58 protein-coding genes, 1 pseudogene and 1 riboswitch (2 of these 60 only partly in view) are annotated in these 54,245 nt (G+C 60.4%); of the genes and pseudogenes, 35 read left to right on the forward strand and 24 right to left on the reverse strand.

What is annotated here, in order from left to right; translation table 11 throughout:
• The 3 genes in view from ACW9IN_RS08085 to tldD are tightly spaced (at most 52 nt apart) and all read left to right on the forward strand, a layout consistent with a single transcriptional unit that may run on beyond the window.
• Positions 1–1,921, forward strand: the 3' portion of a protein-coding gene (locus tag ACW9IN_RS08085) for a YhdP family protein (protein WP_457365378.1). The gene continues 1,895 nt to the left of window position 1, outside the view; only the last 1,921 of its 3,816 coding nucleotides appear in the window; the start codon falls outside the window, past its left edge; it ends in the stop codon at positions 1,919–1,921.
• A gap of 52 nt (positions 1,922–1,973) precedes the next feature.
• The gene (locus ACW9IN_RS08090) at positions 1,974–2,822 is read left to right on the forward strand and encodes a carbon-nitrogen hydrolase family protein (protein WP_457365379.1); all 849 of its coding nucleotides are present in this window, start codon (positions 1,974–1,976) and stop codon (positions 2,820–2,822) included.
• 16 nt (positions 2,823–2,838) lie between these two features.
• Complete coding sequence (gene tldD / locus ACW9IN_RS08095) at positions 2,839–4,281, forward strand: metalloprotease TldD (protein WP_457365380.1); 1,443 nt, start codon at positions 2,839–2,841, stop codon at positions 4,279–4,281.
• A gap of 45 nt (positions 4,282–4,326) precedes the next feature.
• Here tldD and yjgA read toward each other — a convergent pair whose 3' ends face one another.
• Positions 4,327–4,848 carry a ribosome biogenesis factor YjgA gene (gene yjgA, locus ACW9IN_RS08100; protein ID WP_457365381.1) on the reverse strand — a complete coding sequence of 174 codons (522 nt, stop codon included), beginning with the start codon at positions 4,846–4,848 and terminating at the stop codon, positions 4,327–4,329.
• A gap of 108 nt (positions 4,849–4,956) precedes the next feature.
• Here yjgA and pmbA point away from each other — a divergent pair, with 108 nt between their 5' ends.
• From pmbA to ACW9IN_RS08130, 6 genes are all read left to right on the forward strand, one after another.
• Positions 4,957–6,303, forward strand: a complete 1,347-nt coding sequence (pmbA, locus tag ACW9IN_RS08105) for a metalloprotease PmbA (RefSeq protein WP_457365382.1) — start codon at positions 4,957–4,959, stop codon at positions 6,301–6,303.
• Positions 6,304–6,451: 148 nt separating this feature from the next.
• Positions 6,452–6,847, forward strand: coding sequence for a FagA protein (locus tag ACW9IN_RS08110; protein ID WP_457365383.1), 396 nt, complete (start codon positions 6,452–6,454; stop codon positions 6,845–6,847).
• Complete coding sequence (locus ACW9IN_RS08115) at positions 6,840–8,216, forward strand: class II fumarate hydratase (RefSeq protein WP_457365384.1); 1,377 nt, start codon at positions 6,840–6,842, stop codon at positions 8,214–8,216. Before ACW9IN_RS08110 ends, ACW9IN_RS08115 begins: the two co-directional genes overlap by 8 nt.
• Positions 8,217–8,243: 27 nt before the next feature.
• A complete protein-coding gene (locus ACW9IN_RS08120; protein ID WP_457365385.1) occupies positions 8,244–8,687 on the forward strand; it encodes a hypothetical protein in 444 nt (147 codons plus the stop codon).
• A 1-nt stretch (position 8,688) separates the two neighbouring features.
• Positions 8,689–9,300 carry a superoxide dismutase gene (locus ACW9IN_RS08125; RefSeq protein ID WP_457365386.1) on the forward strand — a complete coding sequence of 204 codons (612 nt, stop codon included), beginning with the start codon at positions 8,689–8,691 and terminating at the stop codon, positions 9,298–9,300.
• A 34-nt stretch (positions 9,301–9,334) separates the two neighbouring features.
• Positions 9,335–10,228, forward strand: a complete 894-nt coding sequence (locus ACW9IN_RS08130) for a ZIP family metal transporter (protein WP_457365387.1) — start codon at positions 9,335–9,337, stop codon at positions 10,226–10,228.
• 91 nt (positions 10,229–10,319) lie between these two features.
• On the opposite strand, the gene ACW9IN_RS08135 is transcribed toward ACW9IN_RS08130, so the two are convergent.
• The 10 genes from ACW9IN_RS08135 to ACW9IN_RS08180 all read right to left on the reverse strand — a co-directional run bounded on the left by ACW9IN_RS08135 (position 10,320) and on the right by ACW9IN_RS08180 (position 17,374).
• Positions 10,320–10,592, reverse strand: coding sequence for an HPr family phosphocarrier protein (locus ACW9IN_RS08135; protein ID WP_457365388.1), 273 nt, complete (start codon positions 10,590–10,592; stop codon positions 10,320–10,322).
• 16 nt (positions 10,593–10,608) lie between these two features.
• The gene (gene rapZ, locus ACW9IN_RS08140) at positions 10,609–11,466 is read right to left on the reverse strand and encodes an RNase adapter RapZ (protein WP_457365389.1); all 858 of its coding nucleotides are present in this window, start codon (positions 11,464–11,466) and stop codon (positions 10,609–10,611) included.
• A gap of 2 nt (positions 11,467–11,468) precedes the next feature.
• Positions 11,469–11,933, reverse strand: coding sequence for a PTS IIA-like nitrogen regulatory protein PtsN (ptsN, locus tag ACW9IN_RS08145; RefSeq protein WP_061435337.1), 465 nt, complete (start codon positions 11,931–11,933; stop codon positions 11,469–11,471).
• Between the two features lie 12 nt (positions 11,934–11,945).
• Positions 11,946–12,251, reverse strand: a complete 306-nt coding sequence (gene hpf / locus ACW9IN_RS08150) for a ribosome hibernation-promoting factor, HPF/YfiA family (protein ID WP_105696165.1) — start codon at positions 12,249–12,251, stop codon at positions 11,946–11,948.
• A 118-nt stretch (positions 12,252–12,369) separates the two neighbouring features.
• Entirely contained in the window at positions 12,370–13,863 is a 1,494-nt protein-coding gene (locus ACW9IN_RS08155) for an RNA polymerase factor sigma-54 (protein WP_457365390.1), read from the reverse strand.
• A 185-nt stretch (positions 13,864–14,048) separates the two neighbouring features.
• A complete protein-coding gene (lptB, locus tag ACW9IN_RS08160; protein ID WP_457365391.1) occupies positions 14,049–14,774 on the reverse strand; it encodes an LPS export ABC transporter ATP-binding protein in 726 nt (241 codons plus the stop codon).
• Positions 14,774–15,307: a lipopolysaccharide transport periplasmic protein LptA gene (lptA, locus tag ACW9IN_RS08165; protein WP_457365392.1), complete on the reverse strand. Its 534-nt coding sequence runs from the start codon at positions 15,305–15,307 to the stop codon at positions 14,774–14,776. The genes lptB and lptA overlap by 1 nt, the downstream gene beginning before the upstream one ends.
• Positions 15,294–15,866 (reverse strand): LPS export ABC transporter periplasmic protein LptC, encoded by a 573-nt coding sequence (lptC, locus tag ACW9IN_RS08170; RefSeq protein WP_457365393.1) that lies wholly within the window; start codon positions 15,864–15,866, stop codon positions 15,294–15,296. The genes lptA and lptC overlap by 14 nt, the downstream gene beginning before the upstream one ends.
• Positions 15,867–15,874: 8 nt before the next feature.
• Positions 15,875–16,399: a KdsC family phosphatase gene (locus tag ACW9IN_RS08175; protein WP_457365394.1), complete on the reverse strand. Its 525-nt coding sequence runs from the start codon at positions 16,397–16,399 to the stop codon at positions 15,875–15,877.
• Entirely contained in the window at positions 16,400–17,374 is a 975-nt protein-coding gene (locus tag ACW9IN_RS08180; protein WP_457365395.1) for a KpsF/GutQ family sugar-phosphate isomerase, read from the reverse strand. It lies immediately after the preceding gene.
• A gap of 310 nt (positions 17,375–17,684) precedes the next feature.
• Here ACW9IN_RS08180 and ACW9IN_RS08185 point away from each other — a divergent pair, with 310 nt between their 5' ends.
• From ACW9IN_RS08185 to hisC, 10 genes are all read left to right on the forward strand, one after another.
• Entirely contained in the window at positions 17,685–18,494 is an 810-nt protein-coding gene (locus ACW9IN_RS08185; protein WP_003171811.1) for an ATP-binding cassette domain-containing protein, read from the forward strand.
• On the forward strand, positions 18,494–19,291 hold the full coding sequence (gene mlaE, locus ACW9IN_RS08190; RefSeq protein WP_457365396.1) for a lipid asymmetry maintenance ABC transporter permease subunit MlaE: 798 nt from the start codon (positions 18,494–18,496) through the stop codon (positions 19,289–19,291). Before ACW9IN_RS08185 ends, mlaE begins: the two co-directional genes overlap by 1 nt.
• The gene (gene mlaD, locus ACW9IN_RS08195) at positions 19,291–19,758 is read left to right on the forward strand and encodes an outer membrane lipid asymmetry maintenance protein MlaD (RefSeq protein ID WP_457365397.1); all 468 of its coding nucleotides are present in this window, start codon (positions 19,291–19,293) and stop codon (positions 19,756–19,758) included. The genes mlaE and mlaD overlap by 1 nt, the downstream gene beginning before the upstream one ends.
• An 11-nt stretch (positions 19,759–19,769) precedes the next feature.
• Positions 19,770–20,417: an MlaC/ttg2D family ABC transporter substrate-binding protein gene (locus ACW9IN_RS08200; protein ID WP_457365398.1), complete on the forward strand. Its 648-nt coding sequence runs from the start codon at positions 19,770–19,772 to the stop codon at positions 20,415–20,417.
• The gene (locus ACW9IN_RS08205; RefSeq protein ID WP_457365399.1) at positions 20,414–20,719 is read left to right on the forward strand and encodes an STAS domain-containing protein; all 306 of its coding nucleotides are present in this window, start codon (positions 20,414–20,416) and stop codon (positions 20,717–20,719) included. Before ACW9IN_RS08200 ends, ACW9IN_RS08205 begins: the two co-directional genes overlap by 4 nt.
• Before the next feature lie 114 nt (positions 20,720–20,833).
• Entirely contained in the window at positions 20,834–21,073 is a 240-nt protein-coding gene (locus ACW9IN_RS08210) for a BolA family protein (protein ID WP_017845972.1), read from the forward strand.
• Between the two features lie 23 nt (positions 21,074–21,096).
• Positions 21,097–22,362 (forward strand): UDP-N-acetylglucosamine 1-carboxyvinyltransferase, encoded by a 1,266-nt coding sequence (gene murA / locus ACW9IN_RS08215; protein WP_457365400.1) that lies wholly within the window; start codon positions 21,097–21,099, stop codon positions 22,360–22,362.
• Positions 22,363–22,613: 251 nt separating this feature from the next.
• Positions 22,614–23,249: an ATP phosphoribosyltransferase gene (hisG, locus tag ACW9IN_RS08220; RefSeq protein WP_010213102.1), complete on the forward strand. Its 636-nt coding sequence runs from the start codon at positions 22,614–22,616 to the stop codon at positions 23,247–23,249.
• 128 nt (positions 23,250–23,377) lie between these two features.
• On the forward strand, positions 23,378–24,703 hold the full coding sequence (hisD, locus tag ACW9IN_RS08225) for a histidinol dehydrogenase (protein ID WP_457365401.1): 1,326 nt from the start codon (positions 23,378–23,380) through the stop codon (positions 24,701–24,703).
• Between the two features lie 3 nt (positions 24,704–24,706).
• A complete protein-coding gene (gene hisC, locus ACW9IN_RS08230; RefSeq protein ID WP_457365402.1) occupies positions 24,707–25,759 on the forward strand; it encodes a histidinol-phosphate transaminase in 1,053 nt (350 codons plus the stop codon).
• A 156-nt stretch (positions 25,760–25,915) separates the two neighbouring features.
• Here hisC and ACW9IN_RS08235 read toward each other — a convergent pair whose 3' ends face one another.
• Together ACW9IN_RS08235 and upp are read right to left on the reverse strand one after the other, a co-directional pair.
• Positions 25,916–27,190, reverse strand: a complete 1,275-nt coding sequence (locus tag ACW9IN_RS08235) for a uracil-xanthine permease family protein (RefSeq protein ID WP_457365403.1) — start codon at positions 27,188–27,190, stop codon at positions 25,916–25,918.
• A 2-nt stretch (positions 27,191–27,192) separates the two neighbouring features.
• Complete coding sequence (gene upp / locus ACW9IN_RS08240) at positions 27,193–27,831, reverse strand: uracil phosphoribosyltransferase (RefSeq protein ID WP_457365404.1); 639 nt, start codon at positions 27,829–27,831, stop codon at positions 27,193–27,195.
• A 164-nt stretch (positions 27,832–27,995) separates the two neighbouring features.
• Between upp and ACW9IN_RS08245 the strand changes: the two genes are divergently transcribed.
• The 3 genes from ACW9IN_RS08245 to ACW9IN_RS08255 all read left to right on the forward strand — a co-directional run bounded on the left by ACW9IN_RS08245 (position 27,996) and on the right by ACW9IN_RS08255 (position 29,593).
• A complete protein-coding gene (locus ACW9IN_RS08245) occupies positions 27,996–28,553 on the forward strand; it encodes a hypoxanthine-guanine phosphoribosyltransferase (RefSeq protein WP_457365405.1) in 558 nt (185 codons plus the stop codon).
• 58 nt (positions 28,554–28,611) lie between these two features.
• Positions 28,612–29,097 (forward strand): hypothetical protein, encoded by a 486-nt coding sequence (locus ACW9IN_RS08250; RefSeq protein ID WP_457365406.1) that lies wholly within the window; start codon positions 28,612–28,614, stop codon positions 29,095–29,097.
• Between the two features lie 208 nt (positions 29,098–29,305).
• Positions 29,306–29,593: a PA4642 family protein gene (locus ACW9IN_RS08255; protein WP_457365407.1), complete on the forward strand. Its 288-nt coding sequence runs from the start codon at positions 29,306–29,308 to the stop codon at positions 29,591–29,593.
• Positions 29,594–29,695: 102 nt separating this feature from the next.
• On the opposite strand, the gene mqo is transcribed toward ACW9IN_RS08255, so the two are convergent.
• Complete coding sequence (gene mqo / locus ACW9IN_RS08260) at positions 29,696–31,204, reverse strand: malate dehydrogenase (quinone) (RefSeq protein ID WP_457365408.1); 1,509 nt, start codon at positions 31,202–31,204, stop codon at positions 29,696–29,698.
• A gap of 723 nt (positions 31,205–31,927) precedes the next feature.
• A complete protein-coding gene (locus ACW9IN_RS08265) occupies positions 31,928–32,161 on the reverse strand; it encodes a hypothetical protein (protein WP_457365409.1) in 234 nt (77 codons plus the stop codon).
• Positions 32,162–32,343: 182 nt separating this feature from the next.
• On the opposite strand from ACW9IN_RS08265, the gene ACW9IN_RS08270 reads away from it, so the two are divergent.
• Positions 32,344–32,928 carry a YajG family lipoprotein gene (locus ACW9IN_RS08270; RefSeq protein ID WP_457365410.1) on the forward strand — a complete coding sequence of 195 codons (585 nt, stop codon included), beginning with the start codon at positions 32,344–32,346 and terminating at the stop codon, positions 32,926–32,928.
• A gap of 59 nt (positions 32,929–32,987) precedes the next feature.
• On the opposite strand, the gene ACW9IN_RS08275 is transcribed toward ACW9IN_RS08270, so the two are convergent.
• Entirely contained in the window at positions 32,988–33,197 is a 210-nt protein-coding gene (locus ACW9IN_RS08275; protein ID WP_457365411.1) for a hypothetical protein, read from the reverse strand.
• A 183-nt stretch (positions 33,198–33,380) separates the two neighbouring features.
• Between ACW9IN_RS08275 and ACW9IN_RS08280 the strand changes: the two genes are divergently transcribed.
• Positions 33,381–33,638 carry a hypothetical protein gene (locus ACW9IN_RS08280; RefSeq protein WP_457365412.1) on the forward strand — a complete coding sequence of 86 codons (258 nt, stop codon included), beginning with the start codon at positions 33,381–33,383 and terminating at the stop codon, positions 33,636–33,638.
• 122 nt (positions 33,639–33,760) lie between these two features.
• Here the strand turns inward: ACW9IN_RS08280 and ACW9IN_RS08285 are convergent, their stop codons facing one another.
• The gene (locus ACW9IN_RS08285; RefSeq protein ID WP_457365413.1) at positions 33,761–34,924 is read right to left on the reverse strand and encodes a 1-acyl-sn-glycerol-3-phosphate acyltransferase; all 1,164 of its coding nucleotides are present in this window, start codon (positions 34,922–34,924) and stop codon (positions 33,761–33,763) included.
• Between the two features lie 143 nt (positions 34,925–35,067).
• Here ACW9IN_RS08285 and ACW9IN_RS08290 point away from each other — a divergent pair, with 143 nt between their 5' ends.
• From ACW9IN_RS08290 to ACW9IN_RS08300, 3 genes are read left to right on the forward strand one after another with little or no spacing between them, the layout of a single operon-like run.
• A complete protein-coding gene (locus ACW9IN_RS08290) occupies positions 35,068–35,250 on the forward strand; it encodes a CPXCG motif-containing cysteine-rich protein (protein WP_457365414.1) in 183 nt (60 codons plus the stop codon).
• Positions 35,251–35,261: 11 nt separating this feature from the next.
• On the forward strand, positions 35,262–35,522 hold the full coding sequence (locus tag ACW9IN_RS08295) for a putative signal transducing protein (protein ID WP_457365415.1): 261 nt from the start codon (positions 35,262–35,264) through the stop codon (positions 35,520–35,522).
• A 36-nt stretch (positions 35,523–35,558) separates the two neighbouring features.
• Complete coding sequence (locus ACW9IN_RS08300; RefSeq protein WP_457365416.1) at positions 35,559–36,179, forward strand: SOS response-associated peptidase; 621 nt, start codon at positions 35,559–35,561, stop codon at positions 36,177–36,179.
• Positions 36,180–36,284: 105 nt separating this feature from the next.
• Here the strand turns inward: ACW9IN_RS08300 and ACW9IN_RS08305 are convergent, their stop codons facing one another.
• Positions 36,285–37,127, reverse strand: coding sequence for a methyl-accepting chemotaxis protein (locus ACW9IN_RS08305; RefSeq protein ID WP_457365454.1), 843 nt, complete (start codon positions 37,125–37,127; stop codon positions 36,285–36,287).
• A gap of 15 nt (positions 37,128–37,142) precedes the next feature.
• A pseudogene (locus ACW9IN_RS08310) lies at positions 37,143–38,423 on the reverse strand (cache domain-containing protein); the annotation flags it as partial.
• A gap of 241 nt (positions 38,424–38,664) precedes the next feature.
• Here ACW9IN_RS08310 and ACW9IN_RS08315 point away from each other — a divergent pair.
• On the forward strand, positions 38,665–39,483 hold the full coding sequence (locus ACW9IN_RS08315; protein ID WP_457365455.1) for a M48 family metalloprotease: 819 nt from the start codon (positions 38,665–38,667) through the stop codon (positions 39,481–39,483).
• A gap of 121 nt (positions 39,484–39,604) precedes the next feature.
• On the opposite strand, the gene ACW9IN_RS08320 is transcribed toward ACW9IN_RS08315, so the two are convergent.
• The 3 genes from ACW9IN_RS08320 to ACW9IN_RS08330 form a co-directional block, all read right to left on the reverse strand.
• On the reverse strand, positions 39,605–40,189 hold the full coding sequence (locus ACW9IN_RS08320; protein WP_457365417.1) for a TMEM165/GDT1 family protein: 585 nt from the start codon (positions 40,187–40,189) through the stop codon (positions 39,605–39,607).
• Positions 40,190–40,276: 87 nt separating this feature from the next.
• Positions 40,277–40,398: riboswitch (yybP-ykoY riboswitch) on the reverse strand.
• 50 nt (positions 40,399–40,448) lie between these two features.
• A complete protein-coding gene (locus ACW9IN_RS08325) occupies positions 40,449–41,447 on the reverse strand; it encodes a methyltransferase (protein ID WP_457365418.1) in 999 nt (332 codons plus the stop codon).
• 31 nt (positions 41,448–41,478) lie between these two features.
• Positions 41,479–42,444, reverse strand: a complete 966-nt coding sequence (locus tag ACW9IN_RS08330) for a 2-hydroxyacid dehydrogenase (protein ID WP_457365419.1) — start codon at positions 42,442–42,444, stop codon at positions 41,479–41,481.
• A gap of 85 nt (positions 42,445–42,529) precedes the next feature.
• Between ACW9IN_RS08330 and ACW9IN_RS08335 the strand changes: the two genes are divergently transcribed.
• The 7 genes from ACW9IN_RS08335 to ACW9IN_RS08365 all read left to right on the forward strand — a co-directional run bounded on the left by ACW9IN_RS08335 (position 42,530) and on the right by ACW9IN_RS08365 (position 53,427).
• On the forward strand, positions 42,530–43,162 hold the full coding sequence (locus ACW9IN_RS08335; protein WP_457365420.1) for a LysE family translocator: 633 nt from the start codon (positions 42,530–42,532) through the stop codon (positions 43,160–43,162).
• Positions 43,163–43,437: 275 nt separating this feature from the next.
• Positions 43,438–45,120 carry a fatty acid--CoA ligase gene (locus ACW9IN_RS08340; RefSeq protein WP_457365421.1) on the forward strand — a complete coding sequence of 561 codons (1,683 nt, stop codon included), beginning with the start codon at positions 43,438–43,440 and terminating at the stop codon, positions 45,118–45,120.
• Positions 45,121–45,450: 330 nt separating this feature from the next.
• Entirely contained in the window at positions 45,451–47,310 is a 1,860-nt protein-coding gene (locus ACW9IN_RS08345) for a DUF1302 domain-containing protein (protein WP_457365422.1), read from the forward strand.
• Positions 47,311–47,352: 42 nt separating this feature from the next.
• Positions 47,353–48,717 (forward strand): DUF1329 domain-containing protein, encoded by a 1,365-nt coding sequence (locus tag ACW9IN_RS08350; protein WP_457365423.1) that lies wholly within the window; start codon positions 47,353–47,355, stop codon positions 48,715–48,717.
• 256 nt (positions 48,718–48,973) lie between these two features.
• Positions 48,974–51,703 (forward strand): LuxR C-terminal-related transcriptional regulator, encoded by a 2,730-nt coding sequence (locus ACW9IN_RS08355; protein WP_457365424.1) that lies wholly within the window; start codon positions 48,974–48,976, stop codon positions 51,701–51,703.
• 78 nt (positions 51,704–51,781) lie between these two features.
• Positions 51,782–52,426 (forward strand): MBL fold metallo-hydrolase, encoded by a 645-nt coding sequence (locus ACW9IN_RS08360; protein ID WP_457365425.1) that lies wholly within the window; start codon positions 51,782–51,784, stop codon positions 52,424–52,426.
• A 230-nt stretch (positions 52,427–52,656) separates the two neighbouring features.
• Complete coding sequence (locus ACW9IN_RS08365) at positions 52,657–53,427, forward strand: OmpA family protein (RefSeq protein ID WP_457365426.1); 771 nt, start codon at positions 52,657–52,659, stop codon at positions 53,425–53,427.
• A 68-nt stretch (positions 53,428–53,495) separates the two neighbouring features.
• Here ACW9IN_RS08365 and ACW9IN_RS08370 read toward each other — a convergent pair whose 3' ends face one another.
• On the reverse strand, positions 53,496–54,077 hold the full coding sequence (locus ACW9IN_RS08370; protein ID WP_457365427.1) for a BON domain-containing protein: 582 nt from the start codon (positions 54,075–54,077) through the stop codon (positions 53,496–53,498).
• Positions 54,074–54,245, reverse strand: the 3' portion of a protein-coding gene (locus ACW9IN_RS08375; RefSeq protein WP_007928463.1) for a phosphoheptose isomerase. Its footprint extends 422 nt past the window's final position; only the last 172 of its 594 coding nucleotides appear in the window; the start codon falls outside the window, past its right edge — the gene reads right to left on this strand; its stop codon occupies positions 54,074–54,076. Before ACW9IN_RS08375 ends, ACW9IN_RS08370 begins: the two co-directional genes overlap by 4 nt.

Raw genomic sequence — 54,245 nt, forward strand, 5'->3', positions numbered from 1 at the left:
GCTGATTACCGGCGGGTTCGCCGGTGGTTTGGGCGATGGCTTGAAGATCCTTCAGGAGGCGCCGATCGGCACCGTCTCCACTTTCGCCGGCTGGAAAGGCGAGGGTGATCTGCAAGGCACGCTGGATCTGGATGTGTCGTTGGTCAAGGGCACCGAGCCGAAGATCGTGGTGGATTTCCAGACCGACAAGGCGCACCTGCAATTGGCGGAACCCACTCTGGACCTGACCCAGCTCAAGGGTGGCTTTCGCTTCGACAGCGCCAAGGGCTTGAGCGGGCAGAATATTACGGCCCAGGCGTTTGATCGGCCAATCACCGCGCAGATCTTCGCTGACGGCAAGCCGGGAAACATCAGTACCCGTGTCACTGCCAGGGGGCAGGTGACGGTCAAGCGGCTGACGGACTGGTTGAAAATCAGTCAAGCGTTGCCGGTGTCCGGCGATATCCCGTACCAGTTGCAGCTCAACCTCGACGGCGCCGACAGCCAATTGATGGTCAGTTCCAACCTCAAGGGTGTTGCGGTGGATCTACCGGCACCATTCGGCATGCCAGCCAGCCAGGGCCGTGACAGCGTGTTCCGCATGACCTTGCAGGGGGCGGAGCGCCGGTACTGGTTCGATTACGGCGAGTTGGCGAATTTCACCTTTGCGGCACCGCCAGACAAATTCAGTGAGGGCCGGGGCGAGCTGTTTCTCGGTGATGGCGATGCACTGTTGCCGGGCGCCAAGGGCTTGCGCGTACGCGGTGTGCTGTCGGAGCTGGACATCGATCCGTGGAAGAAACTGGTGGCCCGCTATGCCGGGAATGACCCGGGCGGTAGCGCCAAACAGTTGTTGAGCAGTGCCGACTTCAAGGTAAACAAGCTCACGGGGCTGGGCACGCGGTTCGATCAGGTCAACCTGCAACTGGACCGCAAGCCCGGGGCCTGGGGTTTGCAGCTCGACAGCCAGCAGGCCAAGGGCACCGTGAACCTGCCGGACGCCAAGGGCGCGCCGATTGCAATCAACCTGCAATACGTGAAGTTGCCGGCGGTGGACCCGACGGTCCAGGCCGACGAAAACGCGCCGGACCCCTTGGCCGATATCGACCCCAAGGACATTCCGGCCATGGATATCGCCATCGATCAGCTATTCCAGGGGCCAGATCTGGTGGGCGCCTGGTCGCTGAAGATCCGTCCGACGGCCAGAGGCCTGGCCCTCAACAACCTGGACCTGGGACTCAAGGGCATGCAGCTCAAGGGGAGCGGTGGTTGGGAAGGTGCGCCGGGGGACAGTAGCAGTTGGTACAAGGGCCGTCTGGATGGCAAGAACATCGGTGATGTACTCAAGGGCTGGGGCTATGCGCCGACGGTTACCAGTGAGGATTTCCACCTTGATGTGGATGGCCGCTGGCCTGGTTCTCCGGCCTATGTCGGGCCCAAACGCTTTTCCGGCAGCCTGGACGCGGCGTTCCGTAACGGTCAGTTCGTTGAGGTGGAGGGCGGCGCCCAGGCGTTGAGGGTATTTGGTCTGCTGAACTTCAACTCGATCGGGCGTCGTTTGCGCCTGGACTTTTCGGACTTGCTCGGTAAGGGCTTGAGTTATGACCGGGTCAAAGGGTTGCTGGCCGCCAGCAATGGCGTGTTCGTGACGCGTGAGCCGATTACCCTGACGGGGCCTTCGAGTAACCTGGAGTTGAACGGTACTCTGGACCTGGTCGCTGACCGCGTCGATGCCAAGTTGCTGGTGACGTTGCCGGTGACCAATAACCTGCCGATCGCGGCCTTGATCGTGGGGGCGCCGGCGATCGGTGGCGCATTGTTTCTGATCGACAAGCTGATCGGTGATCGCGTTTCGCGCTTCGCCAGTGTGCAATACAAGGTGCAAGGGCCGTGGAAGGATCCGAAAATCACCTTCGACAAGCCTTTCGAAAAGCCCAACTGAGCGTTTCTGGAGTAGCCTGAGGCTATTCATCCTGTGCACGGAGTGTCGGCCCATGTCGTTTGCGGTAATTCAAATGGTCAGCCAGAGCGATGTGCTGGCCAACCTGGTCCAGGCTCGCCGGCTGCTGGAACAAGCGGCGGCGGGCGGGGCGAAGCTGGCGGTGTTGCCGGAAAACTTCGCGGCCATGGGGCGACGCGATGTGGCCGAAATCGGGCGCGCCGAAGCGCAGGGTGAGGGCCCGATCCTGCCATGGTTGAAACAGACCGCTCGCGACCTCAGCTTGTGGATAGTGGCCGGCACCTTGCCGTTGCCGCCGCAGGGTCAGCCGAACGCCAAGTCCAATGCGTGCTCGCTGTTGATCGATGCGCAGGGCGAAATCGTCGCGCGCTACGACAAGCTTCACCTGTTTGATGTGGACGTGGCCGATGCCCGGGGGCGTTATCGCGAGTCCGATGACTATGCTTTCGGAAGCCATGTGGTGGTGGCGGATACGCCGGTGGGTCGCCTTGGCCTTACGGTGTGCTATGACCTGCGCTTTCCCGAACTGTACAGCGAGTTGCGCGCGGCGGGGGCTGAGCTGATCACCGCGCCCTCGGCCTTTACGGCGGTGACCGGGGCTGCGCACTGGGACGTGCTGATTCGCGCGCGGGCCATCGAGACTCAGTGCTATGTGCTGGCAGCCGCTCAGGGCGGCGTGCATCCGGGGCCACGGGAAACCTTTGGCCATGCGGCGATTGTCGACCCGTGGGGGCGCGTGCTGACGCAACAGGATCAGGGTGAAGCGGTGTTGCTGGCCGAACGCGATAGCAGTGAACAGGCGTCGATACGGGCGCGCATGCCGGTGGCCAACCATCGGCGCTTTTTCTCGCAGGGCGCACAGCGACCTGCTTCGGAACGATGAATTTAAGGCCAAACCTATGAGCGAGTTGTTGTCCTCAGTCAGTGAACACCTCCTGGCGCCCGGTGGCGTGACCATCGAAAGTTTGCAAACCGTGCTGGGCGATCTGGCCGGGCCGGGTATCGACGCGGCCGACCTGTATTTCCAGGGGCAGATCTCCGAGTCCTGGGCCCTGGAAGACGGCATCGTCAAGGAAGGTAGTTTCAACCTCGACCAGGGCGTTGGCGTGCGTGCGCAATCCGGTGAAAAAACCGGCTTTGCCTACAGCAACGCGATCACCCTTGAAGCCCTGGGCGCCGCGGCTCGCGCTGCACGCTCGATTTCGCGTGCTGGCCAGCATGGCACGGTACAGGCGTTCAGTTCCCAGGACGTCGCTCAGTTGTACGCGCCGGATAATCCGCTGGAAGTGATCAGTCGTGCCGAGAAGGTCGAGCTGCTCAAGCGTGTCGATGCGGCCACTCGTGCGCTGGACCCGCGTATCCAGCAGGTCAGCGTGAGTATGGCTGGGGTGTGGGAGCGCATTCTCGTGGCGTCTACCGATGGCGGCCTGGCGGCGGATGTGCGGCCATTGGTGCGTTTCAATGTCAGCGTGATCGTCGAGCAGAACGGTCGCCGCGAGCGTGGCGGCCATGGCGGTGGCGGGCGCACGGATTACCGTTATTTCCTCAGCGAAGACCGCGCCATGGGTTATGCCCGCGAAGCGCTGCGCCAGGCGTTGGTGAACCTGGAAGCCATCCCGGCGCCGGCGGGTACCTTGCCGGTGGTGCTGGGTTCGGGTTGGTCCGGGGTGCTGCTGCATGAGGCCGTCGGCCATGGCCTGGAAGGTGATTTCAACCGTAAGGGCTGCTCGGCCTATAGCGGGCGTATGGGCGAAATGGTTGCGTCCAAGCTGTGCACCATCGTGGATGATGGCACCTTGGCTGGTCGCCGTGGCTCGTTGAGCGTCGATGACGAAGGCACGCCGACCGAGTGCACCACCCTGATCGAAAACGGTGTGCTCAAAGGCTATATGCAAGACAAGCTTAACGCCCGCCTGATGGGCGTGGCACGGACCGGTAACGGTCGTCGTGAGTCCTACGCGCACCTGCCGATGCCGCGCATGACCAACACTTACATGCTGGGCGGCGAAAGCGACCCGGCGGAAATCATCGCCTCGGTGAAGCGCGGCATCTACTGTGCCAACCTCGGTGGCGGTCAGGTGGATATCACCAGTGGCAAGTTCGTGTTCTCCACCAGCGAAGCGTATCTGATCGAAGACGGCAAGATCACTGCGCCGGTCAAGGGTGCGACGCTGATCGGCAACGGTCCGGAGGCCATGAGCAAGGTGTCGATGGTGGGTAATGACCTGTCGCTGGACAGTGGTGTGGGCACTTGCGGGAAGGATGGGCAGTCGGTGCCGGTGGGCGTCGGTCAGCCAACCTTGAAGATTGATGCGATCACCGTGGGTGGCACGGGCGCGTAAGGCGGGGAGTGCCGGGTGGCGAGGATCGCCACCCGGGGAAGAGGATCAACGCAGGCCGCGTTGAGTCTCGTCCAGCTCACGGATGTACTTGAAGATTTTACGGCTGGTGGCTGGCGCCTTGTTATGCGCCAGTTCGTGCTGGGCCTGACGGATCAGGGAGCGCAGTTGCTGGCGATCTGCGTCCGGGTAGTCCAGTACGAATTTCTCCAGCACGGCGTCATCGCCCGAGATCAGGCGGTCGCGCCAGCGTTCCAGATTGTGGAAGCGCTCGTTGTACTGGCGAGTGGAAGCATCGAGTTGATCGAGCAGGGTCAGGATGGCGTCAGTGTCCTGGTTGCGCATCAGCTTGCCGATGAACGAGATGTGCCGTTTGCGCGCGATATTCGCGGTGTGCTTGGGCGCATCCGCCAGGGCCCGGCGCATTTCGTCGGTCAGTGGCAGTTTTGCAATCAAGTCAGGCTTGAGCGTCGTGAGGCGCTCGCCGAGGTCAACCAGAGCATGCAGCTCACGTTTGACCTGGGATTTGCTTTTCTCCCCATCGAGGGAGTCGTCGTAAGAATCAACCATGGTGGCAGTCCGCAAAGAAACGCCGCCATGATAACCAGTCGGGGGCCGCTTGTCCGGCCCGGTCGCTCGATGGCCTTAACCGAAAGCAGAATTTGAGTGGAGAAAACCATGAGTGCAGCCCAAAGCGTCGGTCCGCAAGCGTTACCGGCCTTGCAGGAACAAGTCGAGCAGATCCTTGCCGAGGCCAAGCGCCAGGGGGCCAGTGCCTGTGAGGTGGCGGTATCGCTGGAGCAGGGGCTGTCGACGTCGGTGCGTCAGCGCGAGGTGGAAACCGTCGAGTTCAACCGTGATCAGGGGTTTGGCATCACCTTGTACGCGGGGCAGCGCAAGGGTTCGGCCAGCACTTCGGCCAGCGGGCCGGAAGCCATTCGCGAGACTGTGGCTGCCGCGTTGGCCATCGCCAAGCACACCTCCGAGGATGAAAGCTCGGGGCTGGCCGACAAAGCGCTGATGGCCAGGGATGTGAAGGATTTCGATCTGTTCCACGCCTGGGACATCACGCCAGAGCAGGCCATCGAGCGCGCGTTGATCTGCGAAGCGGCGGCGTTCGATGCGGATGCCCGCATCAAGAATGCCGATGGCACCACGTTGAGCACACATCAAGGCTGTCGTGTTTACGGCAACAGCCATGGGTTTATTGGCGGGTATGCGTCCACCCGTCACAGTTTGAGCTGCGTGATGATCGCCGAAGCGGATGGCCAGATGCAGCGCGACTATTGGTACGACGTGAACCGCCAGGGCGAATTGCTGGCCGACCCGGTGAGCATTGGCCAACGTGCCGCACAACGTGCCGCCAGCCGGCTGGGCGCGCGCCCGGTACCGACTTGCGAGGTGCCGGTGCTGTTTTCGGCGGAGTTGGCGGGTGGTTTGTTCGGCAGTTTCCTGGGCGCGATTTCCGGCGGCAACCTGTACCGCAAGTCTTCGTTCCTGGAGGGCGCAATCGGGCAGAAGCTGTTTCCCGAATGGCTGACCATCGATGAGCGTCCGCACCTGATGCGCGCAATGGGCAGCGCAGCGTTCGACGGCGATGGGCTGGCGACCTATGCCAAGCCGTTTGTCGAGAAGGGCGAGTTGGTCTCTTATGTGCTTGGCACGTATGCCGGTCGCAAACTCGGCCTGCCGAGCACTGCCAACTCGGGTGGCGTGCACAACTTGTTCGTCACCCATGGCGACGAAGATCAGGCTGCGTTGTTGCGTCGAATGGGGCGTGGTCTGTTGGTGACTGAATTGATGGGGCATGGCCTGAATATGGTGACCGGTGATTACTCACGGGGCGCGGCCGGTTTCTGGGTAGAAAACGGCGAGATTCAATTTGCCGTCCAGGAAGTGACCATTGCCGGCAATATGCGCGACATGTTCAAGCAGATCGTTGCCGTGGGCAATGATCTGGAACTGCGCAGCAATATTCGCACGGGCTCTGTGCTGATCGAGCGGATGACCGTCGCGGGCAGCTAACGCTTTCAGGTCTATCTAAAAAAGGCGCGCCATCTTGTGGATGGCGCGCCTTTTTTTGTGCTCGCGCAACAGAGCGATCAGTCTGGCACCCTTGTTTTGATTCTTAATATCATTTAATAATGAATATCATTACTGGTGAGAGTGGGTCATGAGTTCTGTTCTGCATGAAGATCCTTATCTGGAAAGCTGGCGCTGGATGAGTCGTCAGATTCGCTGCGGGCTCGATCCCAACGAACCTCGCCTGATCGAACACTACCTCAATGAAGGTCGCTACCTGGCGTGCTGCACGGCCACTCATCCGTGGACCATCGCTGAGACCTCATTTCGCCTGTTGCTCGATACCGCCAGCGACATCGCCCTGCCTTGGCATTGGCGCTCCCTGTGCCTGGATCAGGCCTGGCGCCCCCTGCGTGACCTGGAAAAACTCTCCCACTGCGCTTGCCGCCTCAAGCGCTGGCAGTCCTTTGCGTGGCAATTGGCGACCTGCGAATTGTTGCCTTCCCTTTCTGTGTCTGACCTTGTGCAAGGATCCTCCGATGAGTAACACCCGTATCGAACGCGACAGCATGGGCGAACTGCAAGTGCCGGCCGAGGCCTTGTACGGTGCGCAAACCCAGCGCGCGGTGAACAATTTCCCGATCAGTCATCAACGCATGCCGGCGCAGTTCATTCGTGCGCTGATCCTGGCCAAGGCCGCCGCCGCCAAGGTCAACGTCGATCTCAAACAGATCAGCGAAGGGCAGGGCAAGGCCATTGTGGATGCCGCCCAAGGCCTGCTGGAAGGCGATTTCATGCAGCACTTCCCGGTGGATATCTTCCAGACCGGCTCCGGCACCAGTTCCAACATGAACGCTAACGAGGTGATCGCCACTCTGGCCAGCCGTTTGCTCGGTGAGGCGGTGAACCCCAATGATCACGTGAACTGTGGCCAAAGCAGCAACGACATCATTCCCACCACCATCCACGTCAGTGCTGCACTGGTATTGCATGAGCAAACCCTGCCGGCTCTGTTGCACCTGGTACAGGTCATCGAGCGCAAAGCCGAAGAGGTTCACTCGTTCGTCAAGACCGGCCGGACCCACCTGATGGACGCTATGCCCGTACGTATGAGCCAGGTGCTCAACGGCTGGGCACAGCAGCTCAAGGCCAATATCGGTCACCTGCAGGATTTGTTGCCGAGCTTGCAGGCGCTGGCGCAAGGCGGCACGGCGGTCGGCACCGGGATCAATGCGCACCCCGAATTCGCCGCACGCTTCAGCCAGCAGTTGAGCAGCTTGACCGGCGTGCAGTTCATGCCCGGCAAAAATCTTTTCGCACTGATCGGATCTCAGGACACCGCGGTTGCCGTCTCCGGTCAGCTCAAGGCGGTTGCCGTGTCGCTGATGAAAATCGCCAACGATTTGCGCTGGATGAATTCCGGCCCCTTGGCCGGCCTGGGAGAAATCGAGCTGGAAGGTTTGCAGCCTGGTTCTTCGATCATGCCGGGCAAGGTCAACCCGGTGATCCCGGAAGCGACGGCCATGGTTGCGGCTCAAGTCATAGGCAATGACACGGTGATCACCGTCGCCGGTCAATCGGGCAACTTCGAGTTGAACGTGATGTTGCCGATCATTGCCCAGAACCTGCTTGGCAGCCTCGAATTGCTGGCCAACTCCAGTCGCCTGCTGGCCGACAAGGCGATCAGCAGCTTCAAGGTCAACGAAGCCAAGCTCAAGGAAGCGCTGTCGCGCAACCCGATCCTGGTAACCGCACTCAACCCGATCATTGGTTATCAGAAGGCTGCCGAAATTGCCAAGAAGGCCTATCAGCAAGGCCGCCCGGTGATCGATGTCGCCCTCGAACACACCGACTTGCCGCGCAGCCAACTGGAAGTCCTGCTGGATCCGGAAAAGCTCACGGCCGGCGGCGTGTAATCACCGACTCTGCTTTGGAGGCTCACCATGGAGCACTGGAAACGTACGATCGAACGGGCCAATCGCTGCTTCATGGCGGGCGAGTTGGTCGACGCCCGCGAGGCCTATCTGCAAGCCTTGGCCCTGGCCCAAGTGTTGTTCGAACGCTGGGCGGATGCCGACGAGGCCGTGGCGGCTTGCGTGATTTCCCATCACAACCTGGCGGACCTGCACCTGCGCCTGAACCAGCCTGAAGAAAGCGCGGAATACCTCTGTGCCATTCATCAACGCTTGTTGCAGGCCATGCAGGACCCGCGCCTGACCCCGCAATTGCGAGAGGCTGCCCTACGCCAGAGCAGCAAGACCTACGTCGAACTGTTGAATTTCATCAGCGATCACGGCGAATACCCCCGTACCCATCGCTTGCTGGGCGGTACTGCGGCGCCATCGCCGGCGTCGACTCGCAACAGCCCTTACTACGGAGCACATTGATATGACTTATACCTTGCCTGCCTTGCCTTACGCCTACGATGCCCTGGAACCGCATATCGATGCGCAGACCATGGAAATCCACTACACCAAACACCATCAGACCTACATCAACAACCTCAATGCCGCCGTCGAGGGCACTGAGTTCGCGGGCTGGCCAGTGGAGAAGCTGGTATCCAGCGTGCAGCAATTGCCGGAAAAACTGCGTGCCGCGGTGATCAATCAGGGCGGTGGCCACGCCAACCATTCGTTGTTCTGGGCGGTAATGTCACCCAAGGGCGGCGGAAAACCCGAGGGACCGCTGGGCAAGGCTATCGATGAACAGCTGGGTGGTTTCGACAGTTTCAAAGAGGCCTTCACCAAGGCCGCACTGACCCGTTTCGGCAGTGGCTGGGCCTGGCTCAGCGTCACACCGCAAAAGACCCTGGTAGTGGAGAGCAGCGGGAACCAGGACAGCCCGCTGATGAACGGCAACACGCCGATCCTCGGTCTGGACGTGTGGGAGCATGCCTACTACCTGCTGTATCAGAACCGCCGTCCGGAATACATCAATGCCTTTTACAGCGTCATCAACTGGCCGGAAGTCTCGGCACGTTATCAGGCTGCCGTGGCCTGACATTCACCTTCTATAACAAGATCTAAGGCCAATTATGGGCACTGAAACACTGGCGATCAGCAGCGGACGAAGGTTTCGTTACGCGTTTGGCTCGCTGCTGCTATTGGCAGGGACTGCATTGCTGGTGGCCCAAGGGCTGGCGTGGCTGAATCTGGAACCGCGCATCCTGCGCGCCTTGCAAGGCGGAGCGATCTGCGCGCTGGGTACGGCGCTGGGCGCGGTGCCTGTGTTGGTAATCCGCCGCATGCCGGTTGCCTTGAGCGATACCTTGCTTGGGTTCGGTGCTGGAGTGATGCTGGCGGCAACCGCATTTTCGCTGATTGTTCCCGGTATTGCTGCGGCAGAAAGGCTGGGGCTTTCGCCTTGGGGGGCCAGCGGTTTGATCAGCTTCGGTATTCTGCTGGGGGCGTTCGGGTTGTACCTGGTCGACCGCAAAGTGTCCGGTGCGAGCCCGGAAATGCTGGTGGGCACCCCGGAAAAACCGGTAATCCCTCCGCGCATCTGGCTGTTCGTGTTTGCCATCGTTGCTCATAACATCCCGGAAGGCATGGCGGTTGGCGTTTCGGCGGGGGGCGGCATGCCCGATGCGGACAGCCTGGCCATGGGGATTGCCTTGCAGGATGTGCCCGAGGGGCTGGTGATTGCTCTAGTGTTGGCAGGAGCGGGAATGTCACGCTTCAAGGCTTTTGTGATTGGCGCGGCATCAGGTCTGGTGGAGCCCCTGTTTGCAGTACTTTGCGCCTGGCTGGTGAGTTTGGCTGAGGTGCTGTTACCACTAGGCCTGGCGCTGGCGGCAGGGGCAATGCTGTTGGTGGTGACTCACGAGGTGATTCCCGAATCCCGGCGCAATGGCCACGAGAAGCTCGCCAGTCTTGGCTTGTGCGTCGGGTTTTGTTTGATGATGGTGATGGATACAGCGTTGAGCTGAAGCCCGCTCCCATGTAGGAGCTGGCTTGCCGGTGATCGATTGTGAGCCCATGTCTGGCTTGAGGGGGCCATGGCCGGCAAGCCGGACGCCTTTATTCGCCTTCGTCGAAGCGGTTATTGATCAGTTCCACCAGCGCGTCCATCGCCTCCTGCTCTTGCTCGCCCTCTGTTTTCAGGTGAATTTTGGTGCCCTTGCCGGCGGCCAGCATCATCATCGCCATGATGCTTTTTCCATCAACCATGGACTCGGGTGTACGTCCAGCGCGGACCTGGCAGGGAAACCGCCCCGCAACACCGACGAACTTCGCCGAGGCGCGGGCGTGCAAACCCAATTTGTTGATGATTTCAATTTCCAGAGCGGGCATCGCGGGGGTGTTCCTTTCAGCTAAGGTCGCGGTGGCGAACCTGGACGTTCTTGAGGGTTTGTTGCAGCACCTGACCAAGACGTTCGGTCAGATAGACGGAGCGATGGTGGCCGCCGGTACAGCCAATGGCAATGGTGACATAGGCGCGGTTGCTCGCGGCAAAACGCGGCAGCCATTTGAGCAGGTAGCTGGAGATATCCTGGAACATCTCCTCGACATCCGGTTGTGCGGCCAAATACTCGGCCACGGGCTGGTCCAACCCCGACTGATCACGCAATTCCGGCTTCCAGTAGGGGTTTGGCAGGCAGCGCACATCGAATACCAGGTCGGCATCCACCGGCATACCACGCTTGAAGCCAAACGACTCGACGAGAAACGCCGTACCCGGCTCTGGCTGGTTCAACAGGCGCAGCTTGATGGCGTCGCGTAGCTGATACAGGTTGAGATCGGTGGTGTTTATCTTGAGGTCGGCGAGATCGATGATCGGGCCGAGCAGCTTGCTCTCGTCCTCGATGGCTTCGGCCAGAGAGCGGTGCGGGCTGCTGAGGGGATGGCGCCGCCGGGTTTCGGAAAAACGCTTCAGGAGCGTTTCTTCGTCGGCGTCCAGATAGAGCACGTCACACTGAATGTGCTTGGCACGTACTTCTTCGAGTAATTGCGGGAATCGATCCAAATGGCTGGGCAGGTTGCGCGCATCAATCGAGACGGCCACCAGGGGCTGCGACAATTCGGTGTGAATCAATGCACGCTCTGCCAACTCCGGCAGCAGGCCGGCCGGCAAATTGTCGATGCAATAGAAACCGTTGTCCTCAAGAACGTTGAGGGCGGTACTTTTACCCGAGCCGGAGCGGCCGCTGACGATGATCAAACGCATGATTACTGCCCGTTTTGTTCATCCAGAACAACCTGATAAAGCGCTTCATTGCTGCTGGCGCTGCGCAGTTTGTCGCGTACTTCCTTGCGGTCGAGCATGCTGGCGATCTGCCGAAGCAGTTCAAGGTGCGCATCGGTGGCGGCTTGCGGGACCAGCAGAACGAACAGCAGGTCGACCGGGGCGCCGTCGATGGCGTCGAAATCGATAGGGGCTTCCAGGTGCAGCAGGGCGCTGACCGGGGTCTCACAGCCTTTGAGGCGGCAGTGAGGAATGGCGATGCCGTTACCAAAACCCGTGGAACCGAGTTTTTCACGGGCAATCAGCGCGTCGAACACGTCCTGCATCTCCAGATCCGGCACTTCGCGCGCGATCAGGTTGGCAATTTGTTCGAGGGCTTTCTTTTTACTGCCGCCCGGCACGTTCACGAGGGAACGGCCGGGGGTCAGGATGGTTTCAAGTCGAATCATGGGTGGGGAGTGTTAGCGGCCAGTGCCCTGAAGAAGGCTCTGCTGCTTTTCCTTATGCTTTTTGAGTTGGCGATCGAGCTTATCAGTCAACGCATCGATCGATGCATACATGTCTTCATGCTCGGCGTTGGCGACGACCTCGCCACCAGGAATCTGTAGAGTCGCTTCGATTTTCTGCTGAAGCTTGTCGACCTTCATGATCACCTGCACATTGGTGATCTTGTCAAAATGACCCTCAAGCCGTTTCAGCTTCTGCTCGACATAGTCGCGCAGTGGAGGGGTGACTTCTACATGGTGTCCACTGATGTTGACTTGCATACAGCTTCTCCTTCGTTGCCAGTGCATAACGCAGCAGGCCGGGGTGCCTGCCACTGGGCTGTATCCTGAAACCGCCTGAGCGACTTTAGAACACACCCCGAACGCTGTGGCCCGCCCGTCACATCAAACGCTTACGCTCGCTGGAAGGCGCGATCCCAAGGGATTCGCGGTACTTGGCGACGGTTCGACGGGCGACCTGAATGCCTTGTGCCTCCAGTAAACCAGCGATCTTACTGTCACTCAATGGCTTTTTCTGATTTTCCGCCGCAACCAGTTTTTTGATGATTGCGCGAATCGCCGTGGACGAGCATTCGCCGCCTTCGGAGGTGCTGACGTGGCTGGAGAAAAAGTATTTCAGTTCATAAATACCCCGCGGGGTATGCATGAATTTTTGTGTGGTTACCCGGGAAATCGTCGACTCGTGCATGCCTACCGCTTCGGCGATGTCATGCAGAACCAGAGGTTTCATGGCTTCGTCGCCGTATTCCAGGAAACCACGCTGGTGCTCGACGATCTGGGTAGCCACCTTCATCAGGGTTTCGTTGCGACTCTGCAGGCTCTTGATGAACCAGCGGGCCTCCTGCAACTGGTTACGCATGAAGGTGTTGTCGGCGCTGGTGTCAGCCCTGCGCACGAAGCCGGCGTATTGCGGGTTGACCCGCAGGCGAGGTACCGACTCCTGGTTCAGCTCCACCAGCCAGCGTTCATTGTCCTTGCGCACGATCACGTCGGGGACGACGTACTCGGCTTCGCTTGACTCGATTTGTGAGCCCGGGCGCGGGTTGAGGCTCTGCACCAGCTCGATGACCTGGCGCAGGTCGTCTTCCTTGAGCTTCATGCGGCGCATCAGTTGGCTGTAATCGCGGCTGCCGAGCAAATCGATGTAGTCGGTGACCAGGCGCTGGGCTTCGGCAAGCCAGGGGGTCTTGGCAGGCAATTGGCGCAGTTGCAGCAGCAGGCATTCACTCAGGGTGCGAGCGCCAATGCCGGCAGGTTCGAATTGCTGGATTCGGTGCAGAACCGCTTCGATTTCGTCCAGCTCGATGTCCAGCTCCGGGTCGAACGCCTCGAGGATCTCCTCTAGGGTCTCGTCCAGGTAGCCCTGGTTGTTGATGCAATCGATGAGTGTCACGGCGATCAGGCGATCGGTGTCCGACATCGGGGCCAGGTTGAGTTGCCACAGAAGGTGGCTTTGCAGGCTCTCGCCGGCGGACGTGCGGGTGGTGAAGTCCCACTCGTCATCGTCATTGCTCGGCAAGCTGCTGGCGCTGGTCTGGTAAACGTCTTCCCAGGCGGTGTCCACGGGAAGTTCGTTGGGGATGCGTTCGTTCCATTCGCCGTCCTCCAGGTTGTCTACCGTCGGGGCGGTTTCCTGATAGGAGGGTTCCTGAACGTCGGAATTGGGTTTTTGCTCGATGTTGTCGGCCAGCGGATCTGCATTGTCGAAGTCGTCGCCTTCTTCCTGGCGCTCGAGCATCGGATTGGACTCCAGGGCTTCCTGGATTTCCTGTTGCAGGTCCAGTGTCGACAATTGGAGCAGGCGGATGGCCTGTTGCAGCTGCGGTGTCATCGTCAGCTGCTGGCCCATTCTCAGGACTAGCGATGGTTTCATGGCAGGGGCTTAACACCTTATTCGCCGGCGCAACGCGCCATCCACGACAGGGCGCGTGAGCGCCAAACATAAGCAAATTATATGCCTGATATCGGGGGATTTGCCTAGAGCGCGGTAACAATAAAAATCCGAAGCTTCTTATTGATTTCCGCGCAGGATGACAAATGGCCTGACACCATGTGTGTTTACAGGCGGAACTCGTGACCCAGGTACACTTCCTTGACCAGTTCGTTGGCCAGAATGGTGTCGGAGTCACCTTCGGCGATCAGTTGCCCATCATTGACGATATAGGCGGTTTCGCAGATGTCGAGTGTTTCACGGACGTTGTGGTCGGTGATCAATACACCGATACCCTTGGCCTTGAGGTGATGGATGATCTGTTTGATATCGCCGACCGAGATCGGGTCGACGCCGGCAAACGGTTCGTCCAGCAGGATAAACTTCGGCGCCGTGGCCAGGGCGCGGGCGATTTCCACGCGACGGCGCTCGCCACCGGACAGGCTCATGCCGAGGTTGTCGCGGATGTGGTTGATGTGGAATTCCTGCAAGAGGTTTTCCAGCTCCTTGCGACGGCCGTCCCGGTCCAGTTCCTTGCGGGTTTCAAGGATGGCCATGATGTTGTCGGAAACCGACAGCTTGCGGAAGATCGACGCTTCTTGCGGAAGATAGCCAATGCCGGCTCGGGCGCGACCGTGCATGGGCTGGTGGCTGACGTCCAGGTCGTCGATCAGTACACGGCCCTGATCGGCCTGGACCAGGCCCACGATCATGTAGAAGCAGGTGGTCTTGCCGGCACCGTTGGGGCCGAGCAAGCCGACGATCTGGCCGCTGTCGATGGACAGGCTGACGTCGCGAACGACCTGACGGCTTTTATAGGCCTTGGCCAGATGCTGGGCTTTCAGGGTTGCCATTACTCGGCCTTCTTCTTCGGCTGGATAACCATATCGATACGTGGACGTGGCGCGGTGACCTTGTTGCCATTGGCGCGACCGGCATTGGCGACCTGTTTCACGGTGTCATAAGTGATCTTTTCGCCCTCGGTGGAGTTGCCATCGGGGCTGAGCACTTTTGCCTGGTCGATCAGGACGATACGATTTTGCTGGGCGTGATACTGGATGGTCTTGCCGTAGCCTTTCATCGGGCCGGTATCGGCAGGTGCCTGCTTCTGCTCGAAGTAGGCCAGGTTGCCCACGGAGGTGACTACGTCGATATCGCCTGCAGCGGTGCGGGTGAGGGTCACCGTGTTGCCGGTGATCTTCATCGAGCCCTGGGTGATGATCACGCCGCCGGTGTAGGTCGCGACGCCTTGCTTGTCATCCAGCTGTGCTTCGTCAGCCTGGATGCGGATCGGTTGCTGGCTATCGTTCGGCAGAGCCCAGGCGCTCACGCTTCCCAGTGCTGCGCCCAGACCGAGCAAAATAGGGAGAGTTTTAACGAGCCTCATACTGTCCTCTTACGTTCGATAGCAGGTGTATCCTGCTTTCTTTCAAATACGCTTTCATTCCCTTGCCAGTCGATACGCCGCCAGCGCCGTCGATTCTAACGTCTTGCTCGGTCTGCGCATATTGCTTCTGCGGGAATACGGTCATGCGACTGCTGGTAATCACGGTGTCACGGTTTTTCGCATCGGTGCGCGCAACGCGCACCGAATCGATCAGTTCGACCTGGGTGCCATCCGGGTTGACCTCGCCACGCTTGCTGGTGACGTGCCATGGAAATTCGGTACCGCGGTAGATATTCATGTCCGGGTTGGTCAGCAAGGTCACTTCGGTGGCCTTGAGGTGCTCGACCTTGTCCGACGTCATCTCGTACTGCACCTTGCCGTCGGGCAGGAACTGCACGCTCCTGGCATTGATGGCGTAATAGTCGATAGCACCTTCGTCCACCTGCGCCGCAGGCTGGTCGAGAAAGCGCTCCGGGCTGATATTCCAGTAGCCCACCGCGAGGAACAGCGCGGCGATAGCCCCGAAAAGCAGGAAGTTGCGAATCTTTTTGCTCAGCATAAAACGCTCTATAGGTAGGCGGCGTGTGCCGCTTCAAGGCTGCCCTGGGCTCGCAGAATCAACTCGCAGAACTCGCGGGCTGCGCCTTCGCCGCCACGGGCCGTGGTGATGCCGTGGGCGTGTTCGCGAACGAACGCCGCCGCATTCGCGACCGCCATGCCCAGGCCGACCCGGCGAATCACCGGCAGGTCAGGCAAGTCATCACCCAGATAGGCGACTTGCTCATAGCTTAGGTTGAGTTGGCCAAGAAGCTCGTCCAGCACCACCAGTTTATCCTCGCGGCCCTGATACAGGTGAGGAATCCCCAGGTTTTGTGCACGGCGTTCCACAACGGGGGTTTTGCGACCACTGATTATGGCTGTTTGCACGCCGGCGGCCATCAGCATCTTGATGCCCTGGCCGTCGAGGGTGTTGAAAGTCTTGAACTCGCTGCCGTCTTCAAGGAAGTACAAGCGGCCATCGGTCAGCACGCCGTCCACGTCAAAAATCGCCAGCTTGATGTTTTTACCGCGTTGCAGCAGGTCGCCACTCATTTACATCACTCCCGCACGCAGCAAGTCGTGCATGTTCAGGGCGCCGATCGGGCGGTCGTCGGCATCGACAACCACCAGTGCGCCGATCTTGTGGTCTTCCATGATCTTCAGCGCTTCGGCTGCGAGCATTTCGGGGCGTGCGGTCTTGCCGTGCGGAGTCATCACTGCGTCGATGGTCGCGGTGTGTATATCGATAGTGCGGTCCAGGGTGCGGCGCAAGTCGCCGTCGGTGAACACCCCGGCCAGGCGCCCGTCGGACTCCAGAATCACGGTCATGCCCAGGCCCTTGCGGGTCATTTCCATTAGCGCGTCCTTCAGCAGTGTGCCGCGCTGGACGTGAGGCAATTCATCGCCTGCATGCATGACATTTTCCACTTTCAGCAGCAGGCGACGGCCCAGAGCACCGCCCGGGTGGGAAAACGCGAAGTCCTCGGCGGTAAAACCACGCGCTTCCAGCAAGGCCACGGCCAAGGCATCCCCCATGACCAGAGCGGCTGTGGTGGAGGAGGTCGGTGCCAGGTTCAGCGGGCAGGCCTCGTGGGCGACGTGAACGTTCAGGTTCACTTCGGCGGCCTTGGCCAGCGTCGATTCCGGGTTGCCGGTGAGGCTGATCATCTTGATGCCCAGGCGCTTGATCAGTGGCAGCAGGGTCACGATTTCGTTGGTGGTGCCGGAGTTGGACAGCGCCAGGATGATGTCTTCCTTGGCGATCATGCCCATGTCGCCGTGGCTCGCTTCGGCCGGATGCACAAAAAAAGCGGTGGTCCCGGTGCTTGCCAGTGTGGCTGCGATCTTGTTGCCGACGTGGCCGGACTTGCCCATGCCGACGACGACAACACGGCCTTTGCTGGCCAGAATCATCTCGCAGGCGCGTACGAAATCCGCGTCGATATGGGCCAGCAGGCCCTCTACGGCTTCAAGCTCGAGACGGATGGTGCGTTGCGCGGATTGGATAAGGTCGCTGGATTGGCTCATGTCTGGAATCGTATAGCCTGACGAAAAGTCGGCGATTATAGCGGTAATGATCAATTCCCTCACGCAAGTTCGTCAGGCTTTATTCGCAAGATGTCCGAGATTCTTTCTTCCGGTAACACAGTCAGCAATGTTTTTACCTGTCTTGAACATGAACAAGCGCTGTTCCGGCCTTGGGCGCCTCGTATCAGCGGTGATATAGTTCGCGGCCAGTCGGTCCGCCCAGTCCACGTGGCTATCTATTGCGCATCCGTTGCAAACGTTTGTCGCAAACGTGGTGTCTGAGTGAGAGGCTGCATCCCAAGGAGTTTAGATGAGTGCCGATAACGCCTACGCGGTCGAGCTGAAGGGACTGACCTTCAAGCGCGGGACGCGCAGCATCTTCAATAATGTCGATATTCGCATTCCCCGCGGCAAGGTCACGGGCATCATGGGGCCTTCCGGTTGCGGCAAGACCACCCTGTTGCGCCTGATGGGCATGCAATTGCGGCCCAGCGCCGGCGAAGTGTGGGTCAATGGCCAGAACCTGCCGACACTGTCGCGCAGCGATCTGTTCGACGCGCGCAAGCATATGGGCGTGCTGTTCCAGAGTGGTGCGCTGTTCACCGACCTCGACGTGTTCGAGAACGTGGCCTTCCCTCTGCGGGTGCATACCCAGCTGTCCGATGAAATGATTCGTGACATTGTGTTGCTGAAACTGCAGGCCGTAGGTCTTCGCGGTGCCATCGACCTGATGCCCGATGAGCTCTCCGGCGGCATGAAGCGCCGCGTTGCGCTGGCACGAGCTATCGCCCTCGATCCTCAGATCCTCATGTATGACGAACCCTTCGTCGGTCAGGATCCTATCGCCATGGGCGTATTGGTGCGCCTGATCCGCCTGCTCAACGACGCGCTGGGGATTACCAGTATTGTGGTCTCCCATGACCTGGCTGAAACGGCCAGCATTGCGGACTACCTTTATGTCGTGGGTGATGGTCAGGTATTGGGGCAGGGCACGCCTGAAGAACTGATGAACGCCGACAACCCGCGTATTCGCCAATTCATGACCGGCGACCCCGACGGCCCAGTGCCCTTTCATTTTCCGGCAGCGGATTACCGCTCAGACCTTCTGGGGAAGCGCTGATGCGCAAGACATCTCTTGTCGAGAAGGTTCGCCTTTTCGGTCGCTCCGGCATCGACGTCGTCGAATCGCTGGGCCGCTCCACCATTTTCCTGTTTCATGCCTTGCTCGGCCGTGGCGCCATAGGGGGCGGTTTCGGCTTGCTGATCAAGCAGCTGCACTCGGTGGGAGTGATGTCCCTGGTGATCATCGTGGTCTCCGGGATTTTCATCGGCATGGTGCTGGCGCTGCAGGGGTTCAATATCCTCTCCGGCTACGGTTCGGAGCAGGCGGTCGGGCAACTGGTTTCCCTGACGCTGCTGCGCGAGCTTGGGCCGGTGGTAACTGCACTGTTGTTCGCCGGGCGTGCAGGTTCTGCGCTGACCGCCGAAATCGGCAACATGAAGTCCACCGAGCAATTGTCCAGCCTCGAAATGATCGGTGTGGACCCGCTCAAATACATTATTGCCCCGCGCTTGTGGGCCGGCTTCATTTCCCTGCCGCTGCTGGCGATGATCTTCAGCGTGGTGGGCATCTGGGGCGGTTCGTGGGTGGCTGTGGACTGGCTGGGTGTCTACGACGGTTCCTATTGGGCAAACATGCAGAACAGCGTGACCTTCACGGGCGACGTACTCAACGGGATCATCAAGAGCATGGTCTTTGCCTTTGTAGTGACCTGGATCGCCGTATTCCAAGGCTACGACTGTGAGCCCACTTCAGAAGGGATCAGTCGCGCCACCACCAAGACCGTCGTGTATGCCTCGCTGGCGATACTGGGCCTTGACTTCATTTTGACCGCCTTGATGTTTGGAGATTTCTGATGCAAAACCGCACTGTGGAAATCGGTGTCGGCCTTTTCTTGCTGGCTGGCATCCTGGCTTTATTGTTGCTGGCCCTGCGGGTCAGTGGTCTTTCGGCCAGCCCCACCGCCGATACTTATAAACTTTACGCATACTTCGACAATATCGCCGGTTTGACTGTCAGAGCTAAAGTGACCATGGCCGGTGTCACTATCGGCAAGGTCACGGCAATCGATCTGGATCGCGACAGCTTCACGGGTCGAGTGACGATGCAAGTGGACAAGAAGGTGAATAATCTGCCGACCGATTCCACTGCATCTATCCTCACTGCTGGGTTGCTGGGCGAGAAGTACATCGGTGTCAGTGTGGGCGGGGAAACGGCCCTGCTGAAGGATGGCTCGACCATTCACGACACGCAGTCGTCGCTGGTGCTTGAAGACCTGATCGGAAAATTTTTGCTCAATACGGTCAATAAAGACGCCAAATGAGGAATCTGTTCATGATCTCTACCCTGCGACGTGGCCTGCTGGTATTGCTTGCAGCGCTGCCGCTGATGGCCAGCGCGGCGGATTCTGCGCACGATCTGGTGCAGGACACGACCAACAAGATGTTGTCTGACCTGACTGCCAACAAAGAGCAATACAAGCAAGACCCAAGCAAGTTCTACGATGCGCTCAACACCATCGTGGGTCCTGTGGTGGATGCCGAAGGCATTTCGCGCAGCATCATGACAGTCAAGTATTCGCGCAAGGCGACGCCTGAGCAGATGCAGCGCTTCCAGGAAAACTTCAAGCGTGGTCTGTTCCAGTTCTATGGCAACGCTTTGCTCGAGTACAACAATCAGGGCATTACCGTTGATCCGGCCAAGGACGAATCGGGCGACCGCACCAGCGTGGGCATGACCGTCAAGGGCAACAATGGCGCGGTCTACCCGGTGCAGTACACCCTGGAGAAGGTCAACGGCGAGTGGAAGCTGCGTAACGTGATCATCAATGGCATCAATATCGGCAAGCTGTTCCGTGACCAGTTCGCCGACGCCATGCAGCGCAATGGCAACGACCTGGACAAAACCATCAATGGTTGGGCCGGTGAAGTGGCCAAGGCCAAGGAAGAAACCGACAAAGCTGCCGGGAAGCCTGCGCAATGACCGAATCGGCCGTTCGTTTGGGTGACGCCGGCGAGCTGTTCATCAGTGGTGTGCTCGATTACCGCACCGGGCCTGACCTGCGCAAGCAGGGCCAGGCACTGATCAAGTCCAGCGCGGCGCCCGCATTGGTGCTGGATTGCTCAGGTGTGACCAAATCCAGCAGTGTCGGTCTGTCCTTGTTGCTGTGTTTCATGCGTGATGCCGAGGCGGCCAAAAAACCGGTGAGCATCCGTGCGCTGCCTGAAGACATGCGTGAAATTGCCGAGGTTTCCGGCCTGACTGAGTTGTTGGTCCATCCTTAGTACGCATTTATGATCAAGCCCCCCGTCAGAGTCCTGCTATGCGGGGTTCGCAGGCGCGGGGCTTTTTTGTATGATGTGCGACCCGTGCGCACTGGGCGCCGATAGAGGTTGAGCATGCAGGCCCTAGAAGTTAAGAGCTTCCTTGAAGGAAAGCTGCCGGAAACGAACGTTGAAGTTGAAGGCGAAGGCTGCAACTTCCAGCTGAACGTGATTAGCGATGAACTGGCGGCATTGAGCCCGGTCAAGCGTCAGCAGCAGGTCTATGCCCATTTGAACCCATGGATCACCGATGGCAGCATCCATGCGGTCACTATGAAATTTTTCAGTCGCGCGGCCTGGGCCGAGCGTACCTGAGCCCCCAAGGCGTCGAGATTCTTATGGATAAATTGATTATTACCGGCGGTGCCCGCCTTGACGGCGAGATCCGCATTTCCGGTGCAAAAAACTCCGCCTTGCCTATCCTGGCAGCGACCCTGCTGTGCGATGGCCCGGTCACGGTAGCCAACCTGCCGCACCTGCACGACATCACCACCATGATCGAGCTGTTCGGTCGCATGGGCATCGAGCCGGTGATTGACGAGAAACTGGCCGTCGAAATCGACCCACGCACCATCAAGACCCTGGTCGCGCCGTACGAGTTGGTGAAGACCATGCGTGCGTCGATTCTGGTGCTGGGCCCGATGGTTGCCCGTTTTGGCGAGGCTGAAGTAGCCCTGCCGGGTGGGTGTGCCATCGGTTCGCGTCCGGTGGACTTGCACATTCGTGGCCTTGAAGCCATGGGTGCGGTCATCGACGTCGAAGGTGGCTACATCAAGGCCAAGGCGCCGGAAGGCGGCCTGCGTGGCGCGAACTTCTTCTTTGATACCGTCAGCGTGACTGGTACCGAGAACATCATGATGGCCGCTGCCTTGGCCAATGGCCGCAGCGTGCTGCAGAACGCTGCCCGCGAGCCGGAAGTGGTCGACTTGGCCAACTTCCTGATCGCCATGGGCGCCAACATCAGCGGCGCCGGTACCGACACCATCACCATCGAAGGTGTGAAGCGCCTGCACTCGGCCACCTACAAAGTGATGCCGGACCGCATCGAGACTGGTACCTACCTGGTTGCCGCTGCCGTGACCGGTGGCCGCGTCAAGGTCAAGGACACCGATCCGACCATTCTGGAAGCGGTCCTGGAAAAACTGCGCGAGGCAGGTGCCGAAATCACCACGGGTGAAGACTGGATCGAGCTGAACATGCACGGCAAGCGCCCCAAGGCCGTCAACGTGCGTACCGCTCCATACCCGGCGTTCCCGACCGACATGCAGGCGCAGTTCATCTCCTTGAACGCCATTGCCGAAGGCACCGGTGCCGTGATCGAAACCATCTTCGAAAACCGCTTCATGCACGTGTACGAATTGCACCGCATGGGCGCGAAGATCCAGGTTGAAGGCAACACCGCGATCGTCACGGGTACCGACAAGCTCAAAGGCGCGCCAGTAATGGCCACCGACCTGCGCGCTTCTGCCAGCCTGGTTATCTCGGCACTGATCGCCGATGGCGATACCCTGATCGACCGCATCTACCACATCGACCGTGGGTACGAGTGCATCGAAGAAAAACTGCAGATGCTCGGCGCAAAAATCCGCCGCGTACCGGGTTAGTCCCGCTGCTATAAACACCGTCTCTGTGTGAGCGGGCTTCTTGTGGTGAGCGGGCTTGCCCCGCGCTGGGTTGCGTAGCGACCCCAAAAATGGGACTGCTGCGCAGTCCAGCGCTTGGCAAGCCCGCTCACTACAAGTTGAAGAAGCAATATGCTGAATTTGTTTCAAATCGAGGCTGTAATGGCCTCGATCTGTGTCTGGCGCCATTTGCGACCAGACCGCAATAGCCTGATGAAGGACTGACGTTTCCCATGTTGACCATTGCACTGTCCAAGGGCCGCATCCTTGATGACACGTTGCCGCTTCTGGCTGAAGCGGGCATCGTGCCGACCGAGAATCCGGACAAGAGCCGCAAACTGATCATCCCCACGACCCAGGACGACGTCCGTCTGCTGATCGTGCGGGCTACCGACGTGCCGACCTATGTTGAGCATGGTGCGGCCGACCTCGGTGTGGCCGGCAAGGATGTGCTGATGGAATACGGCGGCCAGGGTCTGTACGAGCCGCTGGACCTGCGGATCGCCCTGTGCAAGCTGATGACCGCCGGCCGTGTCGGCGACGTTGAGCCTAAAGGCCGCCTGCGGGTAGCCACCAAGTTCGTCAATGTCGCCAAGCGCTACTACGCCGAGCAAGGTCGTCAGGTCGACATCATCAAGCTCTATGGCTCGATGGAACTGGCGCCGCTGATCGGCCTGGCCGACAAGATCATCGACGTGGTCGACACCGGCAACACCCTGCGTGCCAACGGCCTCGAACCTCAGGAGTTCATTGCCGACATCAGCTCCCGTCTGATCGTCAACAAGGCCTCGATGAAGATGCAACACGCCCGTATCCAGGCGTTGATCGACACCCTGCGCAAGGCAGTGGAGTCGCGACACCGCGGTTGACTCACCCGCGTAGCCGCAAGGCTGCGCCCGTCTATCCGCCTCATAGCCAGAATTCTCAGGTGCCCAAGCGGATCGACTGCTAACGTTCGGCGCCTGAGTCTATTTGCCAATCCTATGAGGCCCCCGCTATGACCACGTCCACTGCCATTGCCCGACTCAACGCTGCCGACCCGGATTTCGCCCGCCATCTGGATCATCTGCTGAGCTGGGAAAGCGTGTCCGACGATTCGGTCAATGGGCGGGTGCTCGACATCATCAAGGCTGTGCGCGAACGCGGTGATGCTGCGCTGGTGGACTTCACCCGCCAGTTCGACGGCCTGGACGTCCAGTCCATGTCCGACCTGATCCTGCCCCGCGAACGCCTGGAGTTGGCGCTTACGCGTATCACAGCGCCGCAGCGTCAGGCCCTGGAAGTGGCGGCGGCGCGAGTGCGCAGTTACCACGAAAAACAGAAACAGGACTCCTGGAGCTACACCGAAGCCGACGGCACCGTGCTGGGGCAGAAGGTCACGCCACTGGATCGCGCCGGCCTGTACGTGCCGGGTGGTAAAGCTTCGTACCCGTCGTCGGTGCTGATGAACGCCATTCCTGCCAAGGTGGCTGGCGTGACCGAAGTGGTCATGGTGGTACCGACACCACGCGGTGAAATCAACGAATTGGTGTTGGCGGCCGCGTGCATCGCCGGCGTGGATCGCGTGTTCACCATTGGCGGCGCCCAGGCCGTTGCGGCCCTGGCCTATGGCACCGAAAGCGTGCCGCAGGTCGACAAGGTGGTCGGGCCGGGCAACATCTATGTGGCCACCGCCAAGCGCCATGTATTCGGCCAGGTCGGTATCGACATGATTGCCGGACCTTCGGAGATTCTGGTGGTATGCGACGGCCAGACCGACCCGGACTGGATCGCCATGGACCTGTTCTCCCAGGCCGAGCATGACGAAGACGCCCAGGCCATCCTGGTCAGCCCGGATGCGGCATTCCTGGAGGCAGTGGCGGCGAGCATCGACAAGCTGCTGCCGACCATGGACCGTGCCGGGATCATCGAAAAGTCGATCAATGGCCGGGGCGCGCTGATTCAAGTGCGCGACATGGAGCAGGCCATCGAAGTGGCCAACCGCATCGCCCCGGAACACCTGGAGCTGTCGGTAGCCGACCCGCAGGCCTGGCTGCCGTCGATTCGTCACGCCGGTGCGATCTTCATGGGACGCCACACCAGCGAGGCCCTGGGTGATTACTGCGCAGGCCCCAACCACGTGCTGCCGACTTCCGGCACCGCGCGTTTCTCTTCGCCGCTGGGCGTGTATGACTTCCAGAAGCGTTCGTCGATCATCTTCTGCTCGCCGCAAGGCGCCTCGGAGCTGGGCAAGACCGCTTCCGTGCTGGCCCGTGGCGAATCGTTGAGCGCCCACGCCCGCAGCGCCGAATACCGCATCCTTGACGACAAGACAGGTAACTGAGACATGAGCAAATTCTGGAGCCCCTTCGTCAAGAACCTGGTGCCTTACGTGCCGGGTGAGCAGCCGAAGCTGACCAAGCTGGTCAAGCTCAACACCAACGAAAACCCGTACGGCCCTTCACCCAGGGCGCTGGAGGCCATGCGTGCCGAGCTGACCGACGACCTGCGTTTGTACTCCGACCCCAACAGCGACCGGCTCAAGCAGGCTGTCGCCACGTACTACGGCGTCGACGCCAGCAAGGTGTTCCTCGGCAACGGTTCCGACGAAGTACTGGCACACATCTTCCACGGGCTGTTTCAGCACGACCTGCCGCTGCTGTTCCCAGATATCAGCTACAGCTTTTATCCGGTTTATTGCGGCCTGTATGGCATTCAGTTTGATGCCGTGCCGCTCGACGAGCAGTTCCAGATTCGCGTCGCCGACTACGCCAGGCCGAACGGCGGGATCATTTTTCCCAACCCCAACGCGCCGACCGGTTGCCTGCTGGCGCTGGACGCGGTGGAGCAGATCCTCAAGGCCAGCCCGGATTCGGTCGTCGTGGTGGATGAGGCGTATATCGACTTCGGCGGCGCAACGGCCATCAGCCTGGTAGACCGCTACCCGAACCTGCTGGTGACCCAGACGCTGTCCAAGTCGCGCTCGCTGGCGGGCCTGCGGGTTGGGCTGGCGGTGGGGCATCCAGACCTTATCGAGGCACTGGAGCGGGTCAAGAACAGTTTCAACTCCTACCCGCTGGATCGCCTGGCGATTGTGGGCGCGGCTGTCGCGTTCGAAGACCAGGCGTATTTCGAGAAAACCTGCCAACAGGTGATCGACAGCCGTGAAAAACTGACCGCCCAGTTGCAGGCCAAAGGCTTCGAGGTGCTGCCGTCGGCAGCCAACTTCATCTTTGCGCGCCACCCACGGCACGACGCCGCTGGCCTGGCGGCCAAATTGCGTGAGCAAGGGGTGATTGTGCGGCACTTCAAGCAGGAACGGATTGCCCAGTTTCTGCGGATCACCATCGGTACGCCGGAGCAGAACCAGGCGCTGGTCGACGGCCTGGGCGAGCTCTAAGCCACGCCGAATAAGCTAAATAATGTGGGAGGGCTTTGTGTGGGAGCGGGCTTGCTCGCGAATACGGCATATCAGTCACGCATCTATCGACTGACACTCCGCTTTCGCGAGCAAGCCCGCTCCCACACAAGCCACCACACTGATTTGCATTGGCCGTTAGATCAACGGCTCATCCGACTTCTTGTTCTTCCAGCCATCATTGCCCGGTAGCAACAGGTTCAAACCAATCGCTACCACCGCGCACAGGGCGATGCCCTTGAGGCCGAAATCGTCCGGGCCGGTGCCAGTGCCGACCAGCACGCCGCCAATCCCGAACACCAGGGTGACCGACACAATCACCAGATTGCGCGCCTCGCCCAGGTCGATCTTGTGACGGATCAGCGTGTTCATGCCAACCGCGGCAATCGAGCCGAACAGCAGGCACAGGATCCCGCCCATCACCGGTACCGGAATGCTTTGCAGCAAAGCGCCGAACTTGCCGATAAAGGCCAGGCTGATGGCAAAGATCGCGGCCCAGGTCATGATCTTCGGGTTGTAGTTCTTGGTCAGCATCACTGCACCGGTCACTTCGGCGTAGGTGGTGTTCGGCGGGCCGCCAAACAGACCGGCTGCCGTGGTGGCGATGCCATCACCCAGCAGGGTGCGATGCAGGCCGGGCTTCTTCAGGTAGTCGCGACCGGTCACGCTACCGACCGCGATCACCCCGCCGATATGCTCGATTGCCGGGGCCAGGGCCACCGGAACGATGAACAGAATCGCCTGCCAGTTGAATTCCGGCGCGGTGAAGTGGGGCAGGGCGAGCCATGGTGCGGCGGCGATCTTCGCCGTATCGACCACGCCAAAGTAGAACGACATGGCAAAACCGACCAGCACGCCGGAAATGATCGGCACCAGGCGGAAAATGCCTTTGCCGAACACGGCCACGACCAGCGTGGTCAACAGTGCCGGCATCGAAATCAGCATGGCGGTCTGGTAGTGGATCAGCTCGCTGCCATCACCGGCCTTGCCCATTGCCATATTGGCGGCAATCGGAGCCATGGCCAGGCCGATGGAGATCACCACCGGCCCGATCACCACGGGCGGCAGCAGCCGGTCGATAAAACCGGTGCCCTTGATCTTCACCGCCAGGCCCAGGAAGGTGTACACGAAACCAGCCGCCATCACCCCGCCCATGGTCGCTGCCAAGCCGAACTGGCCTTTTGCGAGAATGATCGGTGTGATGAACGCAAAGCTCGACGCCAAAAACACCGGCACTTGCCGTCCCGTCACCAGCTGGAACAACAGCGTGCCCAGCCCGGCGGTAAACAGTGCGACGTTTGGATCGAGGCCTGTGATCAACGGCATCAACACCAGCGCGCCAAATGCTACGAAGAGCATTTGTGCGCCAGACAGGATCTGGCGCCAAAGCGGGTCGTTGAATTCATCCTGCATGCTCACGCGTCCTTCTGCTTGGTGCCGAAGATCTTGTCCCCGGCATCGCCCAGGCCCGGGATGATGTAGCCGTGCTCATTCAGGCGCTCATCAATGGATGCGGTGTAGATCTGCACATCCGGATGGGCGTTCTCGACGGCGGCGATGCCTTCGGGGGCAGCGACCAGTACCATGGCGCGGATATCCTTGCAGCCGGCTTTTTTCAGCAGGTCGATCGTGGCAACCATCGAGCTGCCGGTGGCCAGCATCGGATCGATGATCATGGCCAGGCGCTCGTCGATTTCGGGCACGAGTTTTTCCAGGTAGGTATGGGCCTGCAGGGTTTCTTCGTTGCGGGCCACGCCTACGGCGCTGACCTTGGCGCCCGGGATCAGGCTGAGCACGCCTTCGAGCATGCCGATGCCGGCGCGCAGGATCGGCACCACGGTGATTTTCTTGCCGGCGATTTTCTCCACCTGGACGGGACCGGCCCAACCGGGGATCTCGTAGTTTTCCAGGGGCAGATCTTTCGTGGCTTCGTAGGTGAGCAACGCTCCGACTTCCTGAGCAAGCTCACGGAAATTCTTCGTGCTGATGTCGGCACGGCGCATAAGGCCGAGTTTGTGTCGGATCAGCGGGTGGCGGATCTCGCGAGTGGGCATGGGAAAGGCTCCGGCGGCGGGCAAAAAAACCGGCCTAGATTAATCTATCCGAGGGTGTTGTCCTATAGACATCTAGTACGTTAGTCCATTAACGCTTGCCCGGAGCGCGCTAGAAGCGTACCTTCGCCCGCTTTTCTTGCCACCGCACCCCCTTGGAGAGCGCCATGTCCGCTGATCTCGAGCATATCCGTCAAATCATGCGCGAGGCTGACTGCCTGTACACCGAAGCGCAAGTGGAAGAGGCGATCGCCCAGGTTGGCGCGCACATCACTCGCGAAATGGCTGACACCAATCCGGTAGTTTTCTGCGTAATGAACGGTGGGCTGATCTTCGCGGGCAAATTGCTGACTCACCTGCAATTCCCGTTGGAAGCCTCCTACCTGCACGCGACCCGTTATCGCAATGAAACCAGCGGCGGCGACCTGTTCTGGAAAGCCAAGCCGGAAGTTTCGTTCATCGACCGCGACGTGCTGATCATCGACGACATCCTTGATGAAGGTCACACCCTGGGTGCGATCATCGACTTCTGCAAACACGCTGGCGCGCGCAAAGTGCACACCGCTGTGTTGATCGACAAAGACCATGACCGCAAGGCCCGCCCTGACCTCAAGGCTGACTACGTCGGCTTGCCGTGCGTCGATCGTTATATCTTCGGTTACGGCATGGACTACAAAGGCTACTGGCGCAACGCCAATGGGATCTACGCCGTCAAAGGCATGTAACCCGCTTCGGCGCAGGGTGGGCATGCTAGAGTGCTTGCCCTTGCGTCTGGAGTCTTTCATGAGCCTGTTGATACGCACCTGCGCCGCCCTGGCGCTCACCGCCAGTCTTCCCCTGTTTGCCGCGCCCGCACCGATGCACAGCCAGTTCCTGCCGTCGGATGACATGACCCTGCGCGCCGAGACCCCGGAACAGCAACAACTGCTGCAAGTGACCGAGTATGCCGTGGTGGTGGGCAACCAGCGCCAGTCCAGCCAGCAGCCGATCCCGGTAACGTCGCCGCTGATGATGCGCCTCAAGGGCAAATCCCTGAACAAAGGCGCGACCATCGCCCAGGTAGTGCTCAATTTCGACGCCGAAAGCAAAAGCCTGAAAAAACCGGCCTACGACGACGCCAGTAAAACCCTGACCTTGTCCTATCCGGTCGCCCAGTACCGTGTGATCGTCGATCTGCTGCGCAATGAAACGGTGTATGTGCAATTCCTCAGTTACGCCAATGGGCATATCTGGGCGGATCTGCATACGGGCGTCGTGCGCGCCAAGTAATCAAGCTGCACAGATCCAGCCATGCAAATGCAGTCAATGTGGGAGCTGGCTTGCGTGCGAAAGTGTTGAGTCGGTGACAGATGAGCTGACTGTCCCACCGCCATCGCAGGCAAGCCAGCTCCCACGGGCGTGTTTGGTTGTTTTCGAAAATGGTGTCCGACAGGTAGACTTCAGGCCCCGTGTAAATGTCTGCAGGCTGGAGTCGGTAATGCGTAAAGATAAGAAACAGGTGATTGGCGACGAGATCGGTGACGATCAGATCAAGTTGTTCCTGGATTTCGAGCCAGTCGATGCGACTTCACCGTCCCTGCATAAGCTGATCAAGGCCTACCGTGGCCTGCGTATCGACGATTTCGAGCGGTTCCTGGGTTTTTTCAAGGAAGCGGGCCTGGACCTCGACGGCAAGGACGAGCGCGGCCAGACCTTCGTTGACCTGATCAAGGACCAGCGCAACGCGGACGAGTACATCGAACTGATCGAAAACGCTCGCGGCTGATTATCCAAGGCATAAAAAACGCCCCGTTCTCGTTCCGAGAGCGGGGCGCTCGTTCCCACGCTCTGCGTGGGAATGCCTCCAGTGACGCTCTGCGTCATAACCTCAAGCGTAGCTTTCAGTCTCGGCGGCAGGTGCAACCAGTTCCAGGCTGATGTTGTTCTGCGCGTTGATCTTGCGATACAGCTCGGCATCGGTCTCCAGGACCTTTTCCCGTGCCGGGAAGATTTCCTGCAGCTTCGCCGCCCACTCACCGGCAGCTTTCTGCGGGAAGCACTTCTCGATCAACTCCAGCATGATCGAAACCGTTACCGAAGCACCTGGGGATGCGCCCAGCAGGGCTGCCAACGAACCATCCTTGGCCGCGACCAGCTCGGTGCCGAATTGCAGCACGCCGCCTTTCTTCGGGTCTTTCTTGATGATCTGTACCCGTTGGCCAGCGACTTCCAGGCGCCAGTCTTCGGCTTTCGCTTCGGGGTAGAAGCGGCGCAGGGATTCCAGGCGCTGCTCCATGGACTGGCGCACTTCGCTGACCAGGTACTTGGTCAGGTCCATGTTGTCGCGGGCCACGGCCAGCATCGGGCCGATGTTGCCGGCGCGAATCGACATCGGCAGGTCGAGGAACGAGCCGTGCTTGAGGAACTTGGTGGTGAAACCGGCGTAGGGTCCGAACAGCAGGGATTTCTTGCCATCGACCACACGGGTGTCCAGGTGCGGCACGGACATCGGTGGCGAGCCCACGGCGGCCTGGCTGTAGACCTTGGCCTGGTGATGCTTGACCACTTCCGGGTTGTCGCAACGCAGCCACTGGCCGCTGACCGGGAAGCCGCCGAAGCCTTTGCTTTCTTCGATGCCCGAGGCTTGCAGCAGCGGCAGCGCCGCGCCACCGGCGCCGAGGAATACGAACTTGGCGTCCACTTCGCGGCTGTTGCCGCTGTTGACGTCCTTGATGCTCACGGTCCAGCCCGCGCCGTTGCGCTTGAGGCCAGTGACACGCTTGCTGTACTTGACCTGGGCATCGGCCGAACTGGTCAGGTGGCTGAGCAGTTGATTGGTCAGTGCGCCGAAGTTGACGTCAGTGCCGTTCATCACGCGGGTGGCGGCGATCTTTTCGTCAAGCGGGCGGCCCGGCATCATCAGCGGCATCCACTCGGCCATTTCGGCGCGGTCTTCGGTGTAGTGCATATCCGAGAACGCGTGATGCTGGCTGAGGGTTTCAAAGCGCTTCTTGAGGAAGGACACGCCTTTTTCGCCCTGCACGAAGCTCAAGTGCGGCACCGGGCTGATAAAGGACTTGGACGAGCCAAAGGTGCCTTTTTTGGTCAGGTACGCCCAGAACTGCTTCGACACCTCGAACTGGGTGTTGATGTGCACGGCTTTCTTGATGTCGATGGAACCATCGCCCGCCTGCGGGGTGTAGTTCAGCTCACACAGCCCGGCATGGCCGGTACCGGCGTTGTTCCACGGGTTGGAACTCTCCGCCGCACCCGAATCCATCAGCTCAACGACTTCCAGCTTGAGGCCGGGGTCGAGCTCTTTGAGCAGTACGGCCAGGGTGGCACTCATGATGCCGGCCCCTACCAGTACTACGTCGACTGCTTCGTTATGCGCCATTTAACGCGTCTCCAAAATCTGCAGCACCAAATTGACGGCATGGCTGCCAGGAGTGACGGGGCGGTTCACGTGTTGCCCCGGGTTACCCATGGCCAGGATCGCCATGTCCGATTCGCAATTCTTTGCACCTTCAGCACACGCTTCCTGCCGGGCCAATTTGCCTATGAACGCATTCATGGGCGCCTGTGGCAATTCGACTTATGGTCAAAGCGTGTGATTCGTGCAACCAATCCGTAGCGGACAGGCTCAAGCTCCGGTTGTTGAGGCGTGCTCGGTCCTGTGTGGTTGGGCTGTTCCAGACGCTGATGGTGCTTGTACAAACGCCAAACTATTCATTTGCTCGCCACACTCTTGTGAAGTTGTGAAAACCCGTTTTTTCACGCTCTTTTGAAGACGTGAACCTCAAAAAAGGGCTGCCCCAGCCTGGCACCTGGCCCGAGATCCATGCCAACACGCGGCAGACGGGCAAACAACTCAAGTGGCCGAGCGCAATGGCAGCTCCGGCAGATTCGGTAAAGGTGGGCGGTTGGCAGGAAAAACAGCAAGCGCACCAGCTTCACTCGATCTGTGTGGGCGGCTCTCTGTGGGCGATTCATGGGTCAATGCCGAGGCATTGACGATGCTGCGAGGCCCGATCAGGAGACGTCCTTATAATCGGGGGGAGATTGTAGCGAAGAACGCTAGGGAAATGGGCGTGTTTTATGACTTTTATTAAGGCTTTGGTCAGGATGCCAGTGCGTGGCGTGGGTGCCCATGTACCGTCATCGAGTTCACCCGGGCACTGGCCGGCAGCGGGCGGTGCATCCAACCCAGATGAGTCTCCGCCACTTCCACCCAGCCTTCGCCGACGGGTGGCAGGCTGCACTGTTTGAACGCCAGGCAATGGCCCCGTGCATCGAGCAAGGCATAGTGGCGATGACGCGCGTTGGGCATGAACAGCGATTTGAGGAGGCGCATGGCTTTGTACCTGTTACGTTACATGCTCGAAGATTGCCAGTGTGCCATGACATGGAAATGACGGATTTATGCAAAATTGTAATTTCAACGCGGCTTCAGCTGCCATTCAGGATGGCTGGTGAGCGGCGTGCGTGCACCGTTATACTGCTGGCCTGTTTGCGCCCAGTCCTGGAGAAATGAGTATGTTGCAACGCCTGTTGTTCGGTTTGATCACTGTGACCAGCTTGACCCTGGTTGGCTGCGCCAACAGCCCGCAACAACTCAGCCCGCAACCGAAGCTCACCACGCAGCTGGCGCCGGTGGGGCATGGTCAGCCGGTGTCGGTGCGTGTGGTTGACGGGCGTCCGTCGCCGACGCTGGGTTCCCGTGGCGGTCTGTACCCGGAGACCGCGCTGGTGTCGGTCAACGCTCAGGATGTACTGCCCAAGCTGCAAGCCCAGGCCGAAGCCGCCGTGCGTCTGCTGGGTTTCACTCCGGCCAATTCGCCTGGCGCGCCCCAGTTGACCATCACCCTGGCCGAACTGAAGTACCAATCGCCTAAAGAAGGCCTGTATGTCACCGAGGCTTCCATCGGCGCGACCTTCAAGTCCGACGTCACCGCCGGCACCCGTCGCTACAGTGGTCGTTATGGTGCATCGCTGAATCAGCGCTTCGGCATGGCGCCGAACCAGGAAACCAACACCAAGCTGGTCAGCGACGTGTTGAGCGACGCCCTGACCCGTCTGTTCAAGGACCCAAGCATCGGCTCGTTGCTCAGCTCGCAATAACCGGCGCTTCACAAAAAACCGGGCCCCGAGAGGTGTCCGGTTTTTTTTCGCCTTCTGTTTTATGCCGCCGTGTCGATACAGAAGTCCAGCAGGCTCACACCCGTCAGCAGATCGGCTTCCGGCAGGTCGGCATGCTGGTGCCCGCCGAGGGCGCAGTACACCAGCCAGTGGCGGTCCTGGACGTTGAACGCGAGGCCGCCGATCAGCGCTTCCTGCTCGTCACTTTGAGTGACCCGATACAGCTGATCCTGGTTGTGCGCATGCAGCATGACAAGCTCCCGAGCGTTCGAAGGGCAACAGAGTGGCTTGTTAAGGTGACGTTCAGGTGACGATGTAAATTACTCGATACATTAAGCGTACAGGGGGGAGGGAGCATTTCTGGCGCATGAGGCCACTATCGTTCAGGTTTGTATCTGAAGTGATACCCAGACACTGATTCACCGAGGTTTGCGATGGCGCTGCCCGCACTGTTGATCAATGCTGTTGCTTTGGCGGTGGCCTTTCCGGCTGCCGCATTGCTGTTTGTTACCCGCCTGCGAGAGCAGCGGGCGATGGCCGAATTGACCGCGCAAAGCGAAGATCGCGCCATCGACCAGCCGATGTTATTCCTGGATGTACGCACCGAACGGGCGCACCGATTGGCCTACCGCATCGGGTTCGCCTGCCTGGGGCTGGCACTGAGCATTTCCTGGCTCAGCACCCGTCTTTAAAAGCGCCACAAAACAAATGTGGGAGCGGGCTTGAACTCGCGAAGGCGGTGTATCAGTCAAGCATGTATCGACTGACACTCAGCGTTCGCGAGCAAGCCCGCTCCCACAGTTTGAATCGGTGCTTACAAGGGAATTCCGGCCTTGACCCGATACTGATTTCTCACTGGCGTCGCGTATTGCACCACCAGGAATGGTCGGTGTTCAGCCGGGCATTCCGCCAGGCGCCGCTCCCACTCCGTCTTGGCCTTGGCCAGCTCATCGGCCGGAAACACCTCGGCTGCCGTCGGCACCTGCAATTGCGGGTCGGCTTCACTCCACTGGGCGTAAGCCAGGTAGTGCACCGGAAACAACCGGTAACCGCCCAGAATCTGCCGGTCCATTTCCGCAGCCAGCAGCTTGGTGTCTTCGAAACGTTCGGTGATCGGCGGCGCGAAGTTCACATGCACACGGCCCTTGTAGCCGGTAATGCCCAAGGCAATGCTCACGTCGTCTTCGCCCGGCGCCTTGCTGTAGGTGCCCGTGGTGGCGCGGATGTACAGCTCGCGCGCCTTGGCCGAGTCGCAGGGGTCGTACTCGTAGCTGATGGACACCGGCGTCAGGTGCAACGACTGGATCACCTCGGCAAACGGCTCGTCCTTGCGGCTGACATGAAACATCTTGAGGATCGCCGACTCGGTACGGTCATCGCCGTCTTTGGCACGGCCTTCGGCCTGGGCAATCCAGATGGAGGCGCCGTCGTTGCGGATCGAATGGTTGATGTAAGCCGACAGCAATTGATAGGCCGCCATCTTCTCTTTGCGCCCGGTAATCGAGCGGTGCACGATAAAACTCTTGTTCAGGCGCATCAGGTCGCTGACGAACGGCTTTTGCAGCAGATTGTCGCCAATGGCGATGCGCGGCGTCGGCAGGCCCGCGTGGTAGACGGCATAGTTGACGAAGGCCGGGTCCATCACGATATCGCGGTGGTTGGCGAGGAACAGGTACGCGGTGCCGGACTTGAGCTGTTCCACGCCGGTATAGGTCACGCCGTCGGTCGCCCGGTCAATGGTGTGGTCGACGTAGTACTCCACCTTGTCCTGCAACGTAGCCACAGTGGTCACGCCGGCAAATTCACGGCGCAATTTGCGGGCGATCATCGGCTTGAGCAGCCAGCCCAGCGCGCCGGCAAAGCGCGGGAAGCGAAAGTGGGTCAGGATGTCCAGAAAGGCCTTGTCACTGAACAGGCGTGCCAGCACTGCCGGGACTTCGCTGTCGTTGTAAGGTCGGATGGTATCGAATTCGCCCATCATGCTCTCTTGTTAGAAACGGCTAGGGTAAGTAAAGGTTCGGATCGAAAAAAGACAGGGCGCGGTCTGAACAAGCGGTGCAAACGTCAATAGCCCTGCCAATAGACCGGCGATTATACGCACAAGTCACCTGGGAGACCGCGATGCTGGAAACCGAGTCGTACGATTGTCCTTATTGTGGGGAGCCGGCGGAGGCTTTGCTGGACCTTTCCGGAGGGGATCAGTCATACATTGAAGACTGCCCGGTATGTTGCCGGCCGATTGTTTTTGAGCTGCAGGTTCACGATGACGAATGGATGCTCACGGTCCGCAGCGAGAATGAATGACAGGTGGGCCCATGCAGCGAATCTATGAACCGGAAAACCTGATGGAAGGCGAGTTGCTGCAACAGATGCTCGCCAGCGAGGGCATCGAGGCGTACCTGGTAGGGCGCCATTTGCTCGGTGGCACCGGCGAGCTGCCGATCTTCGGCCTGCTGGGGCTGGAGGTCGATAATGACCGGGCCGTCGATGCCCGTGCGTTGATTACCGCCTATATCGGCGCGCAGCCCTTGCCTGGCGATGAACCCGACAGTTTTCCCGACGTGCTGGTCTGTTAGGCTGTCGGTCGGTTTACCCAAGAGTCGTGTTACCCCATGTGTGGACGTTATGCCCTGTTTCGCTGGAACCCTGCCTTTGCCGCCTTGCCGGGCTTTCCGGCCGATCAGCAGCCCCAGTGGAACATCTCCCCGAATGATTCGGTGCTGATACAGCGTGTTCTCGACGGCCAGCGCAACCTGGCGCGTGCCCGCTGGGGGCTGACGCCGCCCTGGCTGACTGACCTTTCCCGCACACCGGCCCACGCCCGTGCCGAAACCCTGGCCGAACAGCCGATGTTCCGTGAAGCGTTTCGACAGCGCCGCTGCCTGCTCCCGGCCAACGGTTTCTACGAATGGCGCGGTACCCAGCGCAAGCGCCCGTATTGGCTGACGCCCGGGGAGGGCTCGACGCTGTTTTTTGCGGCGGTGTGGGAGGCGTATCCGGTGCAGGAGCAGGTGTGGCTGAGCACTGCGGTGGTGACCCAGGCCGCGCAGAATCAGCGGCGACCGCTGATTCTGGACGAAGCCGGACAGGACGCCTGGCTCAATCCCGAGACGCCGCTGCATGTGTTGCAGGGTTTGTTGGCGAGTGAGCCCGCCGCGTTGCGCGAGCGGGTACTGGCCAATATGGTCAATGATCCGAAACTGAATGGGCCGGAATGCCTGACCCCGGCCTGATTGGCCTCATCGCAGGCAAGCCAGCTCCCACACTCGGAGGTGTGAATACAGTCAAATGTGGGAGCTGGCTTGCCTGCGATAGGGCCCTCGAGATCGCCGAAAATCTTAGACTTTGAACTGGTTGATCAGTCGCCGCTGCTGCTCCGCCAGCTTGGTCAGATCCGCACTGGCTGCACTGGACTCATCCGCACCACCCGCCACTTCATTGGCCACCTGGCCGATATTGATCACATTGCGGTTGATATCTTCGGCCACCGCGCTTTGTTCCTCGGCCGCACTGGCGATCTGGGTGTTCATGTCGTTGATCACCGACACGGCCTGGGTAATGGTTTCCAGCGCGTCGGCCGCCTTGGCGGCGTGTTGCACGCTCTCGTCGGTACGACTCTGGCTGTCCTCCATCACCCGTACCACGTCCCGCGTGCCCTGTTGCAGCTGCTGGATCATGGTCTGGATTTCTTCGGTGGCCTTCTGGGTTTTCTGTGCCAGGTTACGCACCTCGTCGGCAACCACCGCAAAACCGCGACCTTGCTCGCCAGCGCGCGCGGCTTCGATGGCTGCGTTGAGCGCCAGCAAATTGGTCTGCTCGGCAATGCCGCGAATCGCAGTGAGGATGGCATTGATGTTTTCGCTGTCCTTGGCCAGCGTCTGCACCACCCCTACCGCCTTGCCGATTTCCTCGGCCAACGCGCCGATGGACGTTGAGGTGTCCCGCACAATGCGCATGCCCTGGCTGGCGGCCTGGTCGGCATGACTGGCGGCTTGGGCGGCCTGGGTGGCGTTGCGTGCCACGTCTTGCGCGGTGGCGGTCATTTCGTGCACGGCAGTGGCGACCTGATCAATCTCCACCATCTGCTTGTGCACACCCTGGTTGGTGCGAATCGCGATGTCGGCAGTGTGCTCCGACGAATCGCTGACCTTCTGCACCGAGCTCACCACCTGGGTGATCATGCCTTGCAGCTTGATCAGGAAGGTGTTGAAACCACTGGCGATGGCGCCCAGTTCGTCGGCACGGTCGCTGGTCAGCCGGCGCGTCAGGTCGCCTTCGCCCTGAGCGATGTCATTGAGCATGGCCACCATCTGCTTGAGCGGGCGGGCGATGCCGTGGCCTACCAGCCAGATCACCAGCAAACCGATACCGGCGATCAGCAAACCGGCGACGGTCATGCCGAAGATATCGGTCTTGCGTTGGGTTTCCAGGTCGTTCTGCAGCTTTTGCGAGTCGGCCATCACCGCGCTGAGGGGCAGTTGCAGCATCAAGGTCCAACGCGCTTCGGCCTGGCCGATGTTGAACGGCAGGAACAGCTCAATGTGGCCGTGTACCTTGTCGATGTCATAGCGCACTTCGCCGACCTTCAGTTGGCCCAGGTTGGCCAGTTCGTTGCTGTCGAGCAGATCGCTGGCTTTTTCGCCCAGTTTGCTGGCGTCCTTGGTATAGGCCACCAGGCGCCCGTTGCTGGAGATCAGGGCCAGTTCGCCGGCGCCGTTGTAGAGCTTCTGATCGGCGTTGGTGAGCATTTCCTGGATGAAGTTCACCGACAAGTCGGCGCCGACAATGCCCTGGAAAGTACCGTCGATCATGATCGGCTCGATGAACGAAGCGAGCATCACCATGGCGTTGCCCACCTTGTACGGGGCGGGATCGATGGCGCAGGGCTTTTTGTTTTCCTTGGAGCACAGGTAGTACTCGCTGGCGCGTACACCGGTGGAGAGGATTTTCTGGTCGGCCACGTCGGCCAGTTTATCCAGGCCCAGGCTGCCATCGGCGTTGCGGTACCACCATGGCATGAAGCGACCGTCGGCATCCACGCCAACCACCGGACTGTTCACGTACGCGGCATCGTTGTGGTCGATGGCATTGGCTTCCCAGCCGATGTAGGCGCCGAGGATTTTCGGGTTGCGCACCACGGTTTCGTGCAGCAGGTTGATCAGTTGTTCGCGACTGATCGCCAGGGCCGGCTCGCCCTTGGCGTCTTTCATGCCGAGTAGGGCGTTGGCGGTGGCCAGGCTTTTGGCGGTGACCAGCGGCGCTTCCAGTTCACGCTGGATCAGCGTGGCCTGGGTTTGCGCCAGCGCCGTGAGGCGTTGTTCGATGATCTGTTCGAATTGCACCTGGGTGCGTTCCTGCACCATCTCTTGCGTCCGGGCGCCGGCAAACAAGGCGTAGAGCACCAGGACCGCGACTACGCTCAGGACAATGGCCCCGGCCAGGGCCGCGACAGAAAACTGAATCGACTTGAATTTCATGAAAGCTCCGGGCGCAGGAGAGATGGGCTGCTTTTTTGTATCGGCCACGGAGTCGGTGGTTATAGGGTTTGTCCTACAAAATACTGCGGCATGTCGCAAATTGGATGCTCGCCGCCGCTGTTGAAGTGTGGGATGTATCTGAAAGTCAGCGGTTAAACGTCTGGTGTATCTGGCGTGGATATAAATGAACGCCTAGGATACGCGCCAGGTTTTCAGGGAGAGTCTCATGAATATGAAAGGCATGAAGAAGCCAGCGGCCGTTACCGGGCTGGTTGCAGCGATGTTGCTGGCCGGCTGCCAGTCGGTTAATACCACCAGCGGCGGTGCGGTCGGCGTTGAGCGCAAGCAATACATGTTCAGCATGTTGTCGAGCCAGGAAGTCGACCAGATGTACGCCCAGTCGTATCAGCAGACCCTGGGTGAAGCCAGCGGCAAGGGCCTGGTGGACAAGACCAGCACCAACGCCAAGCGGGTGCAGGCCATTGCCAACCGCCTGATCGCCCAGGCACCGAGCTTCCGTGCGGACGCCGCGCAGTGGAAGTGGGAAGTGAACCTGATCAAGAGCGACGAGATGAACGCCAACTGCGGGCCAGGTGGCAAGATCTTTGTGTACAGCGCCTTGATCGACAACCTCAAGCTGACCGATGACGAGCTGGCTGCCGTGATGGGCCATGAAATCGCCCACGCCTTGCGCGAGCATGGCCGCGAAGCGATGTCCAAGGCCTACGGTATCGAGATGGCCAAGCAGGGTGCGGGTGCGTTGTTCGGCCTTGGGCAGGACAGCCTGGCACTGGCGGACACGGTGGCCAACTACGGCATGACCTTGCCCAACAGCCGCAGCAATGAAAACGAAGCCGACCTGATTGGCCTGGAGCTGGCCGCTCGCGCCGGTTACAACCCGAATGCGGCCATCACACTGTGGAACAAGATGGCCAAGGCCTCGGAAGGCGCACCGCCGGAGTTCATGAGTACCCACCCGGCTTCTGACAGCCGAATCGCCTCGTTGCAGGCGGCGATTCCGAAGGTGATGCCGCTGTACCAGCAGGCAAAAAAATCCTGAGTTAACGCAGATCAATGTGGGAGCCGGGCTTGCCCGCGATGCAGGCGGCTCGGTGTTTCAGTTGCACCGGGTTGCTGCCATCGCAGGCAAGCCAGCTCCCACAGGGATCGGGTTTGCAGCCTTAGATCCAGCCGCTGCTCTGCATGGCCTTGTACACCGCCACTACCGCCAGGATGAAGAACGCCGACGCCGCCAACCGGCGAATCAAGGTCAAGGGCAGTTTCTCCGCCGCAAAATTCCCCGCCAAAACCACCGGCACGTTGGCAATCAGCATGCCTGCCGTGGTCCCGATAATCACCAGCCACAGTTCCGGGTATTGCGCCGCCAGCATCACCGTGGCGATCTGGGTCTTGTCACCGATCTCCGCGAGGAAGAACGCGATCAGCGTGGTGAGGAATGGGCCGAATTTGCGCGTGGTGCTGGCTTCGTCGTCGTCGAGCTTGTCCGGCACCAGCGTCCACAGCGCCGTGGCGCAGAAGCTCGCTGCCAGGATCCAGTGCAGCACCGCATCCGAGAAGAAACTTCCGAACCAGGCCCCCACGGCACCGGCGGCCGCATGGTTGGCCAGGGTCGCGGCGACGATGCCGGCGATGATCGGCCAAGGTTTGCGAAAGCGTGCGGCAAGGATGAGCGCAAGCAGTTGCGTCTTGTCGCCGATTTCGGCCAAGGCAACGATTGCGGTAGGAACGAGTAGTGAATCCAGCATCAGGTAGTTTCCAGGGGCGGGTCGACACGGCTATGACACGTACAGCCTTCCCGCCCCGGGTAAGGTGTGCGTGTCATAGGTCTTGTCAAACCCCGGTCCGTCTGTGCGGACTCCTGGGTCGCATACGCCATGGTCTGCTGACCAAGTATGTTGACGTACGCCGGACGAGCGTGGCGCTCGTGGGAGACTACTCCCCTAGGACGGAGCGGATTCTGCCTAGCCAAATGCCATTCGGCAAGCCTTCTTTTTCAAACGCCCGTCAGTCGCGCTTCGCACGGTAGATACGAAAACCGTTGCCCTCGGCCTTGATCGCACACGTGCCCAGATGTTCTTCGATCAACGGTTGGTATTTCAGGAAGCTGTTGGCAACCAGGCGAAGTTCGCCGCCTTTTGCCAGGTGTTTCGCCGCTTTTCGCAGCAGGTTTTCCGTGGCGAAATAATCGGTGTGCACCCCGACGTGGAACGGTGGGTTGCTCAGGATGGTGTTCAAACCGAGGGGGGCGGCGTCGATGCCATCACCGGTCAACACGTCGGCTTCCAGACCATTGGCGGCCAGGGTCAGGCGGCTGCTGGCGGCGGCGAAGGCGTCCACGTCCAGCATCGTCACGGTATTGTGCGGGTAGCGACGTTTGACCGCAGCCCCCAGCACGCCAGCGCCGCAACCAAAGTCCAGCAGGTGCCCGCCGGGCAGTTTGTCCAGATGTTCCAGCAGCAGCTCGGTGCCACGATCCAGCCGCCCATGGCTGAACACGCCCGGCAGGCTCACCACCTTCAATGGGCCCTCGGCCAGCGGCACCTCGAAGACCTGGGCCAGGCTCTCCAGCTCGACCGCCTGCGGAGCATTGACCACAGTGACTTGCCACAGCTGGCAATGCCGCGCGCTGTCGAGCTTGCGCGGTTTGCCGAAGGGCGTCATCTGCTTGGAAGCACTTTCGATCCCGGCTTTTTTCTCGCCCACCAAGAACAATTCGGCGCCGGGCAGGCGTGCGGCCACGGCGTTGAGCAGGTAGTCGGTGAGATCCTTGGACTTGGGCAGGAAGATCACCGCCGCATCGAACGGGCGCTGCGGTGCCGTTACGCCGAACTGGCTGCGTCCGGGGAAGCGTGCGTCGAGCGCGGCCTGGTCGCCGGCATGCCAGCACCAGCCATGGGCATTGGGCAGGCGCCCCAGCAGGTCGTCGGCGGGCAACCCCACCAACAGCAGGTTGCCTTGAAAAAGTTCGGCCTGACGAAGCAGTACTTCACTGCGCGGATCCATGGTCTGCTCCTTGAAAAAGGCGCGCAGTTTATCAACTCACGACGCGCAGGGGGGCGCCGGCGAAAAAGCCTCGGGCGTTTTCCGTCAGTTGACCGACGATACGTTGCCGCGCTTCGCGGCTGCCCCAGGCGTTGTGCGGCGTGACGATCAGCCGTGGGATATCGCCCGCCAGCAGTGGGTTGCCATTGACCGGCGGTTCCACGCTCAGCACATCGGTGGCGGCCCCGCCCAGATGACCGCTACGCAGGGCGTCGGCCAGTGCCTGTTCGTTGATCAGGCCACCGCGTGCAGTGTTGATGATGAATGCGCCTGGCTTGAGCAAGGCCAGTTCGCGGGCGCCGATAAAGTCGCGGGTGTGTTCGTTGAGCGGGCAGTGCAGGGTGAGGGCGTCGACCTGCGCCAGTAGCTGGTCCAGCGGCACGCGGTCGGGCCGGGCAGGGCGCCCGGGGATCGCACCGAGTACCACGCGCATGCCAAAGGCTTCAGCCAGACGCGCCACGGCACTGCCCAGTTCTCCGTGGCCGAGCAGGCCCAGGGTTTTGCCTTCCAGCTCGACAATCGGGTAATCCAACAGGCAGAACTGCCGGGCTTGCTGCCATTTGCCGGCAGCCACATCGCGCTGATAGTCCTTCAGCCGCGTCGCCAGGTTGAGCAGCAGCATGAGCGTGTGCTGCGCCACCGACGGCGTGCCGTAGCCCTGGCAGTTGCTCACGGTGATGCCGTGGGTACGGGCGGCTTCGAGGTCGACGTTGTTGGTGCCGGTGGCCGAGACCAGAATCAGCTTCAAATCGGGGCAGGCTGCCAGGGTTTCGGCGTTTAGAGTGATCTTGTTGCTGATGACCACCTGGGCGCCCTGCACGCGCGCCGTGACGTTCCGGGGCGTGGTGTCGGAAAACAACTGCAAGTCGCTGAAGCTGTTGCGCAGCTCGCTGAGGTCGAGGTCTCCCAGGTCCAGGGAGGGGTGATCGAGGAAGACGGCGCGGCGATTGTTCGTCATCAACTGTACCTTTTGCGGCAGGGTTCTAAGGCGTAATCTGCCGAGCCTATCAGATGAAATAATCAGTTACTCAATGGGAGTGAGCATGTACGTCGCCGAGTTTTTGACCGTAGCGCTGATTCACTTGTTGGCGGTGGCCAGTCCCGGACCGGATTTCGCCGTGGTGGTGCGCGAGAGCGTGACCCATGGCCGTCGCGCCGGCACCTGGACTGCCCTGGGTGTTGGCACGGCGATTTTCTTGCACGTAGGCTATTCGTTGCTCGGCATCGGCTTGATCGTGTCCCAGTCCATCGTGTTGTTCAACGCGCTCAAGTGGGCCGCCGCCGCCTACCTGCTGTACATCGGCTTCAAGGCCCTGCGCGCGCAGCCGGCCAAACCAACCGCCGACGGCGAGCTGCACCGCGAGGCGGGCGAGCGCACTCCGCGTGGCGCGTTTACCGCAGGCTTCGTGACCAATGGCTTGAACCCCAAGGCCACGCTGTTCTTCCTGTCGTTGTTCACCGTGGTAATCAACCCGCACACACCGCTGGCGATCCAGGCCGGTTACGGGGTGTACCTGGCGGTGGCGACGGCGCTGTGGTTCTGCCTGGTGGCCATGCTGTTCAGCCAGCAGCGCGTGCGCGCCGGGTTTGCACGCATGGGGCACTGGTTCGACCGCACCATGGGGGCGGTGTTGATTGCGATTGGGGTGAAGCTGGCGTTTACCAGCATGAAGTAGCTACGGGAGGCTACCGTGCTCTTAAGTGGGCGCGGGCCAGGTGGGAGCCGGGCTTGCCCGCGATGCAGGCGACTCGGTGACGTCAGTTGTCACGAGGCGATGCCATCGCAGGCAAGCCAGCTCCCACAGGGAGCCTGTGTGAGGTTGTGATAGTGGCTCAAGGCTAGCATTTGTCGGGCTCTGCAAATCATTCCTTTGGCTGATTTGGTTGAAACATAACGTCTCTAAAGTGCAGGTCTTCAAGCCAAGACCGTGCAGTCAGAAAAGGGATTCGTATGTTGCAGACCCGTGTCATTCCGCCCGCCGAAGGTGCGTACCAATACCCGCTGTTGATCAAGCGTCTGTTGATGTCCGGGACACGCTACGAGAAGACCCGGGAAATCATCTACCGTGACAAACTGCGCTACACCTATCCCACGCTGGTCGAACGGGTGGCGCGCCTGGCCAATGTCTTGACCGAGGCCGGCGTCAAGGCCGGCGATACGGTGGCGGTGATGGATTGGGACAGCCACCGTTACCTGGAGTGCATGTTCGCCATCCCGATGATCGGCGCGGTGATCCACACCATCAACGTGCGGCTGTCGCCGGAACAGATTCTCTACACCATGAACCACGCCGAGGACCGCTTCGTGCTGGTCAACAGCGAATTCGTGGGGCTTTACCAGGCCATCGCCGGGCACCTGACCACGGTCGACAAGACCTTGCTGCTCACCGACGGCGACAGCAAGACCGCCGAGCTGCCCGGCCTGGTCGGCGAGTACGAAACCCTGCTGGCCGCCGCCAGTTCCAGGTACGACTTCCAGGACTTCGACGAAAATTCGGTCGCCACCACCTTCTACACCACCGGCACCACTGGCAACCCCAAGGGTGTGTACTTCACCCATCGCCAATTGGTGCTGCACACCATGGGCGTGGCGACCATCATGGGCAGCGTCGACAGCGTGCGATTGCTGGGCACCAATGACGTGTACATGCCGATCACGCCGATGTTCCACGTGCATGCCTGGGGTCTGCCTTACGTGGCGACCATGCTCGGGCTGAAACAGGTCTACCCGGGCCGTTACGATCCTGAATACCTGGTTGAGCTGTGGCGCAAGGAAAAGGTCACCCTCTCCCATTGCGTGCCGACGATCCTGCAGATGGTGCTCAATGCCAAGGCCGCCCAGGGCGTGGATTTTGCCGGCTGGAAAATCGTAATCGGCGGCAGTGCGCTCAATCGTTCCCTGTACGAAGCGTCCAAGGCGCGCGGCATTCAGCTGACCGCCGCCTACGGCATGTCCGAGACCGGGCCGCTGGTGTCCTGCGCCCATCTCAACGAAGAATTGATGGCCGGCAGCGAAGACGAACGCACCACCTACCGCATCAAGGCCGGCGTGCCGGGGCCGCTGGTGGAGGCGGCGATCATCGACAGCGACGGCAACTTCCTGCCCGCCGATGGCGAGTCCCAGGGTGAGTTGGTGCTGCGCGCGCCGTGGCTGACCGAGGGCTATTTCAATGAGCCGCAGAAGGGCGCCGAGCTGTGGGAAGGTGGCTGGATGCACACCGGTGACGTGGCCACGCTGGACGCGTTCGGCGTGATCGATATTCGCGACCGCATCAAGGATGTGATCAAGACCGGGGGCGAGTGGATCTCGTCCCTGGCCCTTGAAGACCTGGTCAGCCGCCACCCGGCGGTACGCGAAGTAGCGGTGGTGGGCATCGCCGACCCGCAGTGGGGGGAGCGCCCGTTTGCGCTGCTGGTGGTGCGTGATGGCCACGAGATAGACGCCCGTGTGCTCAAGGAACACCTCAAGCCATTCGTGGAGTTGGGCCACCTGAGTAAGTGGGCGATCCCGAGCCAGATTGCCGTTGTTACGGAAATTCCCAAGACCAGCGTCGGCAAGCTCGACAAAAAACGTATCCGCGTTGACATCGTCGAATGGCAGGCCAACAACAGCACATTCCTGTCTACCCTCTGAGCCCATCTGCCGTGCCCGTGTGGCACGGCAATGCTCTATCTTGCGCCTTCACTTGTGATTTGCCGATTTTCAGCCATCCTTCCCGCGTCGGCTGTTGCCGATATGGCGAAAGGGCTGTGGCAGACGGGTTGGTGATGCAAATCACACTTTAGAGGGATCAAGCGGTACCCCTTGCTGGCTATAGTCCCTCCCAGAGTTTTTCACGGATGTTCCGCGTCGGGCCAAGGGGGCCTGGTTGCCGAGCGGCATTGGAATCGTTGTATTCCGGCCGTTACATGCATCACACAAAGAACTCACTGCCATAACAATAATGCACATGGAGTAGCGTCGATGACCTCAGTAAACCAGTTCTGGCGCCGGGCAAGACTGCCCCTGGCCGTCAGTCTCGCCTCTACGCTCGCCGGGCCCGCATTCGGCGTCAGTTTCAATATCGGTGAAATCGAAGGGAGTTTCGACTCCTCCCTGTCCGTGGGTGCCAGCTGGTCCACAGCCAAGCCCAATCGCGACCTGATCGGCGTCAACAATGGCGGCAAGGGGCTGTCCCAGACCTCCGATGACGGCCACTTGAACTTCAAGCGTGGGGAGACGTTCTCGAAGATCTTCAAGGGCATTCATGACCTGGAACTGAAATACGGCGACACCGGCGTGTTCGTGCGCGGCAAGTACTGGTACGACTTCGAACTCAAGGACGAAAGCCGGCCGTTCAAGGACATCAGCGACAACAATCGCAAGGAAGGCGCCAAGTCCTCCGGCGGGCAGATCCTCGATGCCTTCATCTACCACAACTACAACATTGCCGATCTGCCGGGCAACGTGCGTTTCGGCAAGCAGGTGGTGAGCTGGGGTGAAAGTACCTTCATCGGCGGCGGCATCAACTCCATCAACCCGATCGACGTGTCGGCATTCCGTCGTCCGGGGGCCGAAATCAAGGAAGGCTTGATTCCGGTCAACATGTTCTATGTGTCGCAAACCCTGACCGATAACCTGTCGGCCGAAGCGTTCTATCAGTTGGAATGGGACCAGACGGTTACCGACAACTGCGGCACGTTCTTCTCGCAGCCCGATATCGTGTCCGATGGCTGCACCAACAACCTGCGGGTGCTGAACAAGCGCTCGACCATTCCGGCGGCATTCCTGCCGGCACTGGCTGCCCGTGGCGTCGACATCAACAACGAAGGTGTGCTGGTTCGCCGTGGCGGTGACGATGATGCCCGTGACAGCGGCCAGTGGGGCGCAGCGCTGCATTACAACTTCGAACCGCTGGACACCGAGTTCGGCGCGTATTTCATGAACTACCACAGCCGTGCACCGATCTTCAGTGCGCAGGCCGCTTCCCAGGCAGCGTTCAACAGCGCGATTCCTCTGGGTCAGTTGGCACCTTTGGTGGTGGCAGGCAACTCCCGCTACTTCATGGAGTACCCGGAAGACATCCGCCTCTACGGCCTGAGCTTCTCCACCACCTTGCCTACCGGCACGGCATGGAGTGGTGAATTGAGCTATCGCCCGAACGCACCGGTGCAAATCAGTTCCACCGACATTCTGTACGCCGGTGTGACGCCTCTGCCGGGCCTGGGTGATGCTTCGATCATCAAGGGCTCGCCAGGTCAGCTCCTGCACGGCTACAACCGCAAGGAAATCACCCAGTTCCAGACTACGCTCACGCACTTCTTCGATCAGGTCATGGGCGCCAGCCGCCTGACGTTGGTGGGTGAGGTCGGGATTACCCACGTGGGTGGCCTGGAAAGCAAAAACGATGTGCGTTACGGCCGCGACCCAGTGTTCGGTCCTGGCACACTGGCCAATGGTTTCTGCCCGACGCTTAACGGACGGACCATCGCCGGTGCCGGCCCGGGTGCCGATGCCAGCAACGTCTCCAGTAACTGCAACAACGACGGCTTCACCACGTCTACCTCGTGGGGCTACCGTGGCCGTGCGATCTGGGAATACCCGGACGTATTCGCCGGTGTGAACCTCAAGCCAAGCATTGCCTGGTCCCATGACGTCAAAGGTTATTCGCCAGGTCCTGGCGCCAACTTCGAAGAAGGTCGTAAAGCGGTCAGCCTGGGGCTGGATGCGGAATACCAGAACACCTACACCGCCAGCCTGAACTACACCAACTTCTTCGGTGGCGACTACAGCACCGTGGACGACCGCGACTTCGTCGCCCTGAGCTTCGGCGTGAACTTCTAAGCACACACTTTTTGGCAGTTTGTATTTCAGGAAGACCAGAACATGAAAATAACTAAAAGTCTGTTGCACGTGGGTGTGCTTGGGCTGTCGATCCTGGCGAGCAGCGTCATGGCGGCAGTCTCGGCGGATGAAGCCGCCAAACTGGGCACGACCCTGACGCCGATGGGCGCCGAGATGGCCGGTAACGCTGCGGGCACCATTCCCAAGTGGTCGCCGCTGCCGACCAACGCCGGCGCGGTCGATTCCCGCGGGTTCCTGGCCAACCCTTACGCCAGTGAGCAACCGCAATTCACCATCACCGCCGCGAACGTCGAGCAGTACAAGGACAAGCTGGCGCCGGGGCAGTACGCGATGTTCAAGCGCTACCCGGAAACCTTCAAGATGCCGGTCTATCCGACCCATCGCGGCGCCACCGTGCCGGCGGATGTGTTCGCGGCCATCAAGAAGAACGCCACCACCACCAACCTGGTGTCGGGCGGCAACGGTCTGGAGAACTTCGAGACCGCCATCCCGTTCCCGATTCCAAAAAGCGGCGTGGAAGTGATCTGGAACCACATCACCCGTTATCGCGGTGGCAGCGTGACGCGTCTGGTAACCCAGGCCACGCCGCAAACCAACGGCTCGTTCAGCCTGGTGTATTTCAAAGACCAGTTCGTGTTCCGCGACAAGATGAAGGACTTCGACCCGAAAAACCCGGGCAACGTGTTGTTCTACTTCAAGCAGCAAGTGACCGCGCCGGCGCGTCTGGCCGGTGGTGTGCTGCTGGTGCACGAAACCCTGGACCAGGTGAAGGAGCCGCGTTCGGCCTGGGTCTACAACGCCGGCCAGCGCCGTGTGCGCCGGGCGCCGCAAGTGTCCTATGACGGCCCGGGTACCGCCGCCGACGGCCTGCGTACTTCCGACAACCTCGACATGTACAACGGTGCACCGGACCGCTACGACTGGAAGCTGGAGGGCAAGAAAGAAATCTACATTGCGTCCAACAGCTACAAGATCGACGATCCGAAGCTCAAGTACGCCGATATCATCAAGGCCGGCCACATCAACCAGGACCTGGCACGTTACGAGCTGCGCCGCGTCTGGCACGTGGTTGCCACCTTGAAGGAAGGCCAGCGCCACATCTATGCCAAGCGTGACTTCTTCATCGACGAAGACACCTGGCAAGCGGCGGTCATCGACCACTACGACGGTCGTGGCCAACTGTGGCGCGTCGCCGAGGCCCATGCCGAGAACTACTACGACAAGCAAGTGCCGTGGTACGCCCTGGAAACCCTCTACGACCTGCAGTCCGGTCGCTACCTGGCCTTGGGCATGAAGAACGAAGAGAAGCAGGCGTATGACTTCGGCTTCACCGCCGCCACCAGCGACTTCACCCCGGCGGCTCTGCGTCAGGATGGGGTTCGCTAAGCTGCGATAAATCGCCCATCCGGAAGTCGGGCTTGTGTGGGAGCTGGCTTGCCTGCGATAACATCACCTCGGTAGGTCTGACAGACCAAGGTGACTGCATCGCGGGCAAGTCCAGCTCCCACATTTGTTTGGGTTGAGATTTCTTGTCGCAGTTCTTTTTCAGACAAATGTTGCAAAGCTCTACAACCTCGCCGCTTTTACCGCTAGTCTGCGGACATCTGCAATGCCGACCACAGCCTTCTACAAGAGCCCGGCGATGACTGATCTGTCCCGCATCCAGGGGCCTGCCAGTGCGGTAATTCCGACCCTGGAAGGTCGCTTCTACAGGCCTCCGCTGCCTGACGGCTATGTGCCGCGCCCGCGTTTGTGCGAGCGGCTGAGCGCCGGGCTGGAAGGGCGGTTGCTGCTGGTCAGTGCACCCGCAGGGTTCGGCAAGAGCTCATTGGCGGTGGAATTCTGCCAAAGCCTGCCGGCCCATTGGCAAAGCCTGTGGCTGGGCCTTAGCCCGCGTGACAACGACCCCGGACGTTTTCTGGAACGTCTGCTCGACGGCTTGCAGCAATACTTCCCGCAGCTTGGCGCCCAATCCCTGGGGCTGCTGAAGATGCGCCAGCGCCACCAACCCTTTGCCTTTGAAGAATGGCTCGATGGCCTGCTCGATGAGCTGGCGGTGCACCTGTCCACCCGCGCGCCGCTGTTGCTGGTGCTGGATGACTACCATCTGGCCCAAGGGCCGGTGCTTGACCGCTGCCTGCAGTTCTTCCTCAATCATTTACCTGATGGTCTGGTGGTCTTGGTCACCAGTCGTCAGCGCCCGGACTGGCATCTGGCGCGGCTGCGTTTATCGCGCCACCTGATGGAACTGTATGAGCAGGATTTGCGCCTGACGCATGGTGAATCTCTGGCTGTGCTCGATCATCACAGCACCTCTTTACGGGGGGAAGCCCTCGACAACCTGATCCGCCGCAGCGAGGGCTGGGTCGCCGGTCTGCGTTTCTGGCTGCTGGCAGCCTCCGAGGCCGGTAACGACGGCGTCTTGCCGCAAAGCCTGCACGGCGGGGAAGGGCTGATCCGCGATTACTTGCTGGAAGAAGTCATCGACTGCCTGCCGACCGACGTGCAGGCGTTTTTATACGACACAGCCCCGCAAGACCGTTTTTGCAGCGCACTGTGCGACGCGGTGCGTGAAGCCCACGACAGCGCCGAAATCCTGCGTTACCTGCAAGCCCATCAAGTGTTCCTGGTGCCGCTGGACGACCAGGGGCATTGGTATCGTTATCACCATCTTTTTTCTGATCTGCTGCGCACACGACGTGCCAGCAGCCACGTGCTGCCGACGGCCAGCCTGCACCTGCGCGCCTGTCGTTGGTTCAACGCCCAGGGCCTGATCGATGAGGCGGTGGAACAGGCGCTGCGTGCCGGCCATCTCGATGTCGCGGCCAATCTGGTGCAAAACCTGTCGGAAGAACAATTGCTGGCCGAGCAGAACGTGGGCATGTTGCTGCGCTGGAAAATGGACTTGCCCGACAGCCTGCTGATCAGCACGCCACGCCTGATCGTGCTGTATAGCTGGGCGCTGGGCCTGGCCTGCCAGCTGGATGCGGCGCAGGAGTTGTCCAGCTACCTCAGCCGTTTTCTGCCGGCACCTTCGGCCACTGCGCAAAAATCAATGTTGGCGCAGTGGCTGGCGCTGAGCGGGATCATCGCCCGGGGGCGCGGGGATCGCGAGTTGACCCAACGCTATTGCAGCGAGGCCCTGGAGAGCCTCCCGCAGCGGCGTTACGGGCAGCGGTTGATGTGCTTGTCGACGTTGTCCAACCTGGCGATTGTCGATGCCGACCTGTGGCGCGCCCGAGGCCTGAACCGCGAATCCCTGGAGCTGGCGCAGCGCGTAGGCAATCCCTTGTTCGAGGCGCTGGCCCATTACGATCGGGCTCGCGTGTTGCAGGCCCGTGGTGAAATCCTGCGAGCCCTCGACGAAGTGCGTCAGGGCTTGCAGCGCTTGCAGGGCCTGGCACCGCAGCGCTTGTACGCTGTACGTGCCCGATTATCGCTCTACGAAGGCTTTTTGCTGGTGGTGCGCTGCCAGCCCGAGGCTGGCCTTGCACGACTGCGTGCCGGCCTTGCCGAAGCCCGTGCCTGTCGCGATATCAGCGTGCTGATCGGTCATTGCGTGATCGCCAGCTTCGAGGGGCGCAAGGGTGATTTTTCCAAGGCGTTCGCCGAGCTGGCCGAGGCCGAGCGCTTGATGCACATCTGGGACGTGCCGCCGATCTACTACCTGGCGATGATCACCCTTATCAAGTGCGATCTCTGGCTGGCCCAGGGCCGAACCGACCTGGCCGACGCCTGGCTAACGCGGTTGGGGCAGACCTACACCGGTGAGCACGCCGCCGCAGCGCCCGAATATCACCCGCACCTGCCGCAGCATATCGAGCTGCAGCAAGCTGCGCTGGACGCCACGCGTCATCAGGCTGCTGTTGCGTTGCAGCGGCTGGAAGATCTGGCGAACCAGGCAATGGGCAACGGACGCCAGATGATTGCCTTGATGGCGCTGACCCAGCAGGCCCACGTGCTGTTGGAGAGCGGGCACGACGCCAGAGCGCGCGCTGTATTGGCTCGGGCGCTGGGAGTGGGTGTCGGCGGTGCGCTGCAACCGTTCCAGCGCCTGCTGGAGCATTATCCTGGCTGGATGCGCGAACAACTGGCCAAAGACCCCCATGGCCTGCTGAGTCAGAGCTTGCTGGCGCTGTTGCCGGCAGATGTGGTGATCGATACGGCGTCCACCCACGAAACCCTCAGTGCACGCGAACTGGCGGTGCTGCAATTGATCGCCCAGGGCTGCTCGAACCAGGAAATCAGCAACCGCCTGTTTATCTCCTTGCACACGGTCAAGACCCACGCCAGCCACATCAACAGCAAGCTGGGTGTGGAACGGCGCACGCAGGCGGTAGCCAGGGCGCAGGAGCTGCGGTTGATCGGTTGAGCCTGTCTGTTTTACTCGTGCAGGCAATCTGGCGACAATCGTCCGCAAATATTCAATGATTTGCACGTGAGGCCCTTGATGGAACCTGTACAGCCGACACTTATCCGCGAAACCTTCCCCGTCGGCCCCTTGCAGTGCAACTGCACGATCATTGGCGACCCGGTCACAAAAAAGGCCATTGTGGTCGACCCGGGCGGCAACCCTGAATTGATCCTCGCGCGGCTCGATGCCTTGGGGCTCAAGGTGGTGAGCATCATCCATACCCATGCCCACCTCGATCACTTCCTAGCGTCTGGCCAGATGAAGGAAAAGACCGGCGCGACCCTGCACTTGCACAAAGAGGATCAATTCCTCTGGGACAACCTGGAAATGCAATGCCAGATGTTTCGCGTGCCCTACACCCCGGTGCCGTCGCCTGACCGTTGGCTGGAGCATGACGAGGAGCTGGCCTGCGGTTGCGGGGTGGCCATCCATACCCCTGGACATACGCCAGGCTCGATGAGCTTCTGGTTCGCCGATGCCAAATTGTTGATAGCCGGCGATACGCTGTTTCGGCGTGGAGTGGGGCGTACCGACCTATGGGGCGGCGACCAGGCGACCATCGTGCGTTCGATCAAGCAACGGCTCTACACCTTGGATGAAGGCGCGACGGTCGTGGCCGGGCACGGGCCCGATACCCGCCTCGGGGATGAGATGCGCGAGAACCCGTTTGTGCGGGCCTGAAGGTTGGTGTGGGAATAATCCAGGGACCAGCGCTGTTCTCCACGGAGAATCGTCGTAGCAAAAACACAGGTCGCGTTCAGCCTGCGTCTGCTACGGTTTCTGTAGCGGCGATGGGGGTCAGTGTTTGGTGGCGGGCACGGAATTTTTGCCGTTTATCGCGTTCCAAGCTCGGCACGGGTCCATTGCCAATGTCCTTTGCGCCACAGAATGCAAAAGTAGGAGCTCCCTTCATGTTTACTCCGCGTCGTCTTCTTGTTGTTGCTACCGCCGTGGCCCTGTTATCGGGTTGCGCCACACCTAATCCTTATGACGGCAGCCAGGGGCAGGCAAATAACGAATCGGGCGGTATCAGCAAAACCGCCAAGTACGGTGGCCTGGGTGCCCTGGCCGGTGCCTTGGCCGGTGCCGCAATCGACCACAACAATCGTGGCAAGGGCGCGCTGATCGGCGCGGCGGTTGCGGGTATCGGTGCGGCGGGCTACGGCTACTACGCCGACCAGCAGGAAAAGAAGCTGCGTGAAAGCATGGCCAACACCGGCGTTGAAGTGCAGCGCCAGGGTGACCAGATCAAGCTGATCATGCCGGGCAACATCACCTTCGCCACCAACTCGGATGCGATCTCCAGCAGCTTCTACCAGCCGTTGAACAACCTGGCCAACTCGCTCAAGCAGTTCAACCAGAACACCATCCAGATCGTTGGCTACACCGACAGCACCGGCAGTCGCCAGTTGAACATGGACCTGTCCCAGCGTCGTGCGCAGAGCGTGGCCAACTACCTGACTTCGCAAGGTGTCAGTCCGACCAACCTGAGTTCCCGTGGTGCCGGCCCGGATAATCCGATTGCCAGCAACGCCGACGTCAACGGGCGTGCCCAGAACCGTCGTGTCGAGGTGAACCTCGGCCCGATCCCTGGCCAGCAATACGGTCAGCCCGGTGCCCAGCAGCAGGCGCCGCAGCAGAACAACCAGTTCCAGGGCAACCCGTACTCCCAGTACCAATAAACAGCCTCAATGAAAAAGGGCGCCGTGCAGTTCATGCACGGCGCCCTTTTTTGTGGCTGTTGCCTGGATCAATCGATGTATTCGAACACCTTCACGATCTTCTGTACGCCCGACACGCCCTGCACCAAATTGGCTGCACGGGTAGCCTCGGCCTGGGTCAGCAGGCCCATCAGGTAGACGATGCCGTTGTCGGTGACGACTTTGATGCGCGAGCCCGGAATAGCGCTATCGGTGAGCATCTGCGTCTTGATCTTGGTCGTCAGCAGGGCGTCATTGCTGATAGCCAGCAGGGTGATCGGGTCCATCACCTGCAATTCGTTGTGGACCTTCTTGACCCGTTGTACCGCCGAGGCGGCTTGCTCGGCCTGGGCCTTGAGGTCGGCACGCGGTGTCTGGCCGGCGAGCAGCACCACACCGTTGAAGCTGGTCACGACGATGCGCGAGGCACCGTTGCCCAGGTCGGGGGCCGCCTTGGCCACGTTGACTTCGACCTTGGTCTCGATCAGGGAATCATCGATCTTGCTGCCAAAGGTGCGGGTGCCTTTGTCGTCCTCGATGGGGGTGTCGCGTGTTGCGGTGATTGCCGTGCTGCAACCGCTGATAGCGAGGCACAGCGTGATGGCCAAAAGGCTAAGGCGATTAACGGTCATTCTTCACTCCCGAACAGTTGGCTGTCGATCAGATCGCACAGGCAGTGGATCGCCAGCAGGTGGACTTCCTGGATACGTGCGGTGACGTTGGCCGGGACGCGAATTTCCACGTCCTCGGGCAGCAGCAACGAGGCCATGCCGCCGCCGTCGCGCCCGGTCAATGCTACG

Source organism: Pseudomonas sp. SDO5271_S396, from assembly GCF_054071795.1.

What these genes read in the sequence shown, in the direction of transcription:
- ACW9IN_RS08280 (WP_457365412.1), top strand. Translation starts at nt 33,381, where the DNA reads ATGGCGCTGCCCGCACTGTTGATCAATGCTGTTGCTTTGGCGGTGGCC.
- ACW9IN_RS08335 (WP_457365420.1), top strand. Translation starts at nt 42,530, where the DNA reads ATGTACGTCGCCGAGTTTTTGACCGTAGCGCTGATTCACTTGTTGGCG.
- ACW9IN_RS08270 (WP_457365410.1), top strand. Translation starts at nt 32,344, where the DNA reads ATGTTGCAACGCCTGTTGTTCGGTTTGATCACTGTGACCAGCTTGACC.
- ACW9IN_RS08300 (WP_457365416.1), top strand. Translation starts at nt 35,559, where the DNA reads ATGTGTGGACGTTATGCCCTGTTTCGCTGGAACCCTGCCTTTGCCGCC.
- ACW9IN_RS08370 (WP_457365427.1), bottom strand. Translation starts at nt 54,077, where the DNA reads ATGACCGTTAATCGCCTTAGCCTTTTGGCCATCACGCTGTGCCTCGCT.
- yjgA (WP_457365381.1), bottom strand. Translation starts at nt 4,848, where the DNA reads ATGGTTGATTCTTACGACGACTCCCTCGATGGGGAGAAAAGCAAATCC.
- hisD (WP_457365401.1), top strand. Translation starts at nt 23,378, where the DNA reads ATGACCACGTCCACTGCCATTGCCCGACTCAACGCTGCCGACCCGGAT.
- ACW9IN_RS08350 (WP_457365423.1), top strand. Translation starts at nt 47,353, where the DNA reads ATGAAAATAACTAAAAGTCTGTTGCACGTGGGTGTGCTTGGGCTGTCG.
- mqo (WP_457365408.1), bottom strand. Translation starts at nt 31,204, where the DNA reads ATGGCGCATAACGAAGCAGTCGACGTAGTACTGGTAGGGGCCGGCATC.
- mlaE (WP_457365396.1), top strand. Translation starts at nt 18,494, where the DNA reads ATGCGCAAGACATCTCTTGTCGAGAAGGTTCGCCTTTTCGGTCGCTCC.
- ACW9IN_RS08360 (WP_457365425.1), top strand. Translation starts at nt 51,782, where the DNA reads ATGGAACCTGTACAGCCGACACTTATCCGCGAAACCTTCCCCGTCGGC.
- ACW9IN_RS08365 (WP_457365426.1), top strand. Translation starts at nt 52,657, where the DNA reads ATGTTTACTCCGCGTCGTCTTCTTGTTGTTGCTACCGCCGTGGCCCTG.
- mlaD (WP_457365397.1), top strand. Translation starts at nt 19,291, where the DNA reads ATGCAAAACCGCACTGTGGAAATCGGTGTCGGCCTTTTCTTGCTGGCT.
- ACW9IN_RS08295 (WP_457365415.1), top strand. Translation starts at nt 35,262, where the DNA reads ATGCAGCGAATCTATGAACCGGAAAACCTGATGGAAGGCGAGTTGCTG.
- ACW9IN_RS08275 (WP_457365411.1), bottom strand. Translation starts at nt 33,197, where the DNA reads ATGCTGCATGCGCACAACCAGGATCAGCTGTATCGGGTCACTCAAAGT.
- ACW9IN_RS08200 (WP_457365398.1), top strand. Translation starts at nt 19,770, where the DNA reads ATGATCTCTACCCTGCGACGTGGCCTGCTGGTATTGCTTGCAGCGCTG.
- ACW9IN_RS08155 (WP_457365390.1), bottom strand. Translation starts at nt 13,863, where the DNA reads ATGAAACCATCGCTAGTCCTGAGAATGGGCCAGCAGCTGACGATGACA.
- ACW9IN_RS08315 (WP_457365455.1), top strand. Translation starts at nt 38,665, where the DNA reads ATGAAGAAGCCAGCGGCCGTTACCGGGCTGGTTGCAGCGATGTTGCTG.
- ACW9IN_RS08355 (WP_457365424.1), top strand. Translation starts at nt 48,974, where the DNA reads ATGACTGATCTGTCCCGCATCCAGGGGCCTGCCAGTGCGGTAATTCCG.
- upp (WP_457365404.1), bottom strand. Translation starts at nt 27,831, where the DNA reads ATGCCCACTCGCGAGATCCGCCACCCGCTGATCCGACACAAACTCGGC.
- hisG (WP_010213102.1), top strand. Translation starts at nt 22,614, where the DNA reads ATGTTGACCATTGCACTGTCCAAGGGCCGCATCCTTGATGACACGTTG.
- ACW9IN_RS08325 (WP_457365418.1), bottom strand. Translation starts at nt 41,447, where the DNA reads ATGGATCCGCGCAGTGAAGTACTGCTTCGTCAGGCCGAACTTTTTCAA.
- ACW9IN_RS08180 (WP_457365395.1), bottom strand. Translation starts at nt 17,374, where the DNA reads ATGAGCCAATCCAGCGACCTTATCCAATCCGCGCAACGCACCATCCGT.
- ACW9IN_RS08125 (WP_457365386.1), top strand. Translation starts at nt 8,689, where the DNA reads ATGACTTATACCTTGCCTGCCTTGCCTTACGCCTACGATGCCCTGGAA.
- hisC (WP_457365402.1), top strand. Translation starts at nt 24,707, where the DNA reads ATGAGCAAATTCTGGAGCCCCTTCGTCAAGAACCTGGTGCCTTACGTG.
- ACW9IN_RS08320 (WP_457365417.1), bottom strand. Translation starts at nt 40,189, where the DNA reads ATGCTGGATTCACTACTCGTTCCTACCGCAATCGTTGCCTTGGCCGAA.
- ACW9IN_RS08345 (WP_457365422.1), top strand. Translation starts at nt 45,451, where the DNA reads ATGACCTCAGTAAACCAGTTCTGGCGCCGGGCAAGACTGCCCCTGGCC.
- ACW9IN_RS08305 (WP_457365454.1), bottom strand. Translation starts at nt 37,127, where the DNA reads ATGATCACCCAGGTGGTGAGCTCGGTGCAGAAGGTCAGCGATTCGTCG.
- hpf (WP_105696165.1), bottom strand. Translation starts at nt 12,251, where the DNA reads ATGCAAGTCAACATCAGTGGACACCATGTAGAAGTCACCCCTCCACTG.
- ACW9IN_RS08250 (WP_457365406.1), top strand. Translation starts at nt 28,612, where the DNA reads ATGAGCCTGTTGATACGCACCTGCGCCGCCCTGGCGCTCACCGCCAGT.
- ACW9IN_RS08265 (WP_457365409.1), bottom strand. Translation starts at nt 32,161, where the DNA reads ATGCGCCTCCTCAAATCGCTGTTCATGCCCAACGCGCGTCATCGCCAC.
- lptB (WP_457365391.1), bottom strand. Translation starts at nt 14,774, where the DNA reads ATGGCAACCCTGAAAGCCCAGCATCTGGCCAAGGCCTATAAAAGCCGT.
- pmbA (WP_457365382.1), top strand. Translation starts at nt 4,957, where the DNA reads ATGAGTGCAGCCCAAAGCGTCGGTCCGCAAGCGTTACCGGCCTTGCAG.
- rapZ (WP_457365389.1), bottom strand. Translation starts at nt 11,466, where the DNA reads ATGCGTTTGATCATCGTCAGCGGCCGCTCCGGCTCGGGTAAAAGTACC.
- ptsN (WP_061435337.1), bottom strand. Translation starts at nt 11,933, where the DNA reads ATGATTCGACTTGAAACCATCCTGACCCCCGGCCGTTCCCTCGTGAAC.
- ACW9IN_RS08255 (WP_457365407.1), top strand. Translation starts at nt 29,306, where the DNA reads ATGCGTAAAGATAAGAAACAGGTGATTGGCGACGAGATCGGTGACGAT.
- ACW9IN_RS08210 (WP_017845972.1), top strand. Translation starts at nt 20,834, where the DNA reads ATGCAGGCCCTAGAAGTTAAGAGCTTCCTTGAAGGAAAGCTGCCGGAA.
- ACW9IN_RS08185 (WP_003171811.1), top strand. Translation starts at nt 17,685, where the DNA reads ATGAGTGCCGATAACGCCTACGCGGTCGAGCTGAAGGGACTGACCTTC.
- ACW9IN_RS08205 (WP_457365399.1), top strand. Translation starts at nt 20,414, where the DNA reads ATGACCGAATCGGCCGTTCGTTTGGGTGACGCCGGCGAGCTGTTCATC.
- ACW9IN_RS08245 (WP_457365405.1), top strand. Translation starts at nt 27,996, where the DNA reads ATGTCCGCTGATCTCGAGCATATCCGTCAAATCATGCGCGAGGCTGAC.
- ACW9IN_RS08115 (WP_457365384.1), top strand. Translation starts at nt 6,840, where the DNA reads ATGAGTAACACCCGTATCGAACGCGACAGCATGGGCGAACTGCAAGTG.
- lptC (WP_457365393.1), bottom strand. Translation starts at nt 15,866, where the DNA reads ATGCTGAGCAAAAAGATTCGCAACTTCCTGCTTTTCGGGGCTATCGCC.
- murA (WP_457365400.1), top strand. Translation starts at nt 21,097, where the DNA reads ATGGATAAATTGATTATTACCGGCGGTGCCCGCCTTGACGGCGAGATC.
- ACW9IN_RS08135 (WP_457365388.1), bottom strand. Translation starts at nt 10,592, where the DNA reads ATGCCCGCTCTGGAAATTGAAATCATCAACAAATTGGGTTTGCACGCC.
- tldD (WP_457365380.1), top strand. Translation starts at nt 2,839, where the DNA reads ATGAGCGAGTTGTTGTCCTCAGTCAGTGAACACCTCCTGGCGCCCGGT.
- ACW9IN_RS08090 (WP_457365379.1), top strand. Translation starts at nt 1,974, where the DNA reads ATGTCGTTTGCGGTAATTCAAATGGTCAGCCAGAGCGATGTGCTGGCC.
- ACW9IN_RS08340 (WP_457365421.1), top strand. Translation starts at nt 43,438, where the DNA reads ATGTTGCAGACCCGTGTCATTCCGCCCGCCGAAGGTGCGTACCAATAC.
- ACW9IN_RS08235 (WP_457365403.1), bottom strand. Translation starts at nt 27,190, where the DNA reads ATGCAGGATGAATTCAACGACCCGCTTTGGCGCCAGATCCTGTCTGGC.
- ACW9IN_RS08285 (WP_457365413.1), bottom strand. Translation starts at nt 34,924, where the DNA reads ATGGGCGAATTCGATACCATCCGACCTTACAACGACAGCGAAGTCCCG.
- ACW9IN_RS08175 (WP_457365394.1), bottom strand. Translation starts at nt 16,399, where the DNA reads ATGAGTGGCGACCTGCTGCAACGCGGTAAAAACATCAAGCTGGCGATT.
- ACW9IN_RS08120 (WP_457365385.1), top strand. Translation starts at nt 8,244, where the DNA reads ATGGAGCACTGGAAACGTACGATCGAACGGGCCAATCGCTGCTTCATG.
- ACW9IN_RS08290 (WP_457365414.1), top strand. Translation starts at nt 35,068, where the DNA reads ATGCTGGAAACCGAGTCGTACGATTGTCCTTATTGTGGGGAGCCGGCG.
- lptA (WP_457365392.1), bottom strand. Translation starts at nt 15,307, where the DNA reads ATGAGGCTCGTTAAAACTCTCCCTATTTTGCTCGGTCTGGGCGCAGCA.
- ACW9IN_RS08110 (WP_457365383.1), top strand. Translation starts at nt 6,452, where the DNA reads ATGAGTTCTGTTCTGCATGAAGATCCTTATCTGGAAAGCTGGCGCTGG.
- ACW9IN_RS08130 (WP_457365387.1), top strand. Translation starts at nt 9,335, where the DNA reads ATGGGCACTGAAACACTGGCGATCAGCAGCGGACGAAGGTTTCGTTAC.
- ACW9IN_RS08330 (WP_457365419.1), bottom strand. Translation starts at nt 42,444, where the DNA reads ATGACGAACAATCGCCGCGCCGTCTTCCTCGATCACCCCTCCCTGGAC.